This is a genomic window from Sphingomonas silueang (assembly GCF_040049155.1).
Taxonomy (GTDB): domain Bacteria; phylum Pseudomonadota; class Alphaproteobacteria; order Sphingomonadales; family Sphingomonadaceae; genus Sphingomonas; species Sphingomonas silueang.
The window spans coordinates 1-57,671 of sequence record NZ_JBDZDK010000008.1 but is presented as its reverse complement, the minus strand read 5'-3'; the positions used below and the strand labels follow the sequence as shown (position 1 = coordinate 57,671).

At 68.9% G+C, this 57,671-nt stretch carries 35 protein-coding genes, 1 tRNA gene and 1 pseudogene; 12 read left to right on the top strand and 25 right to left on the bottom strand.

Features of this window, described 5'->3' with window-relative positions; all coding sequences use genetic code 11:
• Nucleotides 1–526 precede the first annotated feature (526 nt).
• The 7 genes from ABLE43_RS09880 to ABLE43_RS09850 all read right to left on the bottom strand — a co-directional run bounded on the left by ABLE43_RS09880 (nucleotide 527) and on the right by ABLE43_RS09850 (nucleotide 10,086).
• A complete protein-coding gene (locus tag ABLE43_RS09880) occupies nucleotides 527–1,957 on the bottom strand; it encodes an efflux transporter outer membrane subunit (RefSeq protein ID WP_348978330.1) in 1,431 nt (476 codons plus the stop codon).
• Nucleotides 1,957–3,522, bottom strand: coding sequence for an MDR family MFS transporter (locus ABLE43_RS09875; protein WP_348978329.1), 1,566 nt, complete (start codon nucleotides 3,520–3,522; stop codon nucleotides 1,957–1,959). Before ABLE43_RS09875 ends, ABLE43_RS09880 begins: the two co-directional genes overlap by 1 nt.
• Nucleotide 3,523: 1 nt before the next feature.
• Nucleotides 3,524–4,666, bottom strand: a complete 1,143-nt coding sequence (locus ABLE43_RS09870; protein ID WP_348978328.1) for an HlyD family secretion protein — start codon at nucleotides 4,664–4,666, stop codon at nucleotides 3,524–3,526.
• Between the two features lie 97 nt (nucleotides 4,667–4,763).
• Nucleotides 4,764–6,722, bottom strand: coding sequence for an AAA family ATPase (locus ABLE43_RS09865; RefSeq protein ID WP_348978327.1), 1,959 nt, complete (start codon nucleotides 6,720–6,722; stop codon nucleotides 4,764–4,766).
• Between the two features lie 251 nt (nucleotides 6,723–6,973).
• Complete coding sequence (gene rtcA / locus ABLE43_RS09860) at nucleotides 6,974–7,987, bottom strand: RNA 3'-terminal phosphate cyclase (RefSeq protein WP_348978326.1); 1,014 nt, start codon at nucleotides 7,985–7,987, stop codon at nucleotides 6,974–6,976.
• Complete coding sequence (locus ABLE43_RS09855; protein WP_348978325.1) at nucleotides 7,984–8,781, bottom strand: nucleotidyltransferase domain-containing protein; 798 nt, start codon at nucleotides 8,779–8,781, stop codon at nucleotides 7,984–7,986. Before ABLE43_RS09855 ends, rtcA (ABLE43_RS09860) begins: the two co-directional genes overlap by 4 nt.
• A gap of 84 nt (nucleotides 8,782–8,865) precedes the next feature.
• Nucleotides 8,866–10,086: an RtcB family protein gene (locus ABLE43_RS09850; RefSeq protein ID WP_348978324.1), complete on the bottom strand. Its 1,221-nt coding sequence runs from the start codon at nucleotides 10,084–10,086 to the stop codon at nucleotides 8,866–8,868.
• Between the two features lie 251 nt (nucleotides 10,087–10,337).
• Between ABLE43_RS09850 and rtcR (ABLE43_RS09845) the strand changes: the two genes are divergently transcribed.
• Nucleotides 10,338–11,927 carry an RNA repair transcriptional activator RtcR gene (gene rtcR / locus ABLE43_RS09845; protein ID WP_348978323.1) on the top strand — a complete coding sequence of 530 codons (1,590 nt, stop codon included), beginning with the start codon at nucleotides 10,338–10,340 and terminating at the stop codon, nucleotides 11,925–11,927.
• 82 nt (nucleotides 11,928–12,009) lie between these two features.
• Here the strand turns inward: rtcR (ABLE43_RS09845) and ABLE43_RS09840 are convergent, their stop codons facing one another.
• The 7 genes from ABLE43_RS09840 to ABLE43_RS09810 all read right to left on the bottom strand — a co-directional run bounded on the left by ABLE43_RS09840 (nucleotide 12,010) and on the right by ABLE43_RS09810 (nucleotide 24,125).
• Nucleotides 12,010–13,629, bottom strand: coding sequence for a glycoside hydrolase family 32 protein (locus ABLE43_RS09840; protein WP_348978322.1), 1,620 nt, complete (start codon nucleotides 13,627–13,629; stop codon nucleotides 12,010–12,012).
• Nucleotides 13,630–13,744: 115 nt separating this feature from the next.
• Nucleotides 13,745–16,549, bottom strand: coding sequence for a TonB-dependent receptor (locus ABLE43_RS09835; protein ID WP_348978321.1), 2,805 nt, complete (start codon nucleotides 16,547–16,549; stop codon nucleotides 13,745–13,747).
• 61 nt (nucleotides 16,550–16,610) lie between these two features.
• Nucleotides 16,611–18,116, bottom strand: a complete 1,506-nt coding sequence (locus ABLE43_RS09830) for a glycoside hydrolase family 32 protein (protein ID WP_348978320.1) — start codon at nucleotides 18,114–18,116, stop codon at nucleotides 16,611–16,613.
• Entirely contained in the window at nucleotides 18,113–19,489 is a 1,377-nt protein-coding gene (locus tag ABLE43_RS09825) for a sugar porter family MFS transporter (protein ID WP_348978319.1), read from the bottom strand. Before ABLE43_RS09825 ends, ABLE43_RS09830 begins: the two co-directional genes overlap by 4 nt.
• Nucleotides 19,482–20,444, bottom strand: a complete 963-nt coding sequence (locus ABLE43_RS09820; protein ID WP_348978318.1) for an ROK family protein — start codon at nucleotides 20,442–20,444, stop codon at nucleotides 19,482–19,484. The genes ABLE43_RS09825 and ABLE43_RS09820 overlap by 8 nt, the downstream gene beginning before the upstream one ends.
• A 195-nt stretch (nucleotides 20,445–20,639) precedes the next feature.
• Entirely contained in the window at nucleotides 20,640–21,764 is a 1,125-nt protein-coding gene (locus ABLE43_RS09815) for an ROK family transcriptional regulator (RefSeq protein WP_348978317.1), read from the bottom strand.
• 141 nt (nucleotides 21,765–21,905) lie between these two features.
• Nucleotides 21,906–24,125, bottom strand: a complete 2,220-nt coding sequence (locus ABLE43_RS09810; protein WP_348978316.1) for a hypothetical protein — start codon at nucleotides 24,123–24,125, stop codon at nucleotides 21,906–21,908.
• Nucleotides 24,126–24,352: 227 nt separating this feature from the next.
• Between ABLE43_RS09810 and ABLE43_RS09805 the strand changes: the two genes are divergently transcribed.
• A complete protein-coding gene (locus ABLE43_RS09805; protein ID WP_348978315.1) occupies nucleotides 24,353–24,970 on the top strand; it encodes a TetR/AcrR family transcriptional regulator in 618 nt (205 codons plus the stop codon).
• Here ABLE43_RS09805 and ABLE43_RS09800 read toward each other — a convergent pair.
• On the bottom strand, nucleotides 24,939–25,652 hold the full coding sequence (locus ABLE43_RS09800; RefSeq protein WP_348978314.1) for a histidine utilization transcriptional repressor HutC: 714 nt from the start codon (nucleotides 25,650–25,652) through the stop codon (nucleotides 24,939–24,941). The genes ABLE43_RS09805 and ABLE43_RS09800 overlap by 32 nt on opposite strands.
• A gap of 1 nt (nucleotide 25,653) precedes the next feature.
• Nucleotides 25,654–27,015: a formimidoylglutamate deiminase gene (locus tag ABLE43_RS09795; RefSeq protein ID WP_348978313.1), complete on the bottom strand. Its 1,362-nt coding sequence runs from the start codon at nucleotides 27,013–27,015 to the stop codon at nucleotides 25,654–25,656.
• Nucleotides 27,016–27,109: 94 nt separating this feature from the next.
• On the opposite strand from ABLE43_RS09795, the gene hutI reads away from it, so the two are divergent.
• Genes hutI through ABLE43_RS09770 form a run of 5 tightly spaced genes read left to right on the top strand, consistent with a single transcriptional unit; the run spans nucleotide 27,110 to nucleotide 32,826 of the window.
• Nucleotides 27,110–28,318, top strand: a complete 1,209-nt coding sequence (gene hutI, locus ABLE43_RS09790; protein WP_348978423.1) for an imidazolonepropionase — start codon at nucleotides 27,110–27,112, stop codon at nucleotides 28,316–28,318.
• On the top strand, nucleotides 28,308–29,837 hold the full coding sequence (gene hutH / locus ABLE43_RS09785; protein WP_348978312.1) for a histidine ammonia-lyase: 1,530 nt from the start codon (nucleotides 28,308–28,310) through the stop codon (nucleotides 29,835–29,837). The genes hutI and hutH overlap by 11 nt, the downstream gene beginning before the upstream one ends.
• The gene (hutG, locus tag ABLE43_RS09780) at nucleotides 29,834–30,649 is read left to right on the top strand and encodes an N-formylglutamate deformylase (RefSeq protein ID WP_348978311.1); all 816 of its coding nucleotides are present in this window, start codon (nucleotides 29,834–29,836) and stop codon (nucleotides 30,647–30,649) included. Before hutH ends, hutG begins: the two co-directional genes overlap by 4 nt.
• Nucleotides 30,650–32,320, top strand: a complete 1,671-nt coding sequence (hutU, locus tag ABLE43_RS09775; RefSeq protein ID WP_348978310.1) for a urocanate hydratase — start codon at nucleotides 30,650–30,652, stop codon at nucleotides 32,318–32,320. It abuts the gene before it with no gap.
• Nucleotides 32,212–32,826, top strand: coding sequence for a HutD/Ves family protein (locus tag ABLE43_RS09770; RefSeq protein ID WP_348978309.1), 615 nt, complete (start codon nucleotides 32,212–32,214; stop codon nucleotides 32,824–32,826). The genes hutU and ABLE43_RS09770 overlap by 109 nt, the downstream gene beginning before the upstream one ends.
• Here ABLE43_RS09770 and ABLE43_RS09765 read toward each other — a convergent pair.
• A complete protein-coding gene (locus ABLE43_RS09765; RefSeq protein WP_348978308.1) occupies nucleotides 32,814–35,954 on the bottom strand; it encodes a TonB-dependent receptor domain-containing protein in 3,141 nt (1,046 codons plus the stop codon). The two genes, ABLE43_RS09770 and ABLE43_RS09765, sit on opposite strands and share 13 nt — an antisense overlap.
• A 268-nt stretch (nucleotides 35,955–36,222) precedes the next feature.
• Between ABLE43_RS09765 and ABLE43_RS09760 the strand changes: the two genes are divergently transcribed.
• Together ABLE43_RS09760 and ABLE43_RS09755 are read left to right on the top strand one after the other, a co-directional pair.
• Complete coding sequence (locus ABLE43_RS09760; protein WP_348978307.1) at nucleotides 36,223–38,298, top strand: prolyl oligopeptidase family serine peptidase; 2,076 nt, start codon at nucleotides 36,223–36,225, stop codon at nucleotides 38,296–38,298.
• A 109-nt stretch (nucleotides 38,299–38,407) separates the two neighbouring features.
• Complete coding sequence (locus ABLE43_RS09755; protein WP_348978306.1) at nucleotides 38,408–40,990, top strand: M14 family metallopeptidase; 2,583 nt, start codon at nucleotides 38,408–38,410, stop codon at nucleotides 40,988–40,990.
• A gap of 181 nt (nucleotides 40,991–41,171) precedes the next feature.
• Here ABLE43_RS09755 and ABLE43_RS09750 read toward each other — a convergent pair whose 3' ends face one another.
• The 6 genes from ABLE43_RS09750 to ABLE43_RS09725 form a co-directional block, all read right to left on the bottom strand.
• Complete coding sequence (locus ABLE43_RS09750; protein ID WP_348978305.1) at nucleotides 41,172–43,130, bottom strand: AAA family ATPase; 1,959 nt, start codon at nucleotides 43,128–43,130, stop codon at nucleotides 41,172–41,174.
• 255 nt (nucleotides 43,131–43,385) lie between these two features.
• Entirely contained in the window at nucleotides 43,386–44,399 is a 1,014-nt protein-coding gene (gene rtcA, locus ABLE43_RS09745) for an RNA 3'-terminal phosphate cyclase (RefSeq protein ID WP_348978304.1), read from the bottom strand.
• The gene (locus ABLE43_RS09740; protein WP_348978303.1) at nucleotides 44,396–45,193 is read right to left on the bottom strand and encodes a nucleotidyltransferase domain-containing protein; all 798 of its coding nucleotides are present in this window, start codon (nucleotides 45,191–45,193) and stop codon (nucleotides 44,396–44,398) included. Before ABLE43_RS09740 ends, rtcA (ABLE43_RS09745) begins: the two co-directional genes overlap by 4 nt.
• Before the next feature lie 51 nt (nucleotides 45,194–45,244).
• A complete protein-coding gene (locus ABLE43_RS09735) occupies nucleotides 45,245–46,471 on the bottom strand; it encodes an RtcB family protein (protein ID WP_348978302.1) in 1,227 nt (408 codons plus the stop codon).
• A gap of 394 nt (nucleotides 46,472–46,865) precedes the next feature.
• Nucleotides 46,866–48,401 (bottom strand): vWA domain-containing protein, encoded by a 1,536-nt coding sequence (locus ABLE43_RS09730; RefSeq protein ID WP_348978301.1) that lies wholly within the window; start codon nucleotides 48,399–48,401, stop codon nucleotides 46,866–46,868.
• A 21-nt stretch (nucleotides 48,402–48,422) separates the two neighbouring features.
• Nucleotides 48,423–48,500 (bottom strand) — tRNA-Pro (locus tag ABLE43_RS09725).
• A 251-nt stretch (nucleotides 48,501–48,751) separates the two neighbouring features.
• Here ABLE43_RS09725 and rtcR (ABLE43_RS09720) point away from each other — a divergent pair.
• Nucleotides 48,752–50,338, top strand: coding sequence for an RNA repair transcriptional activator RtcR (rtcR, locus tag ABLE43_RS09720; RefSeq protein ID WP_348978300.1), 1,587 nt, complete (start codon nucleotides 48,752–48,754; stop codon nucleotides 50,336–50,338).
• On the opposite strand, the gene ABLE43_RS09715 is transcribed toward rtcR (ABLE43_RS09720), so the two are convergent.
• Nucleotides 50,335–53,760 (bottom strand): acyl-[ACP]--phospholipid O-acyltransferase, encoded by a 3,426-nt coding sequence (locus ABLE43_RS09715; protein WP_348978299.1) that lies wholly within the window; start codon nucleotides 53,758–53,760, stop codon nucleotides 50,335–50,337. The two genes, rtcR (ABLE43_RS09720) and ABLE43_RS09715, sit on opposite strands and share 4 nt — an antisense overlap.
• A gap of 40 nt (nucleotides 53,761–53,800) precedes the next feature.
• Complete coding sequence (locus tag ABLE43_RS09710) at nucleotides 53,801–56,593, bottom strand: DUF2339 domain-containing protein (RefSeq protein ID WP_348978298.1); 2,793 nt, start codon at nucleotides 56,591–56,593, stop codon at nucleotides 53,801–53,803.
• A 96-nt stretch (nucleotides 56,594–56,689) separates the two neighbouring features.
• Between ABLE43_RS09710 and ABLE43_RS09705 the strand changes: the two genes are divergently transcribed.
• Nucleotides 56,690–57,292 carry a TetR/AcrR family transcriptional regulator gene (locus ABLE43_RS09705; protein ID WP_348978297.1) on the top strand — a complete coding sequence of 201 codons (603 nt, stop codon included), beginning with the start codon at nucleotides 56,690–56,692 and terminating at the stop codon, nucleotides 57,290–57,292.
• Nucleotides 57,293–57,548: 256 nt separating this feature from the next.
• Nucleotides 57,549–57,671, top strand: a pseudogene (locus ABLE43_RS09700) (IS5-like element ISNeu3 family transposase); the annotation flags it as partial.

Below are 57,671 nucleotides of genomic sequence, written 5' to 3'. Positions count from 1 at the left end.
CATTCGCCGCTGGGGCCATGCTACGATCACCATGACAGTACATCGTCCGACGTGGGTGCTCCTGCTTGTGCTTTCGGGGTGTGGCGAGCAGGCCCGACAGCCTCCTTCGCCCGAACGTCAGTTGCTTCTCTTCGATGATCCCGGGCCGATTCCAGCGGGCACCGACAGGCTTTTCAAAGGGCAAAATTGGAAGGTACCCGCCGACACTCCGAACGGCGACATAGCTGTGAGTCTCCTCGCATGTGGTGCGAGGGACCTGAAAATTACGGACGCGGACATGGACCATAGTTGGTCTGTCGCAGTTTCTCGACCTTCGCCCATGCGCCCGTTCGTGACCTGCGTGGCGCGCCGTGCTGGCCCGATGGTGTTTCGGGTTCGTGAAGTTGCCGCCGAAAATGTCCGCTAACCACCAAAGCCGGACCTTTGCAGCTGTCGATAGCGCTCGCCAAGCATCGCAATGCACCGGCACACCGATCGAACCGCGCCCCGCACACGATCCGCCGGTCAGGCAACGACCGGCACGACGCTACCGTCCCTGCGCCGCGCTCCACCCCAGCCCCAGCGCCTTGTTCACCCCGACATAACTGGTCGCCAGCGCCGCCCGCGCCTGCGACACGGCGATCGCCGCCGACAGGCGTTGGCGTTCCACGTCGAGCTGGTCGATCAGCGTCGCGGTGCCCGCCGTCACGCGCTGCCGGTTGAGCGTCGCGGCGCGCTCCACCGTCGCTTCTGCCTGCATGAGCCGCCCGAGCTGCGACCGGGCGTTGCCGAAGCGGGACAGCGCCGTCTCCGTCTCCTGCAACGCTTCGAGCACGGTCTGGCGATAGGTCGCCTCGGCAAGGTCGGCCTGCGCCTGCGCCGCCGCGGTCGCGGCCTTCGCCCGGCCGAAGTCGAGGAACGACCAGTTGAGCGACGGCGCGCCCAATGCCACCAGATTGCCCGGATCGAACACGTCGCCGATCGACGGCCCGCCGATGCCGAGCAGCCCGAGGAAGCGGATGCCGGGCAGTTCCTTCGCCTTGGCCACGCCGATCCCGGCGGTGGCGGCGGCGAGCTGGCGTTCGGCGGCGCGGATGTCGGGGCGGCGCGACAGCAGCGCGCCCGGATCGCCGACCGCGACTTCGCGCGGCGGCAGCGGGACGGCGCCGGGCGTCGCCAGCGTAGCGTCCAGTGCGCCTGGCGTCCGCCCGGTCAGGATCGCGAGCAGGCCCAGTTGCTCGTCGCGCTGCGCGGCCAGCGGAATGGTCTGCGCGGTGGTATTCTCCAGCTGCCCCTGCGCGCGCTCAACGTCGAGGCGCGAGGCGGCACCGCGATCGAAGCGCTGGCGCAGCAGGGCGAGCTGCTGCGTCTGGGCACGGGCCGACAGGTCGTTCAGCCGGATGCGCGCCTGAAGGTCGCGCAGGGTGACATAGGCTTGCGCGACCTGCGCGGACAGCGACACCTGCGCATCGGCGAGGTCGGCGTCGCGCGCGCCGATGGTGGCGCGCGCCTGCTGCACGCCGCGCCGCCCGCCGCCGAACAGGTCGATCTCCCACGAGGCGTTCAGCCCGGCGTTGTAGAACTCGACCGACTGCGCCGAGGAACCCGCCCCGCCCTGCCCGAGATCGAGCCCGGGGATGCGCGCGCCGAGGACGGTGCCGTTGGCGCTCAGCGACGGCAGGTCGGCGGTGCGCTGCTGGCGGAAGCGGGCCTCCGCCTCGCGGATGCGGGCCGATGCCTGGTCGAGCGTCGGGCTGTGCGCCAGCGCATCGTCGATCAGGCGGGTGAGCAGCGGGTCGCCCATCCCCTCCCACCAGCGGGCGACGACCGGCGCGTCGGATGCGGCGGCATCGGCGCGGACGAAGCGCCCGCGCTGCACCGCGTCCGAGGCGCTGACGGGCGGACCCTTATAGTCGGGGCCGACGGTGCAACCGGCAAGCGCGGTCGCGGCGAGGAGGAGGGACAGGATCGATCGCATCAATGCACACTCGCCGGGGCGGCGCCTTGCGGAAGCGGGCGGAGGAACAGGATCAGCGGCAGCGCGGCCAGCGTCACCATCCCCATCACCCAGAAGATGTCGTTATAGGCCATGGTCAGCGCCTCCGCCTGCACCTGTTGCCCGAGCAGGCGCAGCCCGGCCTGCGCATCGCCGACCGTCCGGGTCAGGCCGGTCAGATAGTCCTGCACGGCGAGGCTGTTGGCGTTCATCGATTCCTCCATCCGGCGCGAATGGAGCCACACCCGCTGTTCCTGAAGGATCGAGATGCCCGCGAGCGCGAGACTGCCGCCGAGATTGCGCGCCGCGCCGAACAGGCCGGAGGCATCGCCCGCGTCCGCCGGGGGGACCGAGCGGATCACCGCCTGGCTGAGGAACAGCATCGCGAGGATCTGTCCGACGCCGCGCAGCAGCTGCGATTCGGTGAAGGCCGATCCGGTCGACTGCGCGGTCAGGTTCGCATCGAGCAGCGCGGCGAAGGCCATGATGGCGAGGCCGCTGCCCACCGCGATGCGGATGTCGATGCGTTTGAGCAGCACCGGCACCAGCGTCATCAGCAGCACGCTGGGGATGCCCGACAGCAGCACAACCTTGCCCGCCTGCAACGCATTGTATCCGGCGAGCGCGGCGAGGAACTGCGGGATGACATAGCTGGTGCCGTAGAGGACGACGCCGAGCACCAGCCCCATGACCGCGACCGATCCGAACTGCCGGTCGAGCAGCAGCTTGAGCTTGATGATCGGACGACGCGCCGCGACCTGCCCCCAGAACAGGAAGCCGATGCCGACGACGGTGAGGAACGCCATCCAGCGGATGAGCGACGAATCGAACCATTGCTCGCGCTGCCCGTCCTCGAGGAACACGGTCAGGCCGCCCAGCCCCAGCGTGAGGCCGAGGATGCCGCGCCAGTCGGCCTCGCGTAAATATTCCCAGCGCGCCGGTTCATGGCGCAGCCCGACCAGCAGCAGCGTGGCGAGGATCGCGCACACCGGCAGGTTGAGGAAGAAGGCATAGTGCCAGCTGATGTTCTCGGTCAGCCAGCCGCCGATCAATGGTCCCAGCACCGGCCCCATGATCGCGGTGACGCCGAAGGCGGCGATGCCGATCGGCTGCTGCGCGGGCGGCAGGCGCTGGGCGATCACCGTCTGCGCGGTGGGGATCATCACCCCGCCGAAGAACCCCTGCCCCACGCGCCCGATCACCATCACCATCAGCGTGGTCGCGACGCCGCACACGACCGAAAAGGCGGTGAACATGCCCGCCGCGACCAGCAGGAAGGTGCGCAGGCCCAGCAGCCGCTGCAACCACGCCGCCATCGGGATGGCGACGATCTCCGCGACCAGATAGGCGGTGGCGATCCATGTCCCCTCGGTCCCGCTCGCACCGATCTCGCCCTGGATCGTCGGCAGCGCCGAATTCACGATCGAGATGTCGAGCGTCGCCATGAACGCGCCGAGCGTCCCTGCCGCGACCGCCAGCCATGCGGCGAGGTCGGCGCGTTCGGGGGGCGCGTCGGCAGCGGCCGGGGTCATCGCCGCACTGGCCATGTCAGTTCCGGTCCGCCGCGGCCTGTGCGTCGCGGATGCGCGCCAGCTCGTCGCGGGCCGAACGGGTATCGACCGTGACCGTCACCGACAGGCCGGGCACGAGCAGGCGGCGCGCGGCGGGCGTGGCGTCGATCGCGACGCGCACCGGCACGCGCTGCGTGATCTTGGTGAAGTTGCCGGTCGCGTTCTGCGGCGGCAGGATCGAGAATTGCGCGCCGGTGCCGGGCGACAGGCTTTCGACCCGCCCCTTCAGTTCCACGCCGTCGAGCGCATCGACCCGGATCGTCACCGGCTGGCCCGCGCGCATCAGCGCCAGTTGCGTCTCCTTGAAGTTCGCGGTGACGTAGAGCGCGTTGAGCGGCACGATCGACATCAGGCGCATGCCCGCCTGCGCGAACTGGCCCGGCGTCACCGTCTTGTCGCCGATGCGGCCCGCGACGGCGGCGCGCAGCACGGTGGCGTCGACATCGACCTCGGCGGCGGAGCGCTGCGCCTGTGCCGCCTGACGCTGCGCCTCGCCCTGGCGGATCTGGCTTTCGGCGCTGGCGACGCGGCGACGCTGCATCACCAGCGCGGCGGCCTGTGCGCGGACCTGATCGCCGGACTGGGTAGCGGCGAGTTCGTACTGCGCGAGCTGCTGGCGGGTCTCCGCGCCGCTGGCGGCAAGCGGGCGGAAGCGGGCGACCTCGGCGGCGTCGTGGCGCGCCTTGGCACGAGCGGCGGCGAGCTGCGCCTCGGCCTGTTCGATCGCGGCATATTGCTCGTTCAGCTGCGCGCGGGCCGATGCCGCCTGCGCGGTCGCAACCGCGATCTGCGCATCGGCCTGCGCCGCCTGCGCATCCAGCGTGCGGCGGTCGATGCGGAGGAGCGGCTGGCCCGCCTGCACATCCTGATTGTCGCGCACCAGCACCTCGGCGACATAGCCCGACACGCGCGGCGATACCGTCACCATATCGGCGTCGATCCGCGCGTCGTTCGTCTCCTCCAGATACTGGCCGACGCTGCGGTAGTGCGCGTACCACGTGCCGCCCGCCACCAGCACCGCGACCAGCAGGACGAGCAGGATCGCCTTGGCCCGCCCGCTCAGCTTGCGCTTGGGCGGGGCGGCCTCGTCGGGCGTGGTCTGGGCGGTTTCGTCGGTCACGGCAGCTGGTCCCCGGGGGGCCGGGCGTGGAACCGCCCGGTCGGATTGATGCGCCGCAACATAAGCGGACATCGTGTCCGGTTCAAGCCTGTGCAACTCAAAACCCGACCCGCATCGCCCGCCCCGGCTTGACCGCGACCTCCGCCCGCAACCGCTCGACCAGTTCGCGGGCGTCGGCGGCGGGCCAGTGGCGCAACTGGCGCGCGACGACCGCGAAGTCGCCGGGGGTCAGCCCCTCCACCCGTGCCAGCGCGGGCGGCGCGGCGTGGCCGAAGAAGCGCGCGAACGCCGCCGCCGCGCGGGGCGGCGACAGGGGCTTGAGGTGCAGCTTGAAGACGAACCGCCTGAGCGTCGCCGGATCGAGCGCGCCCGCATGGTTGGTCGCCGCCACCACCGGCAGCGGATGCAGGTCGAGCCAGGTGAGCAGTTCGTTCACCTGCCCCACTTCCCAGCTGTGGCGCGCGGTGCTGCGGTCGAACAGCAGCGAATCCGCCTCGTCGAACAACAGCACCGCCTCGCGCCGTCGTGCCTCGGCAAAGGCGTCGGCGATCTGCGCCTCGGTCTCGCCGACCCATTTCGACAGCAGGTCGGAGGCGCGCTTCACCAGCAACGGCCGGTCGAGCGCGCGGGCGAGGTGGTGGGCGAAGGCGGTCTTGCCGGTGCCGGGCGGCCCGGTCAGCAGCAGCGACACGTCGCTCGCGCCGCCCCCGGCCATCGCCGCGAACAGCGTGTCGATCGGGCGATCCGCCTCGAACAGGTCGAGGTCGAACCCCGCCGGGCCGGGCGGGGGCAGCGTGCCGCCGCGCAGCGCCTGCACCAATGCCTGGGCGGGCACGGTGCCGCCGTCCGCCTCCCCTGCCAATCGCCCGGCGCGGGCCGCGACCCGCAGCACGGTCGCCGCCTCGGGCGCGGTGTCGATCAGCGTGGCGAGCGCCGGGCCGGGCGTCACCCGCTCCTCTGCCGCGACCCGATCGAGCATCGCCAGCGCGGCGCGGCGCGGCGGCAGGTCGAGCCGCAGCACGAAGCTCATCCGTCGCAGGATCGCCGCATCGATGTTGCCGATGGCGTTGGTGGTCCACAGCACCGGCACCGGATTGGCCTCCAGCAGGCGGTTGACGAAGATCTTGCTGCCGACCCGGCGGCTGAACCAGTCGCCGCCCGACGACGGGCTGGCATCGCCGATCAGGTCCTCCATCTCGTCGAACAGCAGCAGCGTGCGGCCCCGCCCGCCGAGCAGCCGCTGCGCCAGCGCGAGGGCGGCGACCCGTTCGTAGCGTTGCGGCTCCTCGCCCTCGTCGTCCGCCTCGCCCACGCTGTGCAGCGCCGCACCCGCCGCCTGCGCCAGCGTGCGCGCCAGTTCGGTCTTGCCGGTGCCGGGCGGGCCGTGGATCAGGATGTTGATCCCCGCCGCGCCTTCGGCCAGCGCGCCGTGCAGCAGCCGGACGAGGAAGTCGGCGTCGGCGACATGGCCGAAGGCGTCCAGCGCCAGCGCCGCCGCCTGTCGCCGCCCGACGAGCGTGTCGAGCATCGCCGCCTCGCCGGTCGGTGCGCGGTCGAGCAGCCGCTCGAGCGTCCAGCGCAGGTCCACCTCGGTCTCGCCGTCGCGGTTGGTGACGAAGCTCGCCAACCCCAGCCGGGCGAGCGTGCCCTGCCGCGCGATCCGTCCGGCATCCCCGGCGTCGCCCCCGGCCATCTCGCCCAGCAGCGCCGACAGGTCGACGCCGTGGCGGCCGAGCAGCCGGGCGAGCGCACCGACGCGCGGCAGCCGGTCGCACGCCACCATCAGCCGCAGCAGCGCGGCGTCGAGCGGCGGCAGCGCCAGCAGCCGGGCGAGCGTATCGACCAGTTCCAGCGCCTCGACGCGCACGGCGACGTCGCGGGGCGCGACGAGGCCCTGCTTCAGCGCGTCCCAGTCGAGATCGCCTTCGTGCGCGGGCAGCAGCCAGCCGCCATGCGGCTGCGCCCATTCCAGCACCGCCCTGGCCAGCGGTGCGGTGGCGGGGAGCATCCCCGCCGTCCGGAGCAGCATGCCCCGGACGATATCCAGTTCGTCCATTTGTCACCCACGGTCGCAACCTGCGGCACGCGCACGATGGCGCGGCCGACAGGATTTCTGTCGAATGGTTGCGGTGCGGCGGGGGCGGAAGCCGACCCTGCGCCGCGGCGTGGAGTGCCTAGGCGAAAGGCCGGAGACCGCCGGTCCGTGCACCGCGTAAGGCGGTGAGGTCCAGCAATGCATGTCTCCTTGGGTGCCGCACATCGGGTGCGGACGGCGGTGTCCGTATCACAGGATCGTTACGGCTGCAATCAGCCGACCGTCACGACATGGGTTCCTCCCGACGACTGGTCGAAGCGGGTGCGGCGGCCGGTGAAGCGTTCGATCACCCGCGCCGCGGTGCGGCTGTGCTCGCTCGGCTTGACCGTCGTGAAGCTGCCCCCGCCCGCCAGCGCCATCGGCAGCAGCAACTGGTCGGCGAGATACGGCCCGGCGAAGGCATCCGATCCGAGATAGCCGCGCATCCTCGCGGTCGCGGTCTTCGCGACCCGTTCGGCGGGCACGCCGAGCTGCGCGAAGCCGCTGACGATCTCGGTCACATGCTCGAACCGCGCCTCCAGCAGCAGGATGTTGCCCGGCCCCTGATCGGCGGGGAGTTCGCGGACGGCGGTGTCCCGTTCCGACCAGCCGAGGTTGCCCCGCACCACCGCGATCTCGCGCTCGGCGATCGCGAACGGCAGCCCGGCGAACAGCGCGCAGGCGGCGACGTCGATCGCGGCACCGCGCGCGTGGCATTCGATGGCACGCAGCGGCCCCGGCACGATCTCCACCTCGATCCGCCCGCCGCCGCGCGGGTAGAAGCCGTGGCGGGTGAGGCGCGCACGCACGTCCCCGCCCATCGCGCGCACGACGGGCAGGAAGCTGCGCTCGATGAAGTCGAACGGCGGGGCGAGCATGTTGTGCGTGCCCCCCTCCAGCACCAGCCGCGACGGCGTGTCCGCCAGCAGCAGCGGCAGCAGCACCGTCTGGAGCACCAGCCCGGTCGACCCCGCCGTACCCACCGCGAAGCGATAGTCGCCGCCGCGCACGGTGCCGGGGCGGAAGGTCAGCTCGGACGATCCGACATGCAGCCCTTCCGCCGTCGCGCCGCCGATCGCGCACGCCGCCTCGACCGCGGTGACATGCTGGCGCATCAGGCCGGGCTTGGACCGCCTGCCGCGGACGTTGGTGATCTGCACCGCCTCCCCGGTGACGAGCGACAGCGCGCACGCATTGCGCACCACCTGTCCCCCGCCTTCGCCCTCGGCTCCGTCGATCGTAATCATGGGTTCACCAGTTCCAGAAAAAGGGCTTCGGCGCGATGCCATGCGGCGGCATCGACGGCGCGCGACGGGATGTCGCTTGCCCGGGCGAGTTCGTCGCGGATCATCGCGTCGAGCGCGGCAACCCGCGGCATGCTTCCCTGCTCGGCGGTCGATGCCTTCGCCGCGACCAGTCCGGCGATCGCATCGACCAGCGCTTCGGGCAGGTCGATCCCCGCCAGCAGCGACACGAGGTCCATCGGCGGACGCCGCGACGCATGCGCGCGCATCCACCGGATCGCGAGCGCGGGGCGCAGCGCATAGAAATAGCGCTTCACCGGCACCGGCGCGTCGCCGTCAAGCCACGTCCCTGCGGCGGTCCGCCCGAGTTTGGCATAATGGCACGCCACCGCATGCGGATCGCACACGGCGTCGGCCAGCGCCGCCAGTTGGGCCACCACCGGATGGTCGGGGCGATAGCGGATCGGGCTGCCGATCCATTCGCCGACGATCGCATTCGACTTGAGCAACAGTCCCAGCGCCTTGCGGATGTCCCAGCCGTTCAGGTCGATATCATCGACGATCGGCTGCTCGATCACGTCGCGTGGCGGCGTCAGCGCCAGATAGGCGTCGCGCGGGCGGACATAGACGAAGCGCACGTCGTAATCGCTGTCGGGCGAGGGGAAACCCCATGCCCGCGACCCCGATTCGACCGCGAACAGCAGGCGCACGCCATGCTCCGCCTCGATCGCGGCAAGGCGTACGTCGGTCTCGGTCCGCACGTCGGCGGGGATGGCCTGATCGTTCCTGGTGAGCATTCTGCATTCCTCATGTCGTTCCGGCTGCTCGCACAGCCGTGAAGCGGCGGCGACAGGCTCCCGGCCTGTCGCTGGATCGCCGCTTCACCCCTTCACGCACACCACCTGCTTCAGCGTGTGCACGATCTCGACCAGATCGGCCTGCGCGGCCATCACCGCCTCGATCGGCTTGTACGCGCGCGGCGTCTCGTCGATCACGCCCTCGTCCTTGCGGCATTCGACGCCCGCCGTGTCGGCGATATGCTCGTCGAGCGTCACCAGCTTCTTCGCCTGCGTCCGGCTCATCACCCGGCCCGCGCCGTGGCTGCAGCTGTCGAAGGACTCCGGGTTGCCCAAGCCCCGGACGATGAACGACTTCGCACCCATCGATCCGGGGATGATCCCCATGACGCCCTTCGCCGCGCGCACGGCACCTTTCCGCGTCACCAGCACATTCTCGCCGAAGTGGTTTTCGCGCGTGACGTAATTGTGGTGGCAGTTGACCGCCTCCAGCTCCGCCTCGAACGGCTTGGCGATCACCTTGCGCAGGGCGGCGATGACGTTGGTCATCATCATCCGCCGGTTGAGCGCCGCATAATCCTGCGCCCAGCCGACCGCCTCGACATAGTCGTCGAAATGGTCGGTCCCTTCCGGAAAATACGCCAGATCCTCGTCGGGCAGGTTCAGGTGCCATTTGCGCATGTCCTGCTTGGCCAGTTCGATGAAGAAGCTGCCGATCGCATTGCCGACCCCGCGCGACCCCGAGTGCAGCATCACCCACACCGCGCCGCCCTCGTCGAGGCACAGTTCGATGAAGTGGTTGCCGGTGCCGAGCGTGCCGAGATGCACCAGGTTGTTGGTGTTCTTCAGCCGCGGGTGCTTCTCGCAGATCCGGTCGAAGCGCTGGACCAGCGTGCTCCACGCCGCGACGATCGCGGGCGGGGGCGAGCCCCAGCTGCCGTTGTCGCGCGTGCCGCGCCCGACGCTGCGCCCGTGCGGCACCGCCTGCTCGATCGCCGAGCGGACGCCTTCGAGGCTGTCGGGCAGGTCGCTCGCCGTCAGCGAGGTGCGCGCCGCCATCATGCCGCAGCCGATGTCGACGCCGACCGCCGCCGGGATCACCGCGCCCTTGGTCGGGATGACGGACCCCACCGTCGCGCCGATGCCGACATGGACGTCGGGCATGGCCGCGACATGTTTGAAGACGAACGGCATCTGCGCCGCGCGGGCGAGCTGCTCGCGCGCCTTGTCGTCGACCGGCACGCCGCGGGTCCACGCCTTGATCGGCTTGCCGCCGGGGACTTCGGTAAATTCATAGGCGGTCATGGCGCACTCCCTCGCGGTTTCGGGGCGGTCGGCCCATTCCGACCGCCCCTGCCGCTTGCCGGATCGCTCGATAGGGCACGATCCGACGTTGGTATCGTTGCGAAAGGCGTGCCAGACGGCGGATCGGCATGCAGATATTTTTCATCACACTGTTATGTAACGACATTTTACAATAACCCCGAATATCGCCGGGCGTCGGGCACACCTTCAAGTCGATCGACAGCGATCGCAGCTTATCCTATACGATCAATATGCGCTCCACCGTCGTCATCGGCTTTCTCGGCTCCACTCTCGACGCCGCCAGGTTCGGCCCGTCGCGCTGGACGAAATGGCGGCCGACCGTCGGGCTGACGATGCACGAGGATCTGCGCGTCGACCGGCTGGTGCTCCTCCACGGCACCCGGCACCAGCGGCTTGCGCACTATGTCGCGGAGGATATCGCCGCCGTCTCGCCCGAGACGCTTGTCGAGCCGCACGTCCTCGACTTCGCCGATCCGTGGGATTTCGAGGAGGTGTACGGCAAGCTGCTCGACTTCGCGCGCGGCTATCGCTTCGATCCCGATGCCGAGGACTATCTGGTCCACATCACCACCGGCACCCATGTCGCGCAGATCTGCCTGTTCCTGCTGACCGAGGCGCATTACCTGCCCGGCCGCCTGCTCCAGACCCAGCCGAAGCGCGGGACTGTGGAGGCGGCGGGGACGTGGAACGTCATCGACCTCGACCTGTCGCGCTACGACAGCATCGCGACGCGCTTCGCCGCCGACCGGGCGGAGGGGGCGAACTTCCTGAAATCGGGCATCGACACGCGGAATGCCGCGTTCAACGCGATGATCGGCGAGATCGAGCAGGTCGCGATCCGCAGCCGCGCCCCGCTGTTATTGATGGGGCCGACCGGCGCGGGCAAGAGCCAGCTCGCGCGGCGCATCTATGCACTGAAGCGGCTCAAGCGACAGGTGAAGGGACCGCTGGTCGAGGTGAACTGCGCGACGCTGAAGGGCGACGGCGCGATGTCGGCGCTGTTCGGCCACCGCAAGGGCGCGTTCACCGGCGCGGCGGCGGACCGGGCGGGGCTGTTGCGCACCGCCGACACCGGCATGCTGTTCCTCGACGAAATCGGCGAACTGGGCCTCGACGAGCAGGCGATGATCCTGCGCGCGATCGAGGACCGGCGGTTCCTGCCCGTAGGCGCGGACCGCGAGGTCGAGAGCGATTTCCAGCTGATCGCGGGCACCAACCGCGATCTGGCTGCCTGCGTCGCGGCGGGCAGCTTTCGCGACGATCTCTACGCGCGGCTGAACCTGTGGACCTTCGCGCTGCCGGGTCTGGCGGAACGGCGTGAGGATATCGCCCCCAATCTCGATTACGAACTCGATCGCCATGCCGAGCGCGAGGGCGACCGGATCACCTTCAACAAGGAGGCGCGCGCGCGCTACCTCGCCTTCGCGACCGATGCCGAGGCGCGCTGGCCCGGCAATTTCCGCGATCTGGCCGCCAGCGTCACGCGGATGGCGACGTTCAGCCCGGCCGGGCGGATCACGCTGGAATGCGTGACGGCGGAGATCGCGCGGCTGCGACGGCTGTGGCACGGGGCGGCGGTGCCCGATCCGCTGGACGGGCTGCTGGACGCCGAAGCGCTGGCGGCGCTCGATCCGTTCGACCGGGTGCAACTGGCGCATGTCGTCGCCACCTGCCGCGACAGCGCTTCGCTGTCGGCGGCGGGGCGCACGCTGTTCGCGGCATCGCTGCGCCAGCGCAGCTCGACCAACGACGCGGACCGGCTGCGCAAATATCTCGCGCGCTTCGGGCTGGCGTGGGGGGATATCGCCGGGGGACGGTAGGATCGATCGAGGTTCGGCGGGAAGCGGCGCCCCCCCCTGGAAGGGAGGGGAGAACGCCCCGGTCCGCGAATGCGGATAGGCGTTACGCCACCTGCGCCAGCCGCACGTCGGACACCCGCACCGTGCCGCCCGCGACGTTCAGGTTCAGCCCCGTGGCCGTCACCGGCGCGTTGATGAGCGACGACAGCACCGCCTCGCCGTCGTTCGCGAACACCTCGATCGAACCGGCGTCGAGGAAGATGCTGAGCTTCGCGACCCCGCCGGTAAAGTCGCAGGCGACGCTGCGGTTCTGGCGCCACGCCGCGCTGTCGGGCGCGTCGGGGCCGCTGGTGTCGCGCTTCAGGAACAGGCGGTCGTCGCGCAGTTCGAGCCCGATCTGCGTGAAGAAGCCGCCCCCGCCGCGCACCGACAGCCACAGCCCGCCCGGCCACTGGCTGCCGACCCGGCGGAGCGTCAGGTCGATCCGCCCCGCGACCATCGCCGCGCCGGTCGGCCATGCATAGTCGCTGCCTTCCGCGATGGTCTGTTCGCTGCCGGTCAGCATACGGGTAAAGGCCGTGTCTTGCGCCGCGATCGGGGTCATGCGCAGCCGGGGGGTGCCGCCGATGCGCTCGAGGCGGAGCCGGCGCACGACGCTCAACTGCCCGCGATATCCGGCGGGCGCGGGCAGGCGGTTCGCATAAGCCCAGTTGTTCATCCAGCCCATCGTCCATGCGGCGGCGAGCGGATCGGCGGCCTGCTGGTCGCGCCATACCACCGCGGCGTAATAATCCGCCCCGCCGTCGAGCCACCGGCCGGTCGCGCTGTCGGCGGTGAAGGTCGTGCCGTCGAAGCTGCCGACCCAGTAATAGGTGCCGCCGGTAAAGCCGCGCGCGGTACCGTCGCCGCCGACCAGCAGCACCCATTTGTCGGCGGTGGTCGTGCCGTCCGCCTCATAGAGGTGGAGCGGGAACAGGTGCGAGCATTCCATGACGCCGCCGACGAGATCGGACAGGAAGCCGCTGGCGTAATTCCACTGCTTGAGATCGGTCGAGGTGTAGAAGCCGATCTTCCCCTCCTCCGACAGGGTCATCACCCAGCGCGCGGTCGGCGCGTGCCAGAAGACGGTCGGATCGCGGAACGGCTTGTTGCCGGGGAAATTGGGGTGGACGATCGCGTGGAAGGTGAAGCTCGCGCCGTCGTCGCGCGAATACCACAACGCGGTCGACTGATTCTGGCCGGCGGCATTGTCGGCGGGCATCGTCGCCAGCGCGATCAGCGTACCCGCGCCGAACCCTGCGGTGTTGTTCGTATCGACGACCGCGCTGCCGCTCCACACGTCGCCGAAGCTGGTGGTACGCCTGGGGATCGAGACGCCCCGATCGGTCCAGCTGACCAGATCGGTCGAGGTCCAGCGCCGCCATTCGGTGCCGCCGGTCGGCCAGGTCGGATTGTAGAGCGCCCACATCGTCCATGCATTGCCGATGCGCACCGGGCGCTGCGGATCGTTGATCCAGCCGCCGTCGGGTGCCGCGACATGGTAGCGCGGGCGGGCGCTGACAGCGGTAGCGGTGGCGCTGGGCGTGGGCGTCGGGGTCGGCGTCGGAGCCGGGGCGGAAACGGTGCCCCCGCCCCCGTCGCCGGACCCTTCGCCGCAGGCGGGCAGCAGGGGCAGGGTCGCGAGCAGGCCGAGGGTGTGACGGCGCGAAACGATGATCGGCATGGGCAATATCCTCTCCGCGCACGACTCACGGTCGCGCGTCGTGGTTCGCGGACCGCGTGCGCGGCCGCGTCGGTCGGGTGGAAGGGTGGCGCGACAGGCGCGCCACCGGGGCAGGCTACATCTTGAAGCGGACGCCGAGGCTGAAATAGCGCCCCTCGATCCGGAGATCGCGACCGAACGACTGGGTTTCGTTGTAGAAGCGATAGTTGCGGAACGGCTGTGCCAGGATGTTGCTGACGTTCGCTACCAGCGAGACATTCCTGAACGCATCATAGCTGGCCGAGAAATCGAGGCGCGAGATCGGCTGCACCAGCTCGCCCGCATATTGTTCTTCGTTGATGTTGCGGTTGTAGCTGGTGACGTGGCGCGACCGCCAGTTGTACGACAGGCGGGCGGAAATGCCGTCCTTCTCGTAGAAGCCGGTCAGGTTGTACGCCCATTTCGACAGGCCGGTGATCTCGACCTGGCGGTCGCCCTCGCCCAGCACCTGCGGCAGCTGGTTGGTGCCGTCGAGATAGGTGACGTTGCCCTGCACGCCGAAGCCGGACAAGGCGCCGGGCAGGAAATCGAAGAAGGTCTGGAGCGACGCCTCGATCCCCTTGATCCGCCCGTCGCCCGCATTCTCCGGCCGGTTGAGCTGGACCCGGCCATAGATCGGGTCATTCACGACCTGGGTGTAATAGCCGATGAAGCCGTTGAGATCGCGATAGAAGGCGGCGACCGACGCCGATCCGTTCTTCGAGAAATACCATTCGAGGCTGGCGTCATAGTTCTTGGACGTCAGCGGGCGCAGGTCGGGATTGCCGCCGAAGCCGGTCGCGTCGAATACCGGCGGCGTGCCGTCCGGCCCCACGCTGTTGCGGGTGATGTTGATCGACGGGTTGAGCTGGCCGAAGCCGGGGCGGGTCCGCGTCTGGGTATAGCCCAGCCGCATCTGCCATTCGGGCGAGAAGCGGACGCGGGCGATGGCGGAGGGCAGCACGTCGACGTAATTCTGCCGCGTGGTGCTCGGCACGATGCCGACCGTCCCGTTCGCCGCCTGCACCCGGCTGAACCCGCGATAGGTGCCGTCGGTGTTGACGATGCGCGCGCCGACCGTCCCGTCGATCCGCACCCCGCCCACGTCCACGTCGAACTTGCCCTGGCCATAGGTCGCATAGCTCGCCTCGCTGGCGGTGAAGCCGCCCAGCGGATCGAACGGGATCTCCGCCGTCGCGAACTTCGTCACCGCCTCGCGGATGCCGTTGTCCCACGGGAACAGCACGGTCGCGCGCTGCACCGATTGCAGCGCCAGCAGGCGCAGCGCCTCGCCGTTGTCGCGGATGCCCTCGCGGCTGGGGGCGAGCCAGTTCTGGAAGCGCTGCGGATCGCCGCGGAACCCGTCGGTAATCAGGCCGAGCGGCCCGCTCGGCAGGCTGTCGAGCGCGATGTTCAGGCCTGCGGTATAGGCATAGCGGTTGTTGTTCTGCGACGATGCGTTGCGGTCGCTGGCGCGGAAGCCGAATTGCAGGCGCGGCAGCCAGCTCCAGTCGGTTTCGAGGTCGAGGTCGATCCGCCCCTGCACCCCGTCGCCCTTGGTCACGAAATCGCGCTGGTAATAGCCGCGCCAGCGGGTGTTGGCGGGATTGTCGATCGCATAGCCGCCGAGGTCGAACACCGCCGATCCGCGCACGTCCCAGTCGACGTTGATCGTCGGCGCGGACGCCAGCTGCGCGTCGAGGCTGAATTCCGACGCCTCGTACTTGCTGTTGGTATAGGCGAAGTCGCCCGACAGGATCGCGCGGCCCGTGGTCCATTTGAACCCGGTCGCCGCCTGCCACGTATCGGTGCGGTCGTTCTGCGTCGAACGGAAGAATTCGGGGACATAGCCGCCGGTCTTGGTGAAGCTGGCCGCCTTGTTCGGCTCCCCCTCGACCAGCACGACGTTGCTGAGCGTCGGGGCGACGCCGTTCGCGTCGCGACGCTCGAAGTTCACGTTGAACGCATCGCGCAGCACCTCGCCGCGATAGGCCTGCCACAGGCCTTCGGCGAACATCTCGAAATTCGGGGTCGGGCGCCACTGGAGGGTGCCGTTCACCGCCGGGCGATGCCGCACGCCCTTTTCGTAGAAATTGCCCGCATTGGCCGGGAAGCGGAAGTCCATCCCGACGCCGGGCGTGGTGACGCGCAGGTCGTCCGCCGGATCGCTGCCGCCGAAGCCGCGGGGCGAGATGACGGCCGAATCGGCATAGCGATCGGCGTTGCGATAGGTGGTGCGGACATAGCTGACGTTGATGAGCGCGCCGATCTCACCCACCGGCGTGTCCCACCGCTTGGTGAGCAGCAGGTTGCCCGCCGGGTCGAACGCCTTCGCCTGATCGTTGTACGACGCGCGCAGCTCGCCCGCGATCTCGGTATCCTTCACGTCGAACGGACGGCGCGAGCGCAGGTTGACGAGGCCCGCGAGCCCCGGTTCGAGCAGGTCGGACGTGCCCGACTTGTACACCTCGATCCCCGCCGCGACGCCCGCCGGGAAGTCCTGGAGGTGCAGCACGCGGTCCTCGGCGGAGAAGAACTCGCGCCCGTTGAAGGTGGTCGCCACGTCGGGCAGGCCGCGCACGAGGATCACCCCGGCCTCGTCATTGTAGCGCTGCACCGTGACGCCGGTGACGCGGGCGATCGCCTCTGCCGCATTGTTGTCGGGCAGCTTGCCGATGTCGTTCGACACGATCGCATCGACGATCGACGACGAGTTGCGCTTGATCTCCTGCGCCGATCCCAGCGCGGCGCGATAGCCGGTGACGACGATATCCTCGCCGCCGTCATTCTCCGGCGCGGCATCGGCCTGCGCCTGTGCAGGCGCCTCCTGCGCGGCGGCGGGCATGGCGGCGAGCGGCACCAGCGCACTCGATGTCAACAGGGCGAGCAAGGTCTTCGGCATAAATCCTCCCAGATTTCCGTTCTTGTTTTTTGACAGTGTGATGCGATCGTCAGACCGGGGATCAGCCCGGTTCGGCCGGTTCCTTCGTGGCGGCGGCCATCGGCCATGCCTGCATCGTCAGCCGCGCCGCGCCGCCGGTCGCCATGGCGCTCCAGCGGAGCTGCCCGCCGCCGCGGAAGAAGCGGTCGGTGATCGTGCGCGTGCCGTCGTTCGCATAGACTTCGAGGATCGACTGATCGGCGAGGATGCGCAGCCGCACTTTCCGGCCCTTCAGGTCGACCGGCGCAATGTGGCGGTTGGCGAAGCCGTCGTGGAAATGCGGCCCCGAGCGGGTGCGATCGACGAACACCTCGTCCACGCCCGGATTGACCCCGATGAGCGTCTGATAGCCCTGTTCGTCGGTCAGCGCGATCGTCACCTGCTGCGCGGTCCCGGTGTCGAGATCGACCACCAGATCGGCCGAACCGCCCGCGACCGGCAGGTCGGTCGGCGTTTCGCCCAGCGTCGCGGCGAAATCCTGTCGGCGCCCGCGCAGCGTCGCCACCTCGCGCACCGGCATCTGCGCGAGGCGATAGCCGCCGGGCAGCTTCTTCAGCGTCACCTCGCGCGGGACGGTCATCAGCCCGCGCGACGGCCAGGTCGGGATCGCCTCGGCATAGCGCCAGTCGTTGGCCCAGCCGATCCAGATGCGGCGGGGATCGTCCTTCGGCAGGTCGTTCCACGAGACGGCGGCGTAGAAATCCGCGCCGTAATCCATCCACTGCGCATCGCCGGTGGCGGTGAAGCGCGTCCCGTCGAAATCGCCGACGAAATACTGCCCGCCCGAACCGCCGCCGACCGCATTGTCGCCGAGGTTGATGCCGAGCACCCAGCGCTTCTCGCCCGGCGCGCCGCCCTCGACCGGAAGCTCGAACAGGTCGGGGCATTCCCAGTTCTTGCCGCGCGCGCCCGCCGGACCGAAGCTGCTGGCGAAACGCCATTGCTTCAGGTCGGGCGAGGTGAACAGGACGGCGCGGTTCTCCAGCGCCATCACCGCGACCATCACCCAGCGCTTCGTCGGCGCATGCCAGAACACCTTGGGATCGCGGAACTCGGGCGATCCGACGCTCAGCACCTCGCCGTGGACGCGCCACGTCCGCCCGCGATCGTTGCTGTAGGCGAGATACTGCGACTGCAACTTCGCCTTGGGGTTGTGCCCGGTGTAGATCGCGACGAGCGGCGGCTTGCCGCCCTTGCCGAAGCCGGTGGTGTTGTTCCAGTCGACCACCGCGCTGCCCGAGAACGCCATCACATCGGCGGTTTCGGGGATGGCGATCGGCAGCTCCTGCCAATGCACCAGGTCGCGGCTGACCGCATGGCCCCAGTTCATATGGCCCCAGCGGTCGCCGTGGGGGTTGTACTGGAAGAACAGGTGATATTCGCCGTCGTAATAGACGAGGCCGTTGGGGTCGTTCATCCAGTTGCGCTGGGGCGCGAAGTGATAGGTCGGGCGCGGATCGGGGCGCTGCGCCGATACGCTGCCGCCCAGCGCCAGACCGGCCATGGCGAGCAGGGCGAAACGCTTCATGCCGCCTTCCCCCCGAGGTTCATGTCCTCCAGCGCGACGCCGTTCGTCTCCGGCATGACCTTCACGGTCCACAGCAGTTGCAGCAGCATCATCGCGCCGAAGAAGGCGAAGACCCAGCCGCCGACCGCCCCGGCCACGATCGGGAACAGCCAGGTGATCGCCGCCGCCGCGACCCAGTGGGTGGTGGAACCCAGTGCTTGCCCCTTGCCGCGCACGACGCTGGGGAACACTTCCGAGATGAAGACCCAGATCACCGCGCCCTGGCTGATGGCGAAGGCGGCGATGAACGCGAGCAACCCGCCGAGGATCAGCGTACCGTCCGGCACGGTGCGTTCGAGCTGCCAGCCGACCAGCAGCAGCGCGGCGGCGCACACGACCGAGCCGAGGATCAGCAGCGGACGCCGCCCGAACCGGTCGATGAAGAACAGCGCGGCGACCGTGAACAGCAGGTTGGTCCCGCCGACCGCGATCGACTGGAGCAGCGCGCTGTCCGCCCCCGCCCCGGCCAGCTCGAAGATGCGCGGCGCGTAATAGAGCAGCGCGTTGATGCCCGAGAGCTGGTTGAACAGCGCGATGGCGATCGCGCAGGCGACGGGGAAGCTGTGCGCGGGCTGGAACAGCCGCGCATCGGCCTGTCCCGCGTCGCGGCGTTCCGCAGCTTCGATCCGCGCCAGTTCGGCCTGCGGGTCGAGGAAGCCGAGGCGGGTCATCACCGCCGCCGCCTGCGCCCGCCGTCCCTGCACCGCCAGCCAGCGCGGGCTTTCGGGCAGGACGAAGGTGACGGCAAGGAACAGTGCGGAGGGCACCGCGACGATGCCGAACATCCAGCGCCACGCCGTCTCGGGCGGCAGCGCCTGCGCGATCAGGTAATTGCTGAGGAACGCGATCAGGATGCCGAGCACGATGTTGAGCTGGTTCATCGCGACCAGCCGCCCGCGGAACTTCGCAGGCGACACCTCGGCGATATAGATCGGCGTCACCACCGACGCCGCGCCGATCGCGAGGCCGCCGAGGAAGCGGAAGGCGATCAGCACCGGCCAGCTCAGCGCAAGCCCGGTGCCGAGCGACGACACGACATAGGCGACGGCGACCGACAGCATGATCGCCTTGCGCCCATGGCGGTCGGCGGGCGCGCCGGTGACGAGCGAACCGATCACCGTGCCGATCAGCGCCGAGGCGACGGTGAAGCCCAGCGACGCATCGGTCAGCGCGAAACGCGCCTGCAACGCCTGCGTCGCGCCGGAGATGACGGCGGTGTCGAACCCGAACAGCAGTCCGCCGAGCGCCGCGCCCGCCGCGCTCAGCACGATCGCGACGGTCGCCCGTGCGTCGTCCACATCGTGGCGTTGATCGGGCGTCGCGATACTATGCATCGAGCGTCTCCTTGGGCGCGTGAAGGGATTCGGCCATGCGCCAGTGCATCGGCCATTGGCGGGTAACGGTACGATAGGCGAGCGCCAGCGCACCGGTCAGCCCCGCCGACGCGCCCGCCGTCGGCGCGGCGACATAGGCATCCATGTCGATCGTGCGCATGCTGGCGTCATAGCCCGCCAGCTTCGCCACCAGCGCCCGGCGGACGCGCGGGTACATCTGCGGCTGCATCACGCCGCCGCCGACGATGATCCGGTCGGGCCGCACGACATAGGTGAGCGTGGCGCACAGCTGCGCGATATAATCGGCCGCGATCGCCCATGCCGCGTGATCGGCGGGCAGTTGCTCGGCGGGCACGCCCCAGCGCGCCTGCATCGCCGGACCGCAGGCCAGCCCCTCCAGACAGTCGCCGTGGAACGGGCAGATGCCCGCAAAGCCTTCGTCCCCGGCGGCGCGCGGCACCTTGATGTGCCCGGCCTCCGGATGGTTCGCCCCGCCGTGCGGCGCGCCGCCGATCAGCACGCCCACGCCGATGCCGGTGCCGACCGTCACATAGCAGAAGCTGTCGAGCCCCTGCCCGCTGCCGAACAGCCGTTCGCCCACCGCCGCGCAATTGACGTCGGTATCCAGCACCATCGGCGCGTCGATGCTCTGGCGGAAATGGCCGAGCAGGTCGACATCGCCCCAGTGCGGCTTGGGCGTCGAGGTGATGCTGCCATGGTCGGGCGCCAGCGGATTGAGCGACAGCGGCCCGAAGCTGCCGATCGACAGCGCCGACAGCGGCCCGTGCGCCTGCTGTCCCGCCCGGAAGAAGGCGCTTGCCGCCCCCAGCGTCTCCGCCGGGGTCGTGGTGGCGATGCGCGTCTCGGCGAGCGTCCGGCCGTCGCGGTCGGCGATCGCGCAGAGGAACTTCGTCCCCCCCGCCTCGATCCCGCCGAGCAGCAGCGCATCGCTCACGCCGCCGTTCCGATCCGGTGGTCGCCTTGCCTCAGGTCCATGTCCATCCCCGTCTCCCATATCCGCCGCCTTGGGCGGTCTGGGCACTAAATCTACTGATGTGATTTAGTCGGTCAAGACAAAATTTCTGGCGAATGGAGGTACTTATTCGGCAATCGTTTGCCGTTACCGCTAACCGTGCGGCGCGACCGGCATTCAGTCGCGCTTGAACAGGCTGCCGAGATCGGGGGAATATTGCGCGTGCAGCGGCAGCAGCCCGGCACCGATCGCCGCCGCATGCGCGCCGAGCGACCCCGCGCGCAGTTCGGGCGTGAAGAAGTCCGGCGGCGCGTCGTTCGTCAGGTTGAGCGCCACCGATTCGGCGATCCGCGCCAGTTCGGCGGCGTCCAGCGCGCCGTCGAGGATCACCGCCTCTAGGTCGAGCAGACTGTTCGCGCCGGTGATCGCGAAGGCCAGCGCCTCGGCGCAGCGCGCGCGCCATGCGTCCAGCGCTTCGGGCGTCGTCGCCCGGTCGCGGTCGTAGAGCGATGCGTGATGGATCAGCGAGTCGCGGCGGCCGTCGGCGACCACCGGCATCGACGCCAGCGCCCCGGCATTGCCGTGCCGCCCCTGCACCACCTGCCCCCCCAGCACCAGCCCGCCGCCGACGAAGGTGCCGAGGTTGATGAGCAGGAAATTCTGGAGATCCACCCCCGCCCCGCACAGCAGATGCGCCAGCGTCGCGGCATTGCCGTCGTTGTCGAAGAAGCTCGGCCAAGCCAGCCCGGCGCGCAGCCGGTCGGCGACGTCGGCGCGGCGCCATTCCTCCGCCTGCACCTCGGAAATGCCCAGTTCGTCGCGCCATTCGCCGAGGAACCACGGCATCGCGATGCCGATGCCGAGGAAGGTGCGCGAATCGAGCAGCGAGGCGTGCGCCAGTTGCTCCTGCAGGAAACGGTCGATCCGCTGCACCGCTGCATCGATCGTCGGAAAGCCGCCGGTGTCGCATTGCACCGCCTGCTGCCGCCCGTCGAAATCGAGCAGCACCAGCGTCATCGCCGCCCGCCCGATCTCCACGCCGACGGTATAGCCGCGCGTGCCGTTGATGCGATAGACGGTGGCGGGCTGGCCCATCCCCCCGGTGCGCTTTTCCGCCTGGAACAGCAGGCCCTCGCTCTCCAGCTCGTCGATGATCCGCACCACCGCCTGCGGCGACAGGCCGGTGACGCGCGCCAGTTCGGCCTTGGACCCGCCGTTCATCCGCCGGATCGCCGACAGGATCAGCCGCTCGTTATACCGCCGCATGCCGCTGGCGTTCGTGCCCTTGCGCACCATCTGCATCTGGCGATCCGCTCCCGTCCGATCCTTGCGTTCTTGGCTTGGGCTTACACGCTATCGCCAGCAATTACAGGGTGTTTGCCGGAAACCGGTGTGGCGCGAACGGCATCGCCGGTCGTGGGCAGGCGGCACGGTCGGCCGGCGCTATTCCCAGCTGAGGATCAGGCGGCCGCTGGCGGGTACGCGATAATCGATGCGGTCGTCGGTAACGGCCTCCGGCTCGATCCGTTCGCCCGCCCCGGTCGCAAGGCTGCTGTCGGTCAGCCTGCGGCGTTTCAGGCGGACGAGCCGCAGCGCGGCGGTCCGGGTCGCGCCGCCGTCGAGCTGGATCGACAGGGCGCGGTCGCCGATCCGTTCGACCGCGCGCCACAGCTGGTCGCAATACAGGCGGAACGGAGCACCTTCGACATGATGGAACGCACGCGAGGCGAAGATGAACGCCGCGCCCGCGCCGTACACCTCCTGCCCCACCTGCCCGGCGGGCTGACCGTCGGGATAGAGATCCTCGAGCGGAAAGGAGAGCGCGCGGTCGACATGGCCGTTCGCCTCGCGCTGCTTGGTGGCGATCGCGTCCGGCGGCAGCGCGTCGGGGTAATAATACCACGCCCGCGACAGGGCATAGCGGCAATATTCGCCGACCAGCATCCGCGCCTCGGGCTCGAGGTCGGGGCCGCCGTCGTTCAGATACTGCTCGAACGCGAGGAAGCTGTCGAAACATTCGTACATCGCCATGTACGGCGCGTCCTGCAGGCAGGTGACGGCCAGGAACGTCTCGTACTGCTCGGCATGGCCGAGCCGGCTGTCCCACAGCACCGCATTGTGCAGGAAGCTGGCGAGATAGACGTAGCTCTGTTCGAGATAGACGTCGCGGTTGGTGATCCGCCACAGCCGCATGCAGGCGGCGGCGCCCCATGCGGTCAGGTTCGCCTGATAATTGACGTTGAAGCGCAGCCCCATCGCCGCGCCGATCGCGGCGCGCGCTTCGTCCAGATACGTCTTGTCGTCGGTCAGCTCGAACGCCTGGAGCATGACCCAGGCATAGATGCCGCCGACATCGGTCTGTCCGCGTCCGTCGACCTCCGCCTCCTCGGTGATGACCGAGAAGTCGACGACATGGTACTGGATCGGCCAGCGATAGTCGAAGTGCCGCGCCGCCTTCACCGCATAGCCGATCGAGTCGAGGAACAGCGCCCGCGCCTGCCGCTCGCCCTTCAGCGCGAGCGTGCCGAGGTTGAGCAGCGGGTGATAGAGGTACCAGCTGTCGACCGCGTCGGCGTCCTTGTCCTTGCCGACATTGGGCAGGTAGCGGCGCAGCGTGCCAAGGTCGGGATCGAAGAACTTGCGCAGGCCCGCCTTCAGTTCCCGCTCCAGCGGATGGGGCTGCCCACGCCATTCGCCCCATTGGTGGAGTGCGGTGACGACCGACATCTGTACCATGATGTCGGGATATTCGGCACCGGTATAGGGGTGGACGTAGCGATGCCCGTAATGGCGGATCGTCGCCGCGGGCGCGGTGGCGAGATCGTGCGCGGCGCGTTCCGCCCGGTCCGCCCAGTCGCGATAGGCGACCGGCGGCAGTTCGAGCAGGTCGTACACCGCCGCCAGCATCTGCACGAACTGCCGCGCCGATTCGCGTTCGTGCGGGGGCGCCGCATGGCGGAAGACGAGGATCTGGTCGGACAGCGTGACCCGCTCGCCCGCCGCCAGCGATACCTCGCCCGGATCGGCCCTGGCCGACGGGGTCGGCAGCGCATAGCCGAGTTCGGGCCAGGTGCCGCCGACGCTTTCGCGCGGGGTCGTGCCGGTCGCACGGTAATAGGCGTTCGATGCGGTCAGGTTCTGGACATAGAGCACGTTGCCGAACGCGGGCCGGTCGATCCGGAAATAGAGCAGTCCGGTGTTGATGCCGCGTTGCGACGCCTCGACCACGCCGGTCGCCCGCAACGGATCGTCGCCGCGCCCCAGCGGATAGAGATCGCGCGGCGCAAAGGGCAGCACGGTCGCGCGCGCAGGGGTGAAGTCGGTGACGATCCGCAGCCGCTCCAGCGCGGCGCGATCGGCACGGAACGACAGCACATGCTCGCCGATCGCGCCGGTCAGGCGCAGCCGCGCAGCTTCGCCGGGCTCCGGCGGCACGACATCGCACGCGAAGGGCGCAGGCACATAGGCGGCGCGCACGGCAAGGCCCCCGCCGCGTGCCCGCCGGACCACCGCGAACACCGAATCGGCACTCGCATGCAGCGCCACGCACAATTCGCCGACGACGAACTCGACGAGCGGCGACGGATCGTCGCGCAGCAGGTCGCGCAACGCCAGCAGGTGCGGGCTGACGGCCGGTGCCTCGGCGGTTGCCATCTGGTCCATCATTCCCTCGACGGTTCAAGGATATGGCTACCCCGCGTAACGCGATCCGGCGAAAGCGGGTTCCGGAAAATGCCGATATAGCAACCATTTGCCAGTCCATGCCGGGAAGATCGTCCCGCCCAGTCGCCGGTGCGCGCCGCTCGGTCTCGCCGACCTCCCCCAATCGCCGGACGCCCGTCGCCGACCCGTAATTGGACAATGATCAATTATACGCCTACATCGCGGTCATGGGACGTCGATCCGATCACAGCCGCGCCGAACTGGAAGAACTGATCCTCTCGACCGGATCGGCGCTGGTCGCCGAATCCGGGCTGGGCGGCTTTTCGGCGCGCGAGGTGGCGCGGCGGATCGGCTATTCGATCGGGACGATCCATAATGTGTTCGGCACCGCCGACCGGCTGATCGCGGCGATCAACACGCGCAGCTTCGCGGCATGGGCGATGTCGCTGCGCGCGCGCCTCGATGCGGTCGGGCCGGAGGGCGACCGGATCGCGGCGCTGGTGGACGGGTATTTCGGCTTCGCCCGCGCGCACCCGCATCTGTGGAGCGCGATCTTCGATCACCGCCTGCCCCCCGAAGGCGGGCTGAGCGAGGCGGACGAGACCGGGCGCGGCCTGCTGACCCGCATCGTGATCGAGGAGATCGCCCGCGCGACGGGATGCGAAGCCGACGCGGCGACCGGCGCGCTCGCCCGCTCGCTGATCGCGACCGTTCACGGCCACTGCGCCTTCGCCATCAGCGGCGCATGGGCGCTGATGGGCGAGGCGGACCCCGAAGCGGCGGCACTGGCGCGCGTGCGCGAGGCGATCGCGGCTAGGTCGAATGGAACCGCGCGACGAGGCTGAAGCCGCTGCCGGGGAAAATCTGTCGCACGTGCGTGATCGCCTGCCCGGCCTGCCACGTGCGCCGCTCCAGCGTCAGGCAGGGCACGCCGGGCGCGGTGTCGAGATAGACCGCATCCTCGCCCGCAAGGTTGGCGAGGATGCGGTTCTCCGCCTCGGTCCAGGGAATGTTGGCGATCAGCCAGGTACCGGGCGGCTCGACCGCGAAATCGACCCCGCGCGCGGCGGGCACGGCGCGCAGGTTGATGAGCCGGTGCTCCACCGCGAACGGCTCCTCGCCCGCCAGATGGCGGCAGACGAGTTGCAGCACGTCCGCGCCCGCCGGAGCGTCGATCGCCACGGCGGCGCTGCGCGACTTGCGCACGATGGAGCGCGAGAGCAGTTCGAGGCGATAGACCGCGCCCCGCCCCTCGATCTCGGCGCGGATGTCGGGGATGGCGAGCGCGGCCATGTCGACGCGCTGCGGCGCGACGAACGACCCGGCGCGGCGGCGGCGCTCGATCAGGCCCGCGTTCGACAGCGCGGTCAGCGCCTTGTTCACGGTCATCCGCGAACAGTCGTAGCGCACCATGAGTTCATGCTCGAACGGGATGCGGTCGCCGGGCTTGAGTTCGCCCGCCATGATCTGCCGCTCGATCTCGCTGCGAATACGGCTGTGCAGGCTGGCGGCCTGCGCGCCGATCATCTCATTCTCCCCCCATCAGCCGGTGCAGCGCCGGTCGGTACCGCGCCAGTACCGCGTCCCGCGCGACGTGCCGCCCCTGTCTAACGACCGCCGCGCCGCGACGCCAGACGCAGTCGATCGCGGCGGCCCCGGCGGCGAAGATCCAGCCGTCGAGCACCGCGTCGCCCTCCCGCCCGCCGATCGCGGGATGACCGGGCGCGAGCGACACCAGATCGGCGGATGCGCCGGGGCAGATGCCCGCACCGGCTACCCCCAGCGCCTGTACCCCGCCGCGCAGGCTGTGGTCGAACAGCGTCCGGCCGGTGGACGCGCCGGGTTGCGCCAGCACGTTGCGTTCGCGCCGCACCAGCCGCTGGCCATATTCGAGCAGCCTGAGTTCGCCCGCGACGTCGATCGAGACGTTGGAATCGGTGCCGATGCCGAACCGCCCGCCCGCCGCGACGAACGCGGCCGCCGGAAAGATGCCGTCGCCCAGATTCGCCTCGGTGATCGGGCACAGCCCCACCGTCGCGCCGCTGGCGACGATGCCGTCGATCTCTTGCGGAGTGACATGCGTGGCATGGATCAGGCACCAGCGTTCGTCGATTCCCGCCTCGTCCAGCAGCCATTGCACCGGGCGCCTGCCGCTCCATGCTATACAGTCTTCCACCTCCTTCACCTGTTCGGCGACATGGATGTGGATCGGGGCGGCGGGCCGGAGCGCGGTCACGGCGGCGAGCATGGCGGGGGGTGCCGCGCGCAGGCTGTGCGGGGCGATGCCGACGACCGCGTCAGGCAGCCCGGCGGTCGCCGTCTCGGTCGCGTCGAGCAGGCGGGCGAAGCCGTCGACCGAGGAGACGAAGCGGCGCTGCGGATCGGACGGGGGCTGCCCGCCGAAGCCCGCCGCGGCATAGAAGACCGGCAGCAGCGTCAGGCCGATGCCGGTCGCCGCCGCCGCCTGCGCGATCGCCCGCGCCATCGCGGCGGGATCGGCATGGGCCTTGCCGCCCGGCGCGTGATGGACATAGTGAAACTCGCCGCAGCGGGTGTAGCCCGCCTCCAGCATCTCGACGAAGGCGAGTTCCGCCACCGCCTGCATCGTCTCCGGGTCGAGCGCATGGGCGAAGCGGTACATCAGGTCGCGCCACGTCCAGAAGCTGTCCGCCGTCTGCCCGCGCCGTTCGGTCAGCCCCGCCATCGCGCGCTGGAATGCGTGGCTGTGGACGTTGTGCTGGCCGGGCAGCGCGACCGCGTGCCGCTCGTCGCCCGGCTCCGGCGCGCTGCCGGGCAGCACCGCCGCGATCCGGCCGTGCGCGACCCGGATGCGCACGTCGCGCGCCCAGCCGTCGGGCAGCAGTGCCTGTTCAAACCACAAATCCGTCACCCGCCGATCCTTTCGCGACCCGCCCGGATTTTCGCTTGCCGAGCGTGAAATGTATAGACATAAAACGCGGCATGCCACGGAAACGCCCTGCATGATCCGCTGCGACCGCCTCTGGCGCGACGCCCGCCTTGCGACGCTTGTCGGCGAAGGGCTCGGCATCGTCGAGGACGGGGTGGTCGCCGCCCGCGACGGGCGGATCGTCCATGCCGGGCCGCGCGCCGACGCGCCGCGGTTCGACGCGGACGAGACGATCGGATGCGACGGGCGGTGGATCACGCCGGGGCTGGTCGATTGCCACACCCATCTGGTCTATGCGGGCAACCGCGCGCACGAGTTCGAGCTGCGCCTCGCCGGGGCGAGCTACGAGGAAATCGCCCGCGCCGGCGGCGGCATTGCGTCCACGGTCGCGGCGGTCCGGGCGGCGGACGAGGCCGGGCTGTTCGCCGAGGCCATGCCGCGCCTCGACGCCTTGCTGGCCGAAGGGGTCACGACCGTCGAGATCAAGTCCGGCTATGGCCTGACGCTGGCGGACGAGGCGAAGATGCTGCGCGTCGCCCGGCGGCTGGGGCAGGAACGGGCGGTGCGGGTCCGCACCACCTTACTCGGCGCGCATGCCGTGCCGCCAGAATGGCGCGACGATCCCGACGGCTATGTCGATCAGGTCGCGGCGACGATGCTCCCCGCCGTCGCCGAGGCGGGCCTCGCCGATGCGGTAGATGCGTTCTGCGAGGGGATCGGCTTTTCGGCGGAGCAGGTCGAGCGGGTGTTCGCCGCCGCCCGCCGCGCGGGCCTGCCGGTCAAGCTGCACGCCGAACAGCTCAGCAATCTGGGCGGTGCCGCCATGGCCGCCCGCCACGGCGCGCTGTCGGCGGATCATCTGGAATATGCCGATGCGGCGGCGATCGCGGCGATGGCGGCGTCGGGGACGGTCGCGGTCCTGCTGCCCGGTGCCTATTATTTCACGCGCGAGGAGCGGCTGCCGCCGGTCGCGGCGCTCCGCGCGGCAGGCGTGCCGATCGCGCTGGCGACCGACTGCAATCCCGGCACGTCCCCCCTCACCTCGCCGCTGCTGGCGATGAACATGGCGGCGACGCTGTTCCGGCTGACGGTCGACGAATGCCTTGCGGGCGTGACGCGCGAAGGCGCGCGTGCGCTGGGGCTGGCGGACGAGATCGGCACGATCGAGGCGGGCAAGCGCTGCGATCTGGCGGTGTGGGACATCGATCGTCCGGCGGAGCTGGTCTACCGGATCGGGGCCAACCCGCTCCACATGCGCGTCTATGGGGGTCTGGATGCAGGTTGAGATGGTGCCGGGCGCAGTGTCGCTGGCGCAGTGGCGCGCGATCTATCGCGGGGCCGGGGCGACGCTCGATCCCGCGTGCCTGCCGGGCGTCCGCGCGGCGGCGGCGACGATCGCGGCGATCGTGGCGAAGGGCGCGCCGGTCTATGGCGTGAACACCGGCTTCGGCAAGCTCGCCTCGATCCGGATCGAGGCGGGCGACGTGGCGGCACTCCAGCGCAACATCGTACTGAGCCACGCGGCGGGTACCGGCGCGGCGACGCCCGCCCCGGTCGTGCGGCTGATGCTGGCGCTGAAGCTCGCCAGCCTCGGGCGCGGCGCATCGGGCATCCGCGAGGAGACGCTGGCGCTGCTCGAAGCGATGCTGGCGCATGACGTGCTGCCGGTGGTGCCCGAACAGGGATCGGTCGGCGCGTCGGGCGACCTCGCGCCGCTGTCGCACATGGCGGCGGCGATGATCGGCGTCGGCGAGGTACTGGTCGCGGGCGAACGCATGCCCGCTGCGCAGGGGCTGGCACGGGCCGGGCTTGCCCCGGTGACGCTGGCGGCGAAGGAGGGCCTCGCGCTGCTCAACGGCACGCAATTCTCGACCGCGCAGGCGCTGGCCGGGCTGTTCGATGCCGAGCGGGTCTTCGCCGCCGCGCTGGTGACCGGCGCGCTGTCGGTGGAGGCGGCGCGCGGGTCCGACACGCCGTTCGACCCGCGCATCCACGCGCTGCGCGGCCATGCCGGGCAAAGCGAGGTCGCCGACGCGCTGGCCGCGCTGATGGCCGGATCGGCGATCCGCCAGTCGCACCGCATCGACGACCCGCGCGTGCAGGACCCCTATTGCCTGCGCTGCCAGCCGCAGGTGATGGGCGCGGCGCTGGACGTGCTGCGCCAGGCGGCGGCGACGCTGGCGATCGAGGCGAACAGCGTCAGCGACAATCCGCTGGTGTTCAGCGACACCGGCGAGGTGCTGTCCGGCGGCAATTTCCATGCCGAGCCGGTCGCCTTCGCCGCCGACATGATCGCGATGGCGATCTGCGAGATCGGGTCGCTGTCCGAACGACGCACCGCGATGCTGGTCGATCCTGCGCTGTCGGGGCTGCCCGCGTTCCTGACGCCGCGTCCGGGGCTGAACTCGGGCTTCATGATCCCGCAGGTGACCGCCGCCGCGCTGGTCAGCGAGAACAAGCAGCGCGCCTATCCGGCCAGCGTCGATTCGATCCCGACCTCCGCGAACCAGGAGGATCATGTGTCGATGGCGGCGCATGGCGCGCGGCGGCTCGCCCCCATGGCCGCCAATGCCGCATCGGTCGTCGCGATCGAGGCATTGGCGGCGGCGCAGGGCTGCGATTTCCATGCGCCGACCGTGTCGAGCCCCGCGCTGGAGGCGGTGCGCGCAGTGATCCGGCAGGCCGTGCCCGCGCTGGACGAGGATCGCTATTTCCATCCCGACATGCTCGCCGCGGAAGCGCTGGTGCGCTCGGGGGCGCTGGCGGAGGGCTGCGGCCTGACGCTGCCGGGGGTCGCGGCGTGAGCGGGTTCGTGCGGGTGACGCGCGGCGATGCGCCGCTGGTGCTGGGCATCCCCCATGCGGGCACCGACATTCCGGCGGACCTCGAGGGGCGCTTCGTGTCGCCGTGGCTGGCGCGCAAGGACGCCGACTGGTGGATCGACCGGCTCTATGCCTTCGCCGCCGATCTCGGCGCGACGATCGTCGCCACGCCGGTGTCGCGCAGCGTCATCGACTGCAACCGCGATCCGGGCGGCGCGTCGCTCTATCCGGGGCAGGCGACGACCGAGCTGTGCCCGACGACGACCTTCGACGGCGAGCCGCTGTACCGCGCGGACGAGGCTCCCGACGCGGGCGAGATCGCCGCGCGGCGGACGGCGTTCTTCGATCCCTATCACGCCGCCCTTGCAGGCGAGATCGCGCGGTTGCGCGACCGGCACCCCCGCGTGGTGCTCTACGACTGTCATTCGATCCGCAGCCGGGTGCCGCGCCTGTTCGACGGCGAACTGCCGCAGTTCAACATCGGCACAGACGGCGGGCGCACCTGCGATCCGGCGCTGCGCGACCGGGTCGCCCGCATCTGTGCCGACAGCGGCGACAGCCTCGTCGTCGACGGGCGGTTCCGCGGTGGCTGGACGACGCGCCATTATGGCCGCCCGGCGACCGGCGTGCACGCGATCCAGATGGAACTCGCCATGCGCGGCTATCTCGACGAACCGGCGGCGGTCGGCGCGGACAACTGGCCCGCCCCGCTCGCCCCGACCCGTGCGGCCCGGCTGACCGATACCCTCCTGCCGGTGCTGCGCGCCTGCCTCGATTTCGCAAAGGACGCCTGAGTGAACGACCGCCTCGACAACCGCCGCCGCATCCGAGCCCCGCACGGTCGCGACCTGACCGCGCGAAGCTGGCAGACCGAGGCGGCGCTGCGGATGCTGATGAACAACCTCGATGCCGAGGTCGCCGAGCGCCCTGAGGAACTCGTCGTCTATGGCGGGATCGGGCGCGCGGCGCGCAACTGGCCCGCCTATGACGCGATCGTCGCGGCGCTGACCCGGCTCGATAACGACCAGACGCTGCTCGTCCAGTCGGGCAAGCCGGTGGGCGTGTTCCGCACCCATGCCGATGCGCCGCGCGTGCTGCTCGCCAACTCCAACCTCGTGCCGCACTGGGCGAATTGGGAGACGTTCCACGAACTCGATCGCGCCGGGTTGATGATGTACGGCCAGATGACGGCGGGCAGCTGGATCTACATCGGCTCGCAGGGGATCGTGCAGGGCACCTATGAGACGTTCGTCGAGATGGCGCGCCGCCATTATGGCGGCGATGCGGCGGGCCGCTGGATCCTGACCGCGGGCCTCGGCGGCATGGGCGGCGCACAGCCGCTGGCGGCGGTGATGGCGGGCTTCTCGTGCCTCGCGATCGAATGCCAGCCGAGCCGGATCGAGATGCGGCTGCGCACCGGTTATCTGGATCGGCAGGCGGCGGACCTCGACGAGGCGCTGGCGATGCTGGAAGAGGCACGCGCGGCGGGCCAGCCGGTGTCGGTCGGGCTGCTCGGCAATGCCGCCGACCTGTTCGCCGAAATCCATGCACGCGGCATCCGCCCCGATGCCGTCACCGACCAGACCAGCGCGCACGATCCGGTCAACGGCTATCTGCCGCAGGGCTGGACGCTCGACCAGTGGCAGCAGGGGCGCGAGCGCGATCCGGCAGGCGTCGCCGCCGCCGCCCGCGCATCGATGGCGGTGCATGTCCGTGCGATGCTGGCGTTCTGGAAGGACGGGGTGCCGACTGTCGATTACGGCAACAACATCCGCCAGATGGCGCTGGAGGAAGGGGTGGCCGACGCCTTCGCCTTCCCCGGTTTCGTGCCCGCCTATATCCGGCCGCTGTTCTGTCGCGGGATCGGGCCGTTCCGCTGGGCGGCGCTGTCGGGCAATCCGGAGGATATCTACAAGACCGACGCGAAGGTGAAGGAGCTGCTGCCCGATCACCATGCGCTGCACCGCTGGCTCGACATGGCGCGCGACCGCATCCGCTTCCAGGGGCTGCCCGCGCGCATCTGCTGGGTGGGCCTCGGCGACCGGCATCGGCTGGGCCTCGCGTTCAACGAGATGGTGGCGAACGGCGAGCTCGACGCGCCGGTCGTGATCGGGCGCGATCACCTCGATTCCGGCTCGGTCGCATCGCCGAACCGCGAGACCGAGGCGATGCTCGACGGCTCCGATGCGGTCAGCGACTGGCCGCTGCTCAACGCGCTGCTCAACACCGCGAGCGGCGCGACGTGGGTTTCGCTGCATCACGGTGGCGGCGTCGGCATGGGCTTTTCGCAGCATTCGGGGATGGTCATCGTCGCCGACGGCACGGCCGAAGCCGCGCGGCGGCTGGAGCGGGTCCTGTGGAACGATCCGGCGACCGGCGTGATGCGCCACGCCGATGCGGGCTATGCCGACGCCGTCGCCTGCGCGCGCGAACAGGGCCTCGACCTGCCGGGCATCACCGGCTGAGCGCCGCCCCGCTCCGCCGCGCCGCCGATCGCGTCGCGACCCCGTGGCGCAACGGTGCCGGGGTGACGGCGCAGGTCGCGGCGGGCGACGGCTGGCGGGTCAGCATCGCGACGCTGGACCGCGACGCGCCCTTTTCGCGCTTCGACGGCCATGACCGCACATTGGTGCTGCTCGACGGGGCGATCACGCTGGTCGGCATCGGCTGGAGCCAGGCACTGGCGGCGGGGGACAGCATCGCCTTCCCCGGCGACGAGGCGATCACCGCGACGGTCGCGGTACCGGCGCATGCGCTCAACGTCATGTCGCGGCACGATCGCTGGACCCATGCTGTGCGGCGCGTGGCGGCACCGCGCGTCCTCGAACCGGGCGAGATCGCGCTCGTTCTGGGCGGCGATGTCCGGGTCGACGGGGAGCGTGCCGCCCGGCTGGATGCCGTCATCGGCCCGGCCCGGATCGCGGGGAGCGGGCAACTCCTCGCGATCCGGTTCGCGGCTCAGAAGCGGTAGTTGAGCGACACGGCATAGCGCCGCCCGAGCAGGTCGTAGGCCGCCACCGCGTCATAGGGGAACGGCGGCGCGACATCGAACAGGTTGGTGACGGCAAGGCGGAACGTCGCCTTCTCCCCCACCCGCTGCGTCAGGCCGAGGTTGAACAGCCACTGGTCGTCCAGCTCGAGGATGTCGCGGCTGTCGGCGTTGAACAGCATGTCGTACTTCGCCTTGCCGGTGTAATTGCCCTGCACGTTAATGCCGAAGCCGTCGTCGCCGACGAAGGCGAGGTTGAACTGGCCGCTGTATTTCGGCGTGCCGATCTCGCCCGCCTGCGGATCGACGGTCACGCCGTTGTTCGACGATTCGAGCGTATCGAGGTAGAACAGGCTGCCGCTGAGGTTCACCCGGCCCGGAACCCCGATCTCCTGTAGCGGCACGGCATAGTCGAGCTGCACCGTCAGCCCCTTGAACTCGATATAGTCGCCGTTGACGAATCCGGTGCGGATGCCCGGATTGGCGGGATCGGACACGATCTGGCCGTTGGTATTGGCATTGCCGCTGCGGATGCGGGTGAACTGGGTGCAGAAGCTGTTGCCCGCATCGGGGTTCGACTGGTCGAACGACGGGTTGTCGTAGCAGCCTTCCGCGATGTTCGCGGCGGTGAGCGAGGCGATGTTGCCCGTCACCCGGATGCGGTTCCAGTCGACCGCCATCTGGAAGCGCGGCACGAAGGCGGGCCGCAACAGCACGCCGAAGGTATAGCTGTTCGCCACCTCGTTGCGCAGCGTCGGGTTGCCGCCGGTCCGCCCCGGCACCGCCGAGGTGCGCGCCAGCGAATCGAACGTCGCGCCGTTGATGCCGTACGCCTGGAAGAAGGCGTTGCAGTTGCGCTGCCGCACGGTCGGGTTGGCGCCGCTGGCGATGTTGGCGCGGTCGCACGGATCGGGGAAGAACGATCCGGCATTGGTCTGCGGCGTGAACAGCTCGACGATCGACGGTGCGCGCAGCGAGCGGGTATAGTTGCCGCGGAACTCGATGCCGGACACCGGCTGGTAGCGACCGCCGCCGGTATAGGTCCAGAAGCCGCCGTTCACCGAATTGTCGACATAGCGCCCGCGCCCCTCGACCGTCAGGCTGCGGATCAGCGGCACGTTGTTGTCCGGCGCGACCAGCGGCAGCAGCAGCTCGCCGAACGCCTCGTCGGTGTTGAAGCTGCCCTGGTTGCCGACGATCGCGGCGGCGCGCCCGCGCCCGGCGATCTGGAACGGATCGGGGGTGAACCGCCCGTATTCGCGGCGATGCTCATAGCCGAGGTTGAAGCCGACATTGCCCGACCACAGCCGCACCAGCTCCGACGAGCCGAAGTTGATGTTGTACACCTCCTGCTCGATCACCGACCGCGCGGTGGTGCGATAGTTGACATAGGCGACCGCGCCCGGATCGAGCCGCCCCGGCCCGAACGGGTCGAGCGCGACGCAGGCCGCATCCGCCACCGGCCGGACGCCGCCCGGCGCGGCGTTGACGACCGGCGTGGCGTTGCAGTTGTTGATCGCGTTGACGAACTTCTGCTGGTCCAGCAGGATCTGGTGGAAGAAGCCTTCGGTCCGCCCGTAATTGGCCGATGCCTCGAAGGTGAAGCGCTTGCCGAACGCATCGAAGTCGCCGCTCAGCCCCGCGACGCCGCGATACACGTCGGTTTCCGAACTCGCCGCGCCGTTGGTGATGTCGACGAAATCGCGCGACAGCAGGAAGTTGGTGACGCCATAGCCCTGCAACACGGTACGCGCCTGGGCACCCAGCCGGGGATCGTTGACGTTGAAGGTCAGCGCGCCGTTCGCCCCGCCGAACAGCGGCGAGTTGTAGACCGGCTGGTCGATCACTTCCCGGCCGACGCCGTGGTAGTAGTTGCCCTCGACGAACGCGCGCACATTGGGGGTGATTTCGTAATCGGCGACGAGATTGGCGGTGTAGCGCTCCAGATCGTTGATGAGCGGGCGGGTGGTGGTCAGGTCGAAGCCGTCGCCGCCGCTGCCATAGGTGTTGCCGAACGGCGATCCCTGATCGAACAGCACGATGTTGCCCGCCGCGTCGAACTGGAGCCGGTTGGCCCCGCGCGTTCCGAAGCCCGGCACGTTGCCGTTGCTGATGCCCGACACCGAATTGATCGGCAGGATCAGCCCGGCGGTCGATTCGGAGAAGATGCGGGTGTTGCGGATCAGCACCGTATTGGGGATGCCGTCCGCCGGACCGCCGTTGAACGGCACGCTGCCGTTGACGCGGCCGTCGGTCGCGGGGGTGCGGCCGGGGAACTGGTTCGCCGCCGCCGTCGCGGTGGGATTGGTCTGGAAGGTCAGCGACTCCCGCGCCCGCGCGCGATCGACCACGCGCAACCCGTCGCTGCGATCATAGGAACCGCCGAGCAGCACATGCCCGCGCCCGCCGCCGAAGGCCAAGCCCGCGATGCCGGAGAAATTGAGGCGGAAATTGTCGCCCCGGTCGGAGATGCCGGAGAGCCCCTGCAACTCGACACCCTCGAAGTTGCGCTTCAATATGACGTTGATGGTGCCCGCGATCGCATCCGAGCCATAGGTCGGCGCGCCGCCGATCGACACATTCTCGATCCGGTCGATCATCAGCGGGTTGATGACGTTCAGATCGACCTGCAACCCCGCGGGATTGCCCAGCACGGTCGGCGCGTTGGTCGAGACGAAGCGGCGGCCGTTGACCAGCGTCAGCGTGCGCGCGGTGCCCAGCCCGAACTTGTTCACGAAATTCTGGCTGACGCCGTAGCTGCTCTGCCCGCCCTCGGCGGACTGCGGCACGCCGAAGCCGGGCTGCTCGTTCAGCGCGTCGGCGACGTTGGTCAGGCCGCGCACGCCCAGATACTCGTTGGTGATGACGGTGGTGGGTTCGAGCGAATCATAGTCGGGGCGGCGGATGCGCGATCCGGTGACGACGATCTCGCCCGCGGGCGCCGCGCCCTCGTCGGCACCGGCCCCGGCGACGCCGGTCAGCGGCTTGGCCTGATCGTCGGCGGGCGTCGCCGCCGCCGTGCCGGTCGGCGCGGTCTGCGCGGCGGCCGTGACGGGCATCAACGCCAGCGAACCGGCAAGCGCGGTCGCACTCAGAAGACGGTGGAGCATATCGATTCCCTTTTTGGTTTTGCGATACACCTCCTGCGGTTGCGACCTCGTCGGGCAGAACCTCGCGAGCCGCTATTTGTATAGACAAATCTGCCATGTTCGTTCGTCTGTTGCAAGCCGTTGTCGGCGCGCGCACGACAATTTCAGTGACGGCGTATTTCCCGCTGCTATCCTGACAAAAAATACGCCCGGATGCTTTTTTGTATAGACATTTAATCCGGGGTCGCGAACATTGTCGCCAGCAATGCCACCGTGGGGGACACGACGCATGAAGGGAAATATCCGCCCGATCGCCGGACTGGTCGCGCGCTGCGCCGCACCGCTGGTCCTGACGCTGATCGCCCTGCCCTCGGTCGCGGCGGACGCGCCGCCGTTCGTGATGAACGAGGAGGTACGCACCCAGGTACGCGCGCTGCGCGGCATCGCGCTGTCCCCCGACGGTCGTCAGGTGCTGACCGCCATTACCGAGACGACGGCGGACGGCGGACTGCCGCACCTGTGGCTGCTCGGCCCCGGCGCGAAGCCGCGGCAGCTGACCTTCCGCACCGGCGAGCGCGGCGAGCTGGACGGCAGCTTCGCCTCCGACCGCACGATCCTGTTCCTCGCCGCGCGCGAGGGTACGCGCTCGCTGTTCCGGCTGCCGCTCGACGGCGGCGAGCCCGAGCAGTTCCGCATCGGCAAGCCCGGCGGCACGCTGACCGCGCGCTGGGGCGGCCCGGCGGTAAGGAACGCCCTCACGATCGGCGGCTATGCGCTGTCGCCGGACGGAACGACGCTGGCGGTGTGGGCTGACGATCCCGAGCCCGATGCGGTCAAGGCGCGGCGCGAGCGCAAGGACGACGGCTATGCGCACGACATGCCCGACGACCGCACCCGGCTGTATCTGGTCAACCTCGCCGACGGCGCGGCGCGGGCGGTGCCGCTCGGCGGCGTGTTCGACTCGGTCGCATGGTCCTATGACGGGGCAGACCTGGTCGCCGTCACCGATCCGCATTCGGACGAGACCGGCCCCGACGCGCGCTTCTGGCGGGTCGACGCCCGCACGCTGGCGGCGACCGCGATCGACGTGCCGAAGACCGCCGAGAGCGTCACCTACCTCCCCGGCCGCACCCGGCTGGTCTATACCGACCAGTGCGTCGACGACACGCCGCCGCGCTGCAACGACCTGTTCGTCAAGGATCTGGCGAGCGGCACCGCGCGCAACCTGACGCGCGGCTTCGACGGCGACATTCCCTCCAGCTTCCATGTGCTGCCCGACGGCGATCTGGCGATGGCGATCGATGTGCACACCCGCACCCGCCTCGCACGGCTGTCCACCCGCACCGGCGCGGTCAGCTGGGTCGATTCGCCCGCTCCGGTCGCCTTCTCGCTCGTCACCAATCCGCGCCGGACCGCATGGGCCTATGCCGCGACCGGCCCGACGCAGCCGGTGACGGCGATGCTGATGCCCAAATGGGGCGGTACGGCGACCGCGCTGGCGGCCCCTGCCCTCGTGCCCGCGCGCTGGCCCGCGGTCCCCTCGCGCCTCGTGACGTGGCGGAACGAGGGGCAGACGATCGAGGCGCTGCTCTACATGCCCAAGGTAGCGGCGGGCACCCGCGTGCCGCTGGTCGTCAACATCCACGGCGGCCCGGCGGGGCGGTTCCAGGACGATTACAACAACCTTGTCCAGATGCTGGTGGCGGAGGGCTGGGCGGTGCTCCACCCCAATATCCGCGGCAGCAGCGGCTATGGCGCGAAGTTCCTTGCCGCCAACAAGAACGATCTCGGCGGCGCCGACTATCGCGACATCATGGCCGGGGTCGATGCGATGCTGCGCGAGCATCCGCTGGACCCGGACCGCATGGCGCTGATCGGCTACAGCTACGGCGGCGAGATGGCGGGGTTCGTCGTCGGGCGGACCGACCGGTTCAAGGCGATCGTGTCCGGCGCGCCGGTCATCGACCAGTTCAGCGAATATGGCACCGAACGCGGCAGCTTCTACGACCGCTGGTATTACGGCAAGCCGTGGCTGAACTTCGCCGACGCATGGCGGCAGAGCCCGTTGTCGACCGCCGGTGCCGCCAGGACGCCGTTCCTGCTGCTGCAGGGCGAGAAGGACGTCACCGACCCGCTGGGCCAGTCGCTGGAGATGTACCGCGCGCTGCGCCAGTCGAACGCGCCGGTCGCGCTGGTCGTCTATCCGCGCGAGGGGCATGGCGAGACGGGCGGCAACTTCCGCGCGATCGCCAGCCAGGAACCGTGGCACGGCGTCGACCTGCGGCGGCGGATGTTCGGCTTCCTGCGCGCGGCCTTCGCCGGCGAAGCGGACCCGCTCGCGCCGGCGCGTGCCGACCTGCCCTGACGACCTGCCGCACGATCGCCGCACGGGCCAAAGGTCCGGCGGCCCCACGGAGAGGACCAGACATCCACCGCCGCCGCACCCGCGCGCGGCGCCACAGGGGACATGTTCCATGCCAGCCGCCATCCTTCGCCTCAGCCGCCTCGCCCTCGCCTCCACCGCGCTGACGCTGGTCGCGCCCGCGCTGGCCGAACCGGTGCCGACCGCGACCAGCATCCTCGGCCATGAGCCCGGCGACGACCGCTATCTGGCGAATTACGAGGATTCGATCCGCTATTTCGAGGCGCTGGCCAAGGCGTCGGACCGGATCAAGCTGGTCACGTCGGGCAAGACGACCGAGGGGCGCACCTTCACCTATGCGATCATCTCCTCGCCCGAAAACGTCCGCAATTTCCAGCGCTATGCCGATATCTCGCGCAGGCTCGGCGACCCGCGCGGGCTGACCGATGCGCAGGCGAAGCAGCTCGCCGCCGACTCCAAGATCATCGTCCATATCGACGGCGGGATGCATGCGTCCGAGGTGGCCGACCACCAGCTGCCGCTCGCGCTCGCCTACAAGCTGCTGTCGGCGAAGGACGATGCGGAGGTCGATCGCATCCTGAACGACGTGATCCTCGTGCTCTGGCCGACGCTCAACCCGGACGGGCAGGACATGGTGGTCAAATGGTACCGCGACCATGTCGGCACGCCGTACGAGACCAGCCGGATGCCGTGGCTGTACCAGGAATATGTCGGGCACGACAACAACCGCGACGGCTATATGCTCAACATGATCGAGAGCCGGGTCGTGAACCGCGAGGAACAGACCTATTCGCCGGTCATCTGGTATTCGCAGCACCAGACGGCACCCTTCCCCGCGCGCATCTGGGTTCCGCCCTTCGCCGATCCGGTGTCGTCGAACATCAGCCCCTATATGCGGATCTGGACCAACGCCATCGGCACCAACATGATGACCCGCTTCGAGAAGGAGCAGAAGCCCGGCGCGATCGCGCAGGCGCGGTTCGACAACTGGTATCCGGGGTTCCTCGATTACATCCACGTCTTCCGCAACACGATCTCGTTCTTCACCGAGACGGCGCATGACAGCGCCACGCCCAAGACCTATGCCCTCGCCGATTTCCCCAAGCCGATGCGCGACCTGAAGGCGCAGATCATGTACCCCAATCCGTGGCGCGGCGGCGAATGGCACCTGAAGGACTCGGTCGACTATATGGTCACGGCATCGATGTCGGTGCTGGATACCGCGCAGAAATATCGCGAGGAACTGCTCTACAACCGCTATCAGGCCGGTCGCGACACGATCCGCCGCTACGCCGCCGACGGGCCGTCCGCCTATGTCATCCCGGCGGGACAGACGGACATGACCGAAGCCGCGAGCCTCGCGCAGCTGATGATCGACCACGGGCTCGACGTGCATCAGTTGCGCGCGCCCGCGACGATCGGCGGCACCGGCTATGCCGCGGGTTCGTTCGTGATCCCGACCGCCCAGCCCTTCGCCGGGCTGACCACCGAGCTGCTCGAGCCGCAGAAATACCCGGACGCGATCCTCGACGGCACCGGCAAGCCGGTCGACCTGCCCTATGACGTCACCGGATGGACGCTGCCGATGCAGATGGGCGTGCGCGTCGATCGCATCACCGCGCCGTTCGACCCTGCGGTGGCGGTAAAGGTCGCGAAGGCGGAGGCACCGGCCGGAACGGTCGTCGGCACGGGCAACACCTTCCTGCTCGACCGCCGGGTCAACGCCGCCTACCGCACGCTCAACCAGGCGCTGGCACTGGGCGCGAAGGCGCGGGTCGCGGCGGACGATAGGGTCGCGCTCAGCGGACTGACCCCGGCGCAGGCGACGAAGCTCGCCGCCGACAACCGCGTCACCCTCGTCGCGGCATCCGCACCGCCCGCCGGGGCCGGGGCGGTGCAGAAGGGCCGCGTGGCGCTCTATCGCCCATGGGGCTCGAACATCGACGAGGGCTGGACGCGCTGGCTGCTCGAACAATATGATTTCGCGCCGACCAGCCTCTACAATGCGGACGTGAAGAAGGGCGGCCTGTCGCGCTTCGACACCATCGTCCTGCCCGACATCGCGCCGCAGCGCGCCCCCGCCGCCGCGACGACCGACGCGGTGCCGCCCGGGACGCCGCCGCGCAGCGGATCGGTCGTGTCGCTGCTCAACGGGCTGAACGCGAAGGACTATCCGGCACCCTATGCGGGCGGGATCGGCGACGACGGCGCCGAACAGCTCAAGCGCTTCGTGCGCGACGGCGGTACGCTGGTGGCGCTCAACAATGCGTCCGACGCGGTGATCGACCTGTTCGACCTGCCGGTGACGAACGTGCTCAAGAATGCGTCGAGCGACACCTTCTTCTGCTCGGGCGCGCTGCTCGCGGTCGAGATGACGCCGGGCACGCGCGCGACGGCGGGGATGCCCGCCGACCCGATCGTGATGTTCGAGCGCGGCCCCGCCTTCGCACCCAAGCCGGGGTTCGAGGGCCGCATCCTCGCCGCCTATCCGAAGACCGGCAACCCCTTGCGCAGCGGCGTGCTCCTCCACCCGGAAGCCATCCAGGGCAAGGCCGCCGCGATGGAGGTCCGCTACGGCAAGGGAACGATCTACCTCTACGGCTTCAAGCCGCAGTGGCGCGCCCAGAGCCACGGCACCTACAAGCTGCTGTTCAACCCGCTGTACCGGGGGTGAAGGCTGCGGATGCGAATTGGCTGGGGCGGCAGGACCGTCACGCCAAGGTTTTAACCATCTATGTGCGTGTTTTCACGTCAGATCATCTGAGGCTCTTTAACTTTATAGCCATGCACTCGTCGCATGGAAAGGCAGCATTAAAAAAATCTGTGGCCGCCGGCGGCGGCCACGCGTCGACCGATCAAAAGCCCAGCCGGATCGACATGCCGGGCCGCACTGCCACCTCCGCCCTCAATCGCGCTACAAGGTCCGCCGCGTCGACGGCAGGCCAGTGCCGCAACTGCCGCGCGACGACCGCGAAGTCGCCTGGCGTCAGCCCTTCCACGGTCCGGAGGCAGTCCGGCGCAGGCTCGCCGAAGAACCGCTGGAAGGCGGCGGCGACACGCTCGGCCCGTAGCGGTTTCAGCCGCAGCTTGAAGACGAACCGCCGCAATGTCGCCGGGTCCAGCCCCGCCTCATGGTTCGTCGCAGCGACCACCGGCAACGGATGCAGATCGAGCCACGTCAGCAGTTCGTTGACCTGCCCCACCTCCCAACTGGTCCGCGCCGTACTGCGGTCGAACAGCAGCGAATCCGCCTCGTCGAACAGCAGCACCGCCTCACGCCGCCGCGCCTCGGCAAAGGCATCGGCGATCTGCGCCTCGGTCTCGCCTACCCATTTGGACAGCAGGTCGGACGCACGCTTGACCAGCAGCGGCCGGTCGAGCGCCCGTGCCAGATGGTGCGCGAAGGCGGTCTTGCCGGTGCCCGGCGGACCCGTCAGTAGCAGCGACACGTCGCTTGCCCCGCCATCTGCCATGGCCGCGAATAGGCGATCGACCGGCCGATCGGTTTCAAACAGGTCGAGGTCGAACGCCGCCGGGCCGGGCGGTGGCAGCGTACCACCCCGCAGTGCCCGCACCAGCGCCTCGGCTGCGACGGTGCCGCCATCTTCTTCACCGGCCAGTTTACCCGCACGCGCCGCCATCCGCAGAACCGTCGCTGCCTCTGGTGCGGCGTCGAGCAACGTGGCGAAGGCAGGGCCGGGCGACACCCGCTCCTCCCGCGCCACCCGGTCGAGCATCGCCGCTGCCGCCGCCCGCGATGGCAGGTCGAGCCGCAGCACGAAGCTCATCCGCCGCAGGATCGCCGCATCGACATTGCCGATCGCGTTGGTTGTCCAGATCACCGGCACCGGGTTGGCCTCCAGCAGCCGGTTGACGAAGACCTTGCTTCCCTCGCGCCGACTGAACCAGTCGCCGCCCGCGGACGGACTGGCATCGCCGATCAGGTCCTCCATCTCGTCGAACAGCAGCACCGCCGGCTTCCGTCCGCCGAGCAGACGCTGCGCCAATGCCAGCGCCGCGACGCGTTCCCAACGGCGGGGTTCCTCGCCGTCCTCGTCCGCCTCACCCACACCGTGCAACACCGCGCCTGCTGCCGCCGCCAGCGTACGCGCGAGTTCGGTCTTGCCGGTGCCCGGCGGGCCGTAGATCAGGATGTTGACCCCCGCCGCCGCCTCGCCCAGCGCACCGCGCAGCAGGCGGACGAGGAAGTCGATCGGTTCGACATGCGCAAAGGCGTCGAGCCCCAGCGTGGCCGCCTCCCGCCGACCGACCAGCGTATCGAGCATCGCCTCTTCGCTCGCCGGAGCCCGGTCGAGCAGACGTTGCAAGGTCCAGCGGATCTCGACATCCGCCTCACCCTCACGGGTTGCCGTGAAGCTGGCCAGGCCCAGCCGCGTGACCGCACCCCGCCGCGCCGCGCGGTCCGCGTCCTCCGCACCCGCCCCGGCCATCTCGCCGAGGAGTTGCGGCAGGTCATGCCCGTGACGGCTGAGCAATCGCGCCAGGGCACCGACGCGCGGCAGTCGGTCGCACGCGACCATCAGGCGCAGCAGCCCCGCATCGATCGACGACAATCCCAGCAACCGCGCCAGCGTGCCCGCCAGTTCGAGCGCCTCCGCCCGCACCGGTCCCCCGCGCGGAGCAGTGAGACAGGCGAGCAGGGTTTCCCAGTTCCATTCGCCTTCCATGTCGGGCAGCAGCCAGGGCCGATGAGGCTCCGCCCATTCCAGCAGCGCTTTGGCGAGCGGTGCCGTGGCTGGCAACGCGCCCGCCGTCCGGAGCATCAGGCCCCGAACGATATCCAGTTCGTCCATGTCGTATCCACGCGTCTCTCAGGCCGACGGCGCAAGCGCGCGCGTCGACGTCATTCCTTTCGAAAGGGTGAGGTGCGGCGGGGGCGGATGCCGGCCCGCCGCGAACGTCGTGGGACGTTTACGCGAAAGGCCGGAGACCGCCGACCCGTGCACCGCAATAGGCGGCAAGGTCGAACACAGCATGTCTCCGTATGGCCCGCCGGTTGGTGCGGGCTCGCAGGGTAGATAGCAGAAAGTCGTTACGCTCGCAATCCGTCAGCCAATCGTCACCGCATGCGCCCCTCCCGCCTGTTGCTCGAATCGGGTGCGTCGCCCTGTAAGGCGCTCGATCACCGTCGCCGCTGTGCGGGCATGCTCGCTCGGCTCGACAGTGGTGAATACGCCCCCGCCCGCCAAGGCCATCGGCAACGGCAACTGGTCGGCGAGATACGGTCCGGCAAAAGCCTCGCACGCCAGATAGCCGCGCATCCGCCCCACCGCCTTCTTCGCGACCCGCTCCGCGGTCACGCCCAGTTGCGCGAAACCACTGACGATCTCGGTGACATGCTCGAACTGTGCCTCCAGCAACAGGATGTTGCCCGGCCCCTGGTCGACAGGCAGTTCGCGCATGAAGCATTCGCGCTCCGACCAGTTGAACGCCTTGCGAATCAGTGCGATCTCGCGTTCGGCGATCGACATGGGCAACCCGGCAAGCAAAGCGCAGGCCGACACGCCCACCGCTTCGCCGCGGGCCAGGCATTCGATAGGCTGGAGCGGGCCGGGGGTCATATCCACCTCGATCCGCCCGCCGCCACGTGGGTGGAAACCGTGCCGGACCAGCCGCGTCTCGACCTGCCCGCCCATCCGCCGGACGATGGGCAGGAAGCAGCGCTCGACGAACTCGAACGGCGGAGCGAGCATGTTGTGGGTGCCGCCCTCCAGCACCAGCCGCGACAGACCGTCAGCGAGCAGCAACGGCATCAGCACCGTCTGCAACACCAGTCCCGTCGATCCCGCCGTTCCGACCGAAAAGCGATAGTCGCCGGCCGTCACGCGGCCGGGACGAAATGTCAGCTCGGATGACCCGACGATCAGCCCCTCGCACGTGGCACTGCCGATCGCACACGCCGCCTCGACCGCGGTGATATGCTGACGCATCAACCCCGGCTTCGACCGCTTGGCGCGGACGTTGGTGATGCGGACCGGCTCCCCGGTGACGAGCGACAGCGCGCACGCATTGCGTACGACCTGTCCCCCGCCCTCTCCTTCCGCTCCATCAATCTCGATCATGTGTTCACCAGATGCAGGAATAGCGCCTCGGCCCGCTCGCGTGAGCGCGGACCGACGGGGCCGCCCCGCACCTCGTCGGCGCGAGTCAGCTCATCGCGGATCAGCGCGTCGAGCGCAGGGATGCGCGCGGTATTGCTCCGCTCGTTGCTCCGCCCCTTCGCAGCCACCAGCGCGGTGATGTCGTCCATCAGGCCGTTCGACAGGTCCACGGCATCGACCAGCGATTGCAGATCCATCGGCGGGCGGCGTTTCCCCTCACGCCGCAACCAGCGGATCGCGAGCGCCGGACGCAGCGCGTAGAAATACTTCTTCACCGGCACTGCGCCATCACCGTCCAGCCACCGATCGGCCGCGTTCCGCCCTAGACTGGCGTAATGATAGGCCAGCGATCGGGCATCAATCACGCTATCGGCCAAGGCCGAGAGATCGCTGACGATCTCGTCGTCGGACCGATAGCGGATCGGGCTTTCGATCCACTCGCTGACCACGGCGTTCGACCTCAGCAACAAGCCCAGCGCCTTGCGGATGTCCCAGCCGCTCAGATCAATGTCATCGACGATCGGCGCCTCGATCACATCGCGGCCGGGCGTCAGTGACAGATACCAGTCGCGCGGCCGGACATAGATGAAGCGAACATCGTAATCGCTGTCGGGCGAGGGAAAACCCCACGCCCGCGAACCGGACTCGACCGTGAGCAGCAGGCGCACGCCCTCCTTCGCCTCGACGGCGGCCAGTCGGCTCTCGATGTCGCTACGGATCGCCGGGGCGATCGCGTCCTTGTGGAGGATAGTCATCAGAAATTCCTCGAGCGGCGGCGCGAGGGACGAGGCGACGCTTCGGCCACCTCACCCTTTGACGCACACCACCTGTTTCAACGTATGGACGATCTCCACCAGATCGGCCTGCGCGGCCATCACGGCTTCGATCGGCTTGTAGGCCTTGGGCGTCTCGTCGATCACGCCCTCGTCCTTGCGGCATTCGACGCCCGCCGTGTCGGCGATGTGCTCGTCGAGCGTCACCAGCTTCTTCGCCTGCGTCCGGCTCATCACCCGGCCCGCGCCGTGGCTGCAGCTGTCGAAGGACTCCGGGTTGCCCAGCCCCCGGACGATGAACGACTTGGCGCCCATCGATCCGGGGATGATGCCCATGACGCCCTTCGCCGCGCGCACCGCGCCCTTGCGCGTCACCAGCACATTCTCGCCGAAATGGTTTTCGCGCGTGACGTAATTGTGGTGGCAGTTGACCGCCTCCAGCTCCGCCTCGAACGGCTTGGCGATGACCCGGCGCAATGCGGCGATGACGTTGGTCATCATCATCCGCCGGTTGAGCGCCGCATAATCCTGCGCCCAGCCGACCGCCTCGACATAATCGTCGAAATGGTCGGTCCCCTCCGGAAAATAGGCGAGATCCTCATCGGGCAGGTTCAGGTGCCATTTGCGCATGTCCTGCTTGGCCAGCTCGATGAAGAAGGTGCCGATCGCATTGCCGACGCCACGCGACCCCGAGTGCAGCATCACCCACACCGCGCCGCCCTCGTCGAGGCACAGTTCGATGAAGTGGTTGCCGGTGCCGAGCGTGCCGAGATGCACGAGGTTGTTCGTGTTCTTCAGCCGCGGATGCTTCTCGCAGATCCGGTCGAAGCGCTGGACCAGCGTGCTCCACGCCGCGACGATCGCGGGCGGGGGCGAACCCCAGCTGCCGTTGTCCCGCTTGCTGCGCCCGACGCTGCGCCCGTGCGGCACCGCCTGCTCGATCGCCGAGCGGACGCCCTCGAGATGATCGGGCAGATCGCTCGCCGTCAGCGAGGTCCGCGCTGCCATCATGCCGCAGCCGATGTCGACGCCGACCGCCGCCGGGATCACCGCGCCCTTGGTCGGGATGACCGACCCCACCGTCGCGCCGATGCCGACATGGACGTCGGGCATTGCCGCCACGTGCCGGAAGATGAACGGCATCTGCGCCGCCTTCGCCAGTTGCTCGCGCGCCTTGTCGTCGACGGGCACGCCGGGCGTCCATGCCTTGATCGGCACCCCGCCGGGGACTTCGCTGTATTCATACGTCGTTGCGGTCATGATGACCTCCTTCGAATAGGGTGCTGGCGACGAGGGTTGGCGAGACGTCCAGGTTGCCCTGGGGCGGGGTCGAACCGCCTGTCCCGATGTAGTCCCGCCGGCATTCGCCAGCTTGTTGAGTCACGGCGACGAGGATTGATGAGACATTGCATGCTCTACCCGCTGAGCTACCCGCCCCAGAAGGCGGGGAGGGATTCGAACCCCCGACAATGTAGTCCCATCGGCATTCGCCGTTTTGAATTGGGCCGTGGCGACGAGAAGTGGCGAGACGTTGAGCGACCTTGAGCTACACTCCCATGGCGGGATTTGAGCCCGCATCTCCCGGTTGCCCGGGCGCTCTACTCTTCGGTCTGTCCTGGGATGTAGTCCCGCCGGCATTCGCCACGGCTTTCCTTCAAACCTCCGTTTCGTTGACCATTTCGACCCAGTCGCGCGTCTGCCCCAGAGCGAAGCGTGCGATCGTGTCGAAGACGGCGTCGGAGAACCCTCCGACATTCAATATCTCCGGCCGCCCGGTCGCCTGGGTGGTGCCGTGCGGCTGGATGTCGACGCAGACAAGCCGAGCGTTCGGGTTGCGGCGTTTCAGCTGCTCCCACTCGCGCATCGTCGCCGTCGCACCGTGACGTGTCGCATCGACCCAGGACTCATTGTCGGAGACGATGACGACCAGATCGACGCTCGCCCGCTCACGGTTGAGCCGGGCGAGCGGGGCCGACACCGTGGTGCCGCCCCCACCCACCGCCGCCAGCCGCGCCGCATTGACGGCGAGACGTGCATGGGGATCGAGCGCGAGGTCGATGACGTCGACCTCGAACGGCATCACCCGCGTCCGACGGTTGGTGCGCAGCATCGCCGAGGCGACCAGCGCCGCCACATCGACGCACCGCACCGTGGTCGTCGCGCCCTTGCGGTAACCCGTGACCGGCGACTGCATCGAGCCCGAGACGTCCGGACAGACAACCACATTGCCCGCGACCACTGCCACTTTGGCCAACGAGGCTTCGAGCGCCATCTCCAGCGCCGCCTGCACCGCGAGCGGCACCCCGTCCCCAACCGATCGCAACGCGACCAGCAGTTGATAGGGCAGGACGCCTGGTGCCGGCTCAGCAAGCCGCGCCGCGACCGCCTCGGTCAACCCCGCCACACCGAACGCGCCGTTGCGCGCCAGCGTGTTGAGGTTGATCCTGAGCGCCTGCCACCCCATCCGCGTCGCTAGCTCACCCCATTGCACCGCGGTCAGCGGAAAGGCGGTGAGCCACTCGAACGGCACGGGTGGCAGCGGCAGCGACGTGTCACGCTTCCACGCCTCGAAGGCGGCGACCTCGACCGGCAGAGCGGCAATGTCGTACGGCTTGCCGATCAGCCAACCGTAGAAGCCGCGTCGTGTCGCGTCGGCCGGCTTGGGGTGAACCATGCGGACGATGTCGGCGAGGCTCGGGGCTTTACCCGTCGCCGCTGCCATCAGATCGCGCATCGATGCGCGCTCCAGCCACTGCGTCACCAGCCGCTTCGGCCGCGAGCCCAGCGAGGTCCGCCCTACCTGCCCCGAACGCAGGATCTGCACATAGCTGCGCAGCATCCGACCGGTGTCGATGACGCGGCCGAAAACCGGCACGGCCAAATCCGGGTCGGCAACCGTCAGATAAGCGGCGAGAAGCGCCGGCATATCCTTCATTGCTCCCGATCGCCGGGCGTAGACCGCGGCCCTCGCGACGAACGTCGGATCACAAGCCCGCGCTGCCGCCAGCGCCTCGTCAAGATGTTGGTCGGCGCCGGCATAGAAACTGTCAGCCAGCGTGCCCGTGACGGCGAGCTGCGCAAGCTTGGCTTCCGGGCCGTAGGCATAGGCCGCCGCGCCCTCCCGGTTTACCGCGTCGACACGCGGAAGCAGCCTCGCCACGGCGCTTGCGAACAATCCCTTGTTGGCCATCGTCCAACTCCCTTCGAAAACTGGTCAGGGCGACAGGATTCGAACCTGCGACATCCTGCTCCCAAAGCAGGCGCTCTACGCAGCCTGAGCTACGCCCTGTTTGCTTTCGGGGCGGTCGGCCCATTCCGACCGCCCCTGCCGCGCATCGGGTCACTCGATACCATGTGATCCGATGCCATCAGCCTTGCGAAAGCCGTGCCAGTTTGATGTGGCGAAGATCAGAGGATCGTAAAGTCACGCAATTACCGCTCGTTCGGCGATCAACACGATAAAGTATCGATGCGGAGGCATCATGCTCATTTTTGTTTTGGGCGATCGACATGGATCGTAATTTATCCTAATGTATCGTCATGCGTCCTACCGTCGTAGTTGGTTTTCTCGGCTCTACCCTCGATGCGAGCAAGTTCGGCCCGTCGCGATGGTCCAAGTGGCGACCGACGGTCGGCCTGACGATGCACGAGGACCTGCGCGTCGACCGGCTGGTCCTGCTGCACGGCACCCAGCATCGGCGGCTGGCTCACTACGTGGCAGAAGACATCGCCTCGGTGTCGCCGGAGACGCAGGTCGAGCCGCACATTCTCGATTTCGCCGACCCGTGGGACTTCGAGGAGGTGTACGGCAGGTTGCTTGACTTCGCGCGGGGCTATCCCTTCGACCCGGAAGCCGAGGATTACCTCGTCCACATCACGACCGGGACGCATGTCGCGCAAATCTGCCTCTTCCTCCTCAGCGAGGCGCATTATCTTCCCGGTCGTCTGCTTCAGACGCAGCCCAGCCGGAGCGGCGGCAGCGCGGCGGGACACTGGACTGCGATTGACCTCGACCTTTCGCGATACGACAGCATCGCCACGCGCTTCGCCGCGGACAGCGCAGAAAGCACCAGCTTTCTCAAATCGGGCATCGACACCCGCAACGCACCTTTCAACGCGATGATCGACGAGATCGAACAGGTCGCGATCCGCAGTCGCGCGCCGCTCCTGCTGATGGGACCGACCGGCGCGGGTAAGAGTCAGCTTGCGCGGCGCATCTACGAACTGAAACGACTGAAGCGGCAGGTGAAGGGGCCGCTGGTCGAAGTAAATTGCGCCACGCTGAAGGGCGATGGCGCGATGTCGGCACTGTTCGGGCATCGCAAGGGCGCGTTCACCGGCGCCGCCGCCGATCGTGCGGGCCTGCTGCGTACCGCCGATTCCGGTGTCCTGTTCCTCGACGAGATCGGCGAACTCGGCCTCGACGAGCAGGCGATGATCCTGCGCGCGATCGAGGACAAGCGATTCCTGCCGGTCGGCGCCGATCGGGAGGTCGAGAGCGACTTCCAGCTGATCGCGGGGACCAATCGCGACCTGGCCGCCTGTGTGGCGGAAGGCACGTTCCGCGACGACCTCTATGCGCGTCTCAACCTATGGACCTTCGCCCTCCCCGGCCTTGCCGAGCGGCGGGAGGATATCGCGCCCAATCTCGACTATGAACTCGATCGCCATGCTGAGCGCGAGGGCGACCGCATCACCTTCAACAAGGAGGCACGCGACCGATATCTTACCTTCGCGACCAGCGCGGAAGCGCGCTGGCCGGGCAATTTCCGCGACCTCGCCGCCAGCGTGACGCGGATGGCGACATTCAGTCCGGCCGGGCGGATCAATCTCGACTGCGTCACGGCCGAGATCGCGCGCCTGCAAAGGCTGTGGCGAGGCGGAACGCCGGAAGCGGACGCGCTGGTGACCCTGATGACCGCCGAGCAACTCGACGCGCTCGATCCCTTCGATCGTGTCCAGCTGGCCCACGTCGTCGAGACCTGCCGCGCCAGCCGTTCGCTGTCCGACGCCGGCCGCACCCTATTCGCCGCCTCGCGCCGCCAGCGCACGTCCACCAACGACGCCGATCGCCTGCGCAAATATCTTGCGCGGTTTGATCTCAGCTGGGGGAACGTCGCGGGTTAGGCGTCCTCTTCTTCAGCCACAGACCTCGTCGTTTCCGCCGCACGCTCGGTCATCGTGACATAGTCGAGCTTGCCCGTGCCCAGCACCGGCAGCGCGTCGACCACCCGCACGTCCTTGGGGATCGCGAGTTCGGTGATGCCGTTGCCGCGCGCCCATTGCTGAAGCGCTCCTGCGGTCGCCCCCGCCCGGGTGGTAAACAGCACCAACTGCTCCCCCTTCCGCGCGTCGGGGCGCGTCACCACGGCATGTTCGGCACCCGGCCACAGCTTGGCGGCATAACCCTCGACCGCGGGCAGCGAGACCATCTCGCCGCCGATCTTGGCGAAGCGCTTGGCGCGCCCCTTGATCGTCACGAAACCAGTGTCATCGATGGTGACGATGTCGCCGCTGTCGTGCCATCCGCCCTCGGGCGGCTGAAGCACGCCGGGCGCATCGGCCTTCAGGTAGCCGGCCATGATGTTCGGTCCGCGGATCGACAGTCGCCCGCCCTCCTCGATCCCCGGCACCGGTTCGATTGTAGCCTCGATGCCTGGCAGCAGCCGTCCGACGCTGCCCGCCTTGAAGTGCATCGGCGTATTGACCGCGATCACCGGCGCCGCTTCGGTCGCGCCATAGCCTTCAAGGATGCGCAGGCCGAACTTCGCCGCATAGGTCCGGCGTGTCTCGTCGCGGACCCGCTCGGCGCCGGCGAAGATGTAGCGGAGCGAGTAGAAGTCATATCCGTGCGCCATGCGCGCATAGCCCGACAGGAAGGTGTCGGTCCCGAACAGGATCGTTGCATTGGCGTCATAGGCCAGTGCCGGGACGATCCGGTAATGCAGCGGACTGGGATAGAGCAGCGTCTTCACGCCTGACAGGATCGGCAGCAGCGTACCGCCGGTCAGCCCGAAGCTGTGAAACACCGGCAGCGCGTTCAGCACCACGTCGGCCGAGTTGAAGTCGATCCGGGCGGATAGCTGGAGGCAATTGGACAGGAGGTTGCGGTGTGTCAGCACCACGCCCTTCGGCAGACCTTCCGACCCGCTGGTGAACAGGATGACCGCCGGCGCATCGGGCGAGACGCCGTGACGGCGATGAAGCCGCCCTGCCCAATGCGTCGCGACCAGCGCCCGCAGCTTGGCGAGGGCGCCGATGCGCGCTCCGACATCCTCCAGGTAGACGATGGCAAGCCCTGCCTCTTCCAGCCCGGCGAGCACATCGCTCAGCTTCGCCTGCTCTACAAAGGCGCGCGCGGTAATGACCGTGCGCACTTCGGCGGCGGTGCAGGCCGCCTTCAGGTTGGCAAGGCCCGCGGTATAATTGAGCATCGCGGGCACCCGGCCGATGCCCTGCAATGCGAAGAAGCTCGCGGCCACGGCGTTGACGTTGGGCAGCAACAAGCCAACCGCCTCCCCCGGCCGGGTCAAACCTGCAAACGGTCGCCCCAGGGCGATGGTCCCGGTGAGCAGGCGCGCGTAGGTCAGGGGTTCGCGCTTCACGTCCTCGACGATCGCGCGATCGCCGCCGTGCACATCCTTGGCGTCGATCAACGCCTGATACAGCGTCCGATCGGTATCCGACGTCGCGAAGATCATGTCGCTCATCACGTCGTACAGCTTCGCTCCTGCCGCGGCCCGGCGCTGGCGCGCGGTGTCGCCTTCGACCTGGAACCGGCGCGGCGGCAAGATGGTGAGGTCGATCTTCGGAAAGGCACGCAGCCGTACCTTGCCCTTCAGGCGCGAAAAGCGCGTGAACTGCGCACCCGCGATCCGCACCGGGATGATGGGCGCGTCGGCCTTGTCGGCGACCATGCCGGGACCGTCGAACACCTTCATCAGCGCGCCGGTCACGGTGATACGCCCTTCCGGGAAGATCACCAGCGTGCGCCCCTCCCGCACCGCCTTGACCATGGCCTTCGCCGCCATCGGATTGGTGGGGTCGACCGGAAAGGCGTCGAACATGCCGAGGAACGGCTTCACCCACCAGGCCCGCGCGATATGCGTGGCGACCGCGAAGGTCGGCTTGCCCGGCAAGAACGCGGCGAGCAGCAGTCCGTCGAGGAACGAGACGTGGTTGACGACGACCACCGCACGCTCGCCCGGCTGCGGCATGTTCTCCGCACCGTGCACGTCGACGCGATAGAACAGCACCAGTAGTGACCGCACCAACGCCTTGAACACCGTCTCCGGCAACAGCCAGCACGAGATCAGCGCGATCGCGAGCGTCGCGAACCCCAGCGCGCCGATGATCCCCGGAACGCCGGCGCCTGATGCCAACAATACCGTCACGACCACCACCATGAGGACGGTGACGAAGGCGTTGACGATGTTATTGGCCGCGATCACCCGCGACCGTTCCGCCGGGTCAGTGTGCACCTGCAGGATCGCATAGAGCGGCACGATGAACACGCCGCCCGAGAAGGCGAGACCGACCAGCCCCGCCAAGATCGGCCAGCTACCCGAACTCGCCAGGAACGCCGACACATCGGCGCCCGGCGCGGTGATGGTGAAGCTGCGTGTCGCGATCCACAGCTCGATGAGGCACGCAGCCATGCCCAGAGCGGCGACGGGCACGTAGCGCGCGGACACTTCGCCGCCGAGCAGCTTGTTCACGACTAGCGATCCGCCGGCGACCGCCAAGGAAAAGACGAGCAGGAACAGCGTCACCACACCTGCGCCCGCGCCCAGCGTCCCGCTGACCAGCGGCGCGAACTCCGACAACAGGATCGCGCCGACGGAGAAGAACCAGCTGATGCCAAGGATCGCCAGCCATACGCCGCGACCGGCCCGCGCCACCGACAGAATCTCGACCGTGCTGCGCCACACGTTGCGCTCGATGACAAGCCCCGGTGCCGCCGCCGGCGCACTCGGCACCGCCAGGCTGGCGACGAAGCCGACCGCTGCTACCGCCACTGCCGCCAATCCGGCTTCCCACGCCGGGATGAGGCCGCCGAGCAACTGCCCAGCCAGGATCGCCAGAAACGTCCCCGCTTCGATCAGCCCGGTGCCGCCCATAAGCTCGTGCCGACCGAGATGCTGCGGCAGGATCGAATATTTGACCGGTCCAAAGATCGTCGAGTGCACGCCCATCAGGAACAGGCACGCGAGCAACACGGGTACCGACTGGAACCAGAAGCCGCCCAATGCCAGCACCATAATGCCGATTTCGGCGGCCTTTACCGCACGTACCAGCACTGCCTTGTCCCATTTGTCGGCAAGTTGACCGGCAAGGCCCGACAACAGGAAATAGGGCAGGATGAAAAGCCCGGTGGCGATCGTGGCCAGTAATTCTGCCTTCGCCGGCGCTGCGGCGTAAAGCGTGAAGTTGGCGAGGAACAGCATCGCGAACTTGAGCAGATTGTCGTTGAACGCCCCCAGAAACTGGACGACGAACAACGGTGCGAAACGGCGCTTGCCGAGCAGCGACAGATCTGGTGCGGACATGGACCGGGCTCCCTTTGTTTCGGGCGATAGCGATGAAAGCTTAACGGGTCTCGTCGGGCAGGTAGCGGCTGTAGAGCCAGCCGACGCCGATCAGGCTGAAGCCCAGCGCGGCAAAGGACGCGATGCGTGCAAGGCCATCAAGGCCCGCCGCATCGAACAGGAACACCTTCACCACCGCGACCAGCATCAGCGCTAGGCTGGCAAGGCGCCAGTCGCGGGCGCGACGGACGATCCCGATGCACAGGAACGCCCCCGCGAGCACCAGCGCTAGGATAGACCGCGCGATCTGCTCGCCCGCCCCGGTGCCGGTCCAAAGCGGCATCGGCGTGTGGCTGATCTGCCTGAGGATTGTGAAGGCGGCAACGACGATCAGCAGCATGAGCGCGCCATCACGCTGGCGGGCGGCAGCGGGCAGCACGCGCGGCGCCTGCCACAGCAGCCCGCCCATGATCGCATAGGACAGCGCCAGCCACGGTCCCGCCTGCTGCGGCTCGAACAGCGGATTGAGGACGATCCCCGTGAACCACACGCCATGGCCGACCGCCGCAGCGCCGAACGCGAGGGCGGCATCGTCGCGCCGCCATCTCCACGCGGCGACCGCGGCGATCGCCAGCATCCCCTCCCAAAGCATCCGCTCCACCATCGACCGAGCGAGAAACGCGGCATGACTGTCGATCCCGACCACGCGCACCAGCGCGACATGCGCCGCCACCACCAGCAGCACACCCGCACCGATGGCGGCACCGCGCCGGATTGCGTACGGAAAGGGCAGGAGCCGCAGCGCCACCAGCAGCGCCCCACCCGGCAGCGCGATCCGTACGAAAGTGTTACCCAGACTAGGCCAGGCGTCAACGAGCACCACGGCACCCTTAGCGGCGACCAAAGCCGAGCCCGCCCAGGCCACCAGCGGAACGATCGTCCAGCCCGTGGCAATGGCACCGGCCGCCAGCGCGGCTGGCAGAACGATCGCACGACGCGAAACGGCGAGCGCGCACAGCATGACGACGGGTACGAGCGGCACCATGCTTTCCGATACGAGCTGCGCCATCGCGCCATAGCCGATCAACACCGCCGCCGGCTGCATCACCGCTGCGCGCGTGCCCGTCGAGCGGATCGCCAGACCCAGCCCCGCCATGGCGGGCACGATCCACGCGGCGACCTGCCCCCTCGCCGCCTCGCCGAACAGCCGGCCCATGCCTTCGCCGACGCCCAGCAAAGCCATCGTCGCCATGCCGAAGACCCAGCCCGCGCGCTCGATACGCCGATCATCCGCCAGGCCGGCGAGCGTCATCATCGCGGCGCACAGCAGCGCCGCCGCCGACGCCCACCCTGCGAAGGGCAACATCTGTGCCGCGGCCAGCGCCAGCAAGCCCGCCGCCGTGATCGCCAGTGTCGCAACGCGCGTATCGTCAGCTCGTCCGGCCACCCGCCATCCGCGCGCGGCCACGCCTGCCGCCAGTACGGCGCCGACCAAAGCCACGAAGCCGACATGATCGAAACGCAAGGCTGGCAGCACGCCGATGGCCACCGCGACGGCCGCCACCATCGGGGCATCGACCGGCCGGGCCTCTTCCCCCCACACGCGCAGGGCGGCGGGAACCGCGTGAATGGCAACCAGCGCCGCCAGAAGCGCTCCCATCCCCGCGACGGTCGGCGCTGGCCAGGCGACGCCGAGCAAGATCGCCACGCCCAGCGCCAGCGCCGGAAGGTCTGCGAACAGTGGCTCTCGTCGCGACAGCCAAAGGATCGCCAGCGAGATCAACCCGAACAATCCCCAGTCGAGCAGCGCGAACCCACCCAGCGCAACCAGCGCGGCCAGCTGCGCACAGCCGAGCACGGCTGCCGCGAGGCGCAGAAGCGCGGCACGGTCACCGGCCAGCAGCAGCGGCAACGCGATGGAGAGCGCCAGCGTGTAGAGGCCGACCGACAGCGCCGCCGCCAGATCGAGCGCACCGCCCAGGATCAGCAGCGCCCCCCAGCCGAAGCCCCCGGCCAGCGCCAACGCGCCAAGCCACCACCAACGCTGCTGCCGTCCCAGCGCGCACAGCCCACCGACGGTCAGCGCCAGATACAGCGTCAGCAACGGCACGTTCGGCTCACCGGCGCCGACCAGCGCCGGCGCCGCCAGACCACCCATCAGCCCGAGCAGCGCACTCGGCGCGCCGAAGCGCAACGCCAACGCACAGGCCAGTCCTGTCACCAGTGCCATCGCGACAAAGGCCGTGCCCGGCCCGATCAGATCGTAAAGATGCGCCGCCGCCAGCGTCACCGCATAGAGCGTGGCAATGCCGGCGCCCGCCAGCGACTGGCGCACCCGCGGATCGCGCACCACGGCCTCGCGCCGCATCGCCACTTCCGCGCCACCGATCAGGCCAGCGCCGAAAATCAGCCCGAACATCACCCGCACCCAAGGCGAGAGAAGGCCCGCCTCGATCGAGTAGCGGACGACCAGCACACCCGCGACCGCCAGCGTCAGCCCGCCCGCCCAGATCGGCAGCCGCCGCCCGAACATATCCTCGAAGCGTGACGAGGGCGGCGAAATCTCGATCGCTGCCGACGCCGCCACATATACCTGCTGCGGGAGTTCGATGATCGGCGCCGGGGTCAAGACCTCCGGTTCGGCGATCGGCTTCGCCGGGCGATATTCGACATCATCCAGATCGGGGAACGGCTCAGGTGGGATGTATACAGATCGCGAAGCCGCCGCCGCTACCGGGGCCGCCGACGCCGTGAACCAGTCTTCCAACGTTGCGACGCGGTCGCGCAGCCGCCGGACCTCCTGCCACAGCAGCCCGATAGCCACGCACCCCACGATCAACAACAGCAGCGACATCGCCAACCTCCTCGATTCGCCGCCACGCTACCACGAATAAAGCAGTGCTCAATATTAAAATTAGACAATGCTCAATTATTGACCTATCGCCCTTCCATGGGACGTCGATCCGACCACAGCCGCGCCGAGCTCGAGGAGTTGATCATATCGACAGGGTCGGCGCTGATCGCCGAGGCGGGATTGGGCGGATTCTCCGCGCGCGAGGTCGCGCGACGGATCGGTTACTCGATCGGCACGATCCACAACGTCTTCGGCACAGCCGACAGACTGATCGCTGCGATCAACACGCGCAGCTTCGCCGCCTGGGCAGGATCGCTGCGTGAACGACTGGACGCCACCGGACCCGATGGCGACCGGATCGCGGCGCTGGTCGACGGCTATTTTGGGTTCGCGCGTGAACATCCGCATCTCTGGACCGCGATCTTCGACCACCGCCTGCCCCCCGACAGCGGACTGACAGAGGCCGACGAAACAGGCCGCAGCCTGCTGACCCGTATCGTCGTCGAGGAGATAGCACATGCTGTCGACTGCGAGGCCGACGACGACCTCGCCACCCTCGCGCGATCGCTAATCGCGACGGTGCACGGTCACTGCGCCTTCGCGATCAGCGGCGCGTGGGCTTTGATGGGCGAAGCAGCGCCGGAGGCGGCGGCTTTAACACGCGTGCGGGAGGCACTTGCCGCTCGATCTGCGCGCTGATCATCCTGCCGGACGACACAGCTTTCCAGTAAGATGGACTGATTTCAATCTTCCATGGCCCATCGTAGCACGCGCACGCGGCCCGCTTGAGTATCGTCGAGAGGGAGCAGCACGCCATCGAAATACCGCTCGCGGAAGAGTGCGATACTTTCGTCCTCATCCATATGTCGCGCCACTAGGTCGGATCGACATTCAGGATTCCCAAACGACGTGAAGGCTGATTCATAGGCGCCCGTGTCGAGACGCGGAGCGGATAATGGGGATCAAGCGGTACGAGCTGAGCGAGGCGCAATGGTTGCGGATTGCATCGCTGGTTCCGGGCAAGACGGCTGATCCCGGCCGGACAGGCGCGGATAACCGCCTGTTCGTGAACGGATGT

Bases quoted from the DNA above. Each gene is read 5' to 3' on its own strand.
- ABLE43_RS09730 (WP_348978301.1), bottom strand. From the start codon at position 48,401: ATGGCCAACAAGGGATTGTTCGCAAGCGCCGTGGCGAGGCTGCTTCCG.
- ABLE43_RS09710 (WP_348978298.1), bottom strand. From the start codon at position 56,593: ATGTCGCTGCTGTTGTTGATCGTGGGGTGCGTGGCTATCGGGCTGCTG.
- ABLE43_RS09875 (WP_348978329.1), bottom strand. From the start codon at position 3,522: ATGGCCAGTGCGGCGATGACCCCGGCCGCTGCCGACGCGCCCCCCGAA.
- ABLE43_RS09715 (WP_348978299.1), bottom strand. From the start codon at position 53,760: ATGTCCGCACCAGATCTGTCGCTGCTCGGCAAGCGCCGTTTCGCACCG.
- rtcA (WP_348978304.1), bottom strand. From the start codon at position 44,399: ATGATCGAGATTGATGGAGCGGAAGGAGAGGGCGGGGGACAGGTCGTA.
- ABLE43_RS09705 (WP_348978297.1), top strand. From the start codon at position 56,690: ATGGGACGTCGATCCGACCACAGCCGCGCCGAGCTCGAGGAGTTGATC.
- ABLE43_RS09835 (WP_348978321.1), bottom strand. From the start codon at position 16,549: ATGCCGAAGACCTTGCTCGCCCTGTTGACATCGAGTGCGCTGGTGCCG.
- ABLE43_RS09735 (WP_348978302.1), bottom strand. From the start codon at position 46,471: ATGACCGCAACGACGTATGAATACAGCGAAGTCCCCGGCGGGGTGCCG.
- ABLE43_RS09765 (WP_348978308.1), bottom strand. From the start codon at position 35,954: ATGCTCCACCGTCTTCTGAGTGCGACCGCGCTTGCCGGTTCGCTGGCG.
- ABLE43_RS09800 (WP_348978314.1), bottom strand. From the start codon at position 25,652: ATGATCGGCGCGCAGGCCGCCAGCCTGCACAGCCGTATTCGCAGCGAG.
- hutH (WP_348978312.1), top strand. From the start codon at position 28,308: ATGCAGGTTGAGATGGTGCCGGGCGCAGTGTCGCTGGCGCAGTGGCGC.
- ABLE43_RS09850 (WP_348978324.1), bottom strand. From the start codon at position 10,086: ATGACCGCCTATGAATTTACCGAAGTCCCCGGCGGCAAGCCGATCAAG.
- rtcA (WP_348978326.1), bottom strand. From the start codon at position 7,987: ATGATTACGATCGACGGAGCCGAGGGCGAAGGCGGGGGACAGGTGGTG.
- ABLE43_RS09825 (WP_348978319.1), bottom strand. From the start codon at position 19,489: ATGCATAGTATCGCGACGCCCGATCAACGCCACGATGTGGACGACGCA.
- ABLE43_RS09880 (WP_348978330.1), bottom strand. From the start codon at position 1,957: ATGCGATCGATCCTGTCCCTCCTCCTCGCCGCGACCGCGCTTGCCGGT.
- ABLE43_RS09755 (WP_348978306.1), top strand. From the start codon at position 38,408: ATGCCAGCCGCCATCCTTCGCCTCAGCCGCCTCGCCCTCGCCTCCACC.
- ABLE43_RS09830 (WP_348978320.1), bottom strand. From the start codon at position 18,116: ATGAAGCGTTTCGCCCTGCTCGCCATGGCCGGTCTGGCGCTGGGCGGC.
- ABLE43_RS09855 (WP_348978325.1), bottom strand. From the start codon at position 8,781: ATGCTCACCAGGAACGATCAGGCCATCCCCGCCGACGTGCGGACCGAG.
- ABLE43_RS09865 (WP_348978327.1), bottom strand. From the start codon at position 6,722: ATGGACGAACTGGATATCGTCCGGGGCATGCTGCTCCGGACGGCGGGG.
- ABLE43_RS09750 (WP_348978305.1), bottom strand. From the start codon at position 43,130: ATGGACGAACTGGATATCGTTCGGGGCCTGATGCTCCGGACGGCGGGC.
- ABLE43_RS09810 (WP_348978316.1), bottom strand. From the start codon at position 24,125: ATGGACCAGATGGCAACCGCCGAGGCACCGGCCGTCAGCCCGCACCTG.
- ABLE43_RS09740 (WP_348978303.1), bottom strand. From the start codon at position 45,193: ATGACTATCCTCCACAAGGACGCGATCGCCCCGGCGATCCGTAGCGAC.
- ABLE43_RS09760 (WP_348978307.1), top strand. From the start codon at position 36,223: ATGAAGGGAAATATCCGCCCGATCGCCGGACTGGTCGCGCGCTGCGCC.
- ABLE43_RS09805 (WP_348978315.1), top strand. From the start codon at position 24,353: ATGGGACGTCGATCCGATCACAGCCGCGCCGAACTGGAAGAACTGATC.
- ABLE43_RS09840 (WP_348978322.1), bottom strand. From the start codon at position 13,629: ATGCCGATCATCGTTTCGCGCCGTCACACCCTCGGCCTGCTCGCGACC.
- ABLE43_RS09815 (WP_348978317.1), bottom strand. From the start codon at position 21,764: ATGCAGATGGTGCGCAAGGGCACGAACGCCAGCGGCATGCGGCGGTAT.
- rtcR (WP_348978300.1), top strand. From the start codon at position 48,752: ATGCGTCCTACCGTCGTAGTTGGTTTTCTCGGCTCTACCCTCGATGCG.
- rtcR (WP_348978323.1), top strand. From the start codon at position 10,338: ATGCGCTCCACCGTCGTCATCGGCTTTCTCGGCTCCACTCTCGACGCC.